Origin of the sequence: Pantoea sp. Mb-10, from assembly GCF_021272205.1 — a bacterium.
In the GTDB taxonomy this organism is placed as follows: domain Bacteria; phylum Pseudomonadota; class Gammaproteobacteria; order Enterobacterales; family Enterobacteriaceae; genus Pantoea.
Window position 1 is genome coordinate 57,672 of record NZ_JAJSDX010000009.1, and the last position, 57,221, is coordinate 114,892.

Consider the following 57,221-nt stretch of genomic DNA (forward strand, 5'->3'; position numbering starts at 1 on the left):
TTTACGATAAGTGGGCATTTCCCCAGGCGGACCGCGTACGGCAGCTGATGGTCAACAGCAGGATGGTGTGTGATGACGCCGATCTGGTGCGCCGCTGGGCGGTGGCAGGTATGGGAATTGCCTATAAATCCTGGATTGACGTCAGCGCCGACGTACACGCCGGTCGCCTGGAAATCCTGCTGCCAACGCAGCCCGGCGAGGCGGCGCCGCTGCACCTGGTGTGCCCGCACCGCAAACAATTCTCACCCGCTGTTCGGGAGCTGCACCGGCGGCTCCGCCAGCTGCTCACCGCCATTACCGCTAGCCTGCCCCTTACGCCCATGGACGCTGAAAAATGATGACCGTTCACCCGGCGTGACGTAACGGCGCGCCTGCACCCTGCGCGAGGATGCTGCGGGCGCGTGTGCCAGAAACCGCTGCGATCGTGTCTTAACCGCGCCTCACCGTTCGCATGAACGCTACACTCAGAATAACGTGAAAGGCCATGCCGCTTTACCTTGTTCAACACGCCCACCTACCGCCTGTTGGCGGTGATCAAACGGCGCGTGAATCACGCTTTTTCATCAACTGCGCAAGGAAAACATCATGAGTACGATCGTAACTGCTGACGGTACACAGATTTACTACAAAGATTGGGGGCACGGACAGCCGGTGTTATTCAGTCACGGTTGGCCGCTGGATGCCGACATGTGGGACAGCCAGCTCAACTTTTTGGCTGAAAACGGCTACCGTGCCATAGCCTTTGACCGTCGCGGCTTTGGCCGCTCCGACCAGCCGTGGCGCGGGTATGACTACGACACGTTTGCCGCCGACATTCATGACCTGATCGCCCACCTCGATCTGCAGGACGTCACGCTGGTGGGCTTCTCCATGGGGGGCGGAGACGTTACACGCTATCTCCATAATTACGGCACCGATCGCGTGAGGGGGCTGGTGCTGCTCGGCGCCGTCACGCCTCTTTTGGGGAAAAAGGATGACTTTCCGGAGGGCGTAGAGCGCAGTGTGTTCGACAATATTCAGGCAGGGTTATTGAAAGATCGCGCCCAGTTTATCAGCGATTTCGCCACGCCGTTTTACGGCATCAATGCCGGGCAGACGGTTTCCCAAGGCGTTTTAACGCAGACCCTGAATATGGCGCTGCTGGCGTCCCTCAAAGGGACGCTGGCGTGCGTCACTGCGTTTTCCAGCACCGATTTCCGCCCTGACATGGCAAAGATTGACGTCCCAACGCTGGTGATCCACGGCAGCAACGATCAAATTGTGCCGTTCGACACCACGGGGAAACGGGCGGCAGAGATGATCCGCGAGGCAGAACTCAAGGTCTATGACAACGCGCCGCACGGCTTTGCGGTAACGCACAGCGATCGGTTAAACGCCGATCTGCTGGCGTTTCTTCATCGCCTCTGACGGCGCCCTTCAGAACGCCCAAGACCGGCTGCCCGCCGGTCTTGGTGTTTACGGCGTGGAAAGCGTAGTGCCGCGAACCGCCTCTTGGCGCCATAAAGCGAAGCGTTAAAATATCTTATTTTACATCAATAACTTAACCTCAACATTCATGTGACGCAGATCACACTTTAAAATCCCTTTCTATACTGATTTCTCACTTTACGCAGCCTGCTGCGTTTTTTTATTACACAGGGATGACGACATGCCACACCCGTCTCAAGAACATGAAACGCAGAACACAACGCTGAGCGTGCAGCAGCGCCTGTTTTTCGTCGTACTGGTCGCCACCATGGGCGCACTGGCCTACGGCTACGATACCGGCATTATTTCCGGAGCCTTGCCTTACATGAAGCTCTCGGCTCGCGAGGGCGGACTCAATCTCACACCGTTTACCGAAGGACTCGTTACCGCGTCCCTCACCTTTGGTTCGGCGATAGGCGCCTTTATTAGCGGCTACGTCTCCGACCGTTTCGGTCGCCGCATCACGCTGCGCAGCCTTGCCCTGCTGTTTGTTGCCGGGGCGCTGGGTACCGCGCTGGCGCCCGATATCGCTACGATGGTAGTCATGCGCTTTATCCTCGGGATCGCGGTGGGTGGCGGCTCCTCAACGGTGCCGGTATTTATTGCCGAAATCGCTGGACCCAAAAAGCGCGCGCCGCTGGTGAGTCGCAATGAGTTAATGATCGTCTCCGGACAGCTGCTGGCTTACGTGGTGAGCGCGGCCATGAGCGTGCTGCTGCATGACGGCCATATGTGGCGGTATATGCTCGCGTTGGCGATGGTGCCGGGCATACTGCTGTTTATTGGCACGTTTTTTGTGCCCGCGTCACCGCACTGGATGGTATCAGAGGGGCGCGTCCGGGAAGCGTTGCGTATTTTGCGCAAGCTGCGGGAAAACCCGCAGGAGGTCAAAAAAGAGATGGCCGAGATGCGTCAGCATGCCCGGGCGCAGCAGCAGGGGCCCTCAGCACGCGCGCTGTTGCAGGAAAAATGGGTGGTTCGTCTGCTGCTGGTCGGCGCCAGCATGGGCATTGTGCTGCAGTTCACCGGCGTGAACGCCTTCATGTACTACACGCCCGTGATTTTGAAAAATACCGGGCTCGGCACCAGCGCCGCCATTGCCGCCACCATCGGTAACGGCGTGGTGTCGGTACTGGCCACCTTTGCTGGCATTAAGGCGATCAACCATTTTGATCGGCGCCATATGCTGATGGCAGGCCTGCTGGTGGTGATCGCGATGCAGATTGCGCTGGGCGCTACCCTGATGCTGCTGCCGCAGACGCTGACGCAGAGCCTGCTGGCGCTGAGTTGCATTTTGGTGTTTCTCTTCTTCATGCAAATGTGCATTTCACCGGTTTATTGGCTGATGATGTCGGAGCTGTTTCCAATGAAAGTGCGCGGCGTCCTCACCGGCTCCGCCGTATCGTTTCAGTGGCTGTGTAATGCCGCCGTGGCGTTTGCCTTTCCGCCACTGCTGTCTATGGTTGGCAATAGCGCGTTCTTTATTTTCGCAGCGATCAACGTCGCTTCATTGGCGTTTGTCATCGTTGTCTTGCCTGAAACACGGGGCAAGTCGCTGGAGCAGATCGAAGATCATATGCGCCAGCGCTTTGGTGACACGCGCGACAGCCAGGTCGAAGCCCCCCATCACTAAAACACGTGAGGTCATAATGAGTCATCTGTTTAGCCCATCGCAACTGGGCGAACTGAAGCTGGAAAACCGCATTGTGATTGCCCCAATGTGCCAATACTCCGCAGCGGAAGGCTGCGCCAGCAGCTGGCATCGCATTCATCTTGGCCATCTGGCGCTCTCTGGCGCGGGCTTACTGATCCTCGAAGCCACAGCGGTTGAGCCGCGCGGCCGCATCTCGCCGGGCGATCTGGGATTGTGGAATGCCGATAACGAAGCCGCGCTTAAAACGGTGGTAGACGATATTCGCGCCTGGTCGCCCATTCGACTTGGCATTCAGCTGGGACATGCGGGGCGCAAAGCGTCCTGCAGTGCGCCCTGGCAGGGCGGCGAACAGCTGCCGTTAAGCGCTGGCGGCTGGCAAACCGTCGCCCCCTCGCCGCTGGCCTATGCGCCAGGTGAACAGCCACCCGTCATGCTGGATGCGGCGGCGCTGGAACAGCTCAAAGCCGCGTTTGTCGCCAGCGCCGAGCGCGCCGTGCGGTTGGGCTTTGAGCTGATCGAATTGCACGCAGCCCACGGGTATCTGCTGCATCAATTCCTCTCTCCGCTCAGCAATCAGCGTCAGGACAACTACGGCGGATCGCTGGAAAACCGGATGCGCCTGCCGCTGGAAATCTTCGAGGCGGTACGGGAAGCGGTACCCGACGCGATCCCGGTAGGTGTCCGCCTCTCGGCCACTGACTGGGTGGACGGCGGCTGGGACGAAGCGCAATCGGTGGTGTTCAGCCAGCAGTTAGAAACGCGGGGGTGTGCTTACATTCACGTCTCCAGTGGCGGACTGTCTCCTGACCAGCAGATCAGCGTAGGGCCGGGCTACCAGCTGCCGTTTGCGAAGCATATCCGTGCGCAGATCACTATCCCGGTGATCGGCGTAGGCCTGATCACCGATGCGCATCAGGCCGAAGCGGCGCTCACGCAGGGCGACGCCGATTTCATTGCCCTGGCGCGCGCCATGCTGTATGACCCGCGCTGGCCGTGGCACGCGGCGGCGGCGTTAAACGAGCAGGCGCATGCCCCCGCGCAATATTTACGTTCCGAACCCCACGGCCTGAAAGGCACGCTCACCGACTCATCGTCATAATCCCGTTCCGGTGCGGGCAACCGCACCTTCTTCGGAGGCCCCTTATGGCTTCACTCCCCTTCATGCATGCAGGTGAGCACGTGATCCTCTATGACGGCGTTTGCAAGTTGTGTAACGCATGGGTGCGTTTTTTACTGCGGCGCTCCCTGTCGCCGCGTATTCGCTTTGCCGCCATTCAGAGTGAAAAAGGCCAGGCGCTGCTGCGCGCTGTCGGCTTGCCCGGTGAAACGCTTCACACTCTCGTGTTGATCAACAGCAATGGCCATTGGCTGCGGGCGCAGGCGGTTTGTCGCGCCATGGCCCACATGCCGTGGCCGTGGCGCGCGTTCGCGGTGTTGCGCCTGCTGCCCGACCGCCTAACCACCAAAATGTACGATCTTATTGCCCGGAACCGTTACCGGCTGTTCGGCCAGTACGACTGCGTGCATCCGCTCGAGGCGGACTATCCTGACCGCTTTCTCTGATCTCATCGCCCATTTGCTGACGGACCTTACACTTATTTACACCATTTTCCGTTGCGGTTAGCCTTGTTCCGTAAGGCTAACCGCGCGGCGGGTCAGGTTTACGCATGACTAAGCAGGCAATTATGCCCTGTCATGCCATGCTTAACCGCAGCGGGAATAAGTTAACTACTTCATGAGGACGTTATGACGCTGCGGTCGCTTCAGGCGCTGTGCCTGGTTAATTTTTTTATGGCGGATGTACGGGATGGATTGGGCCCCTTTTTAGGGATTTTTCTCACACAGCATCACTGGCAAGCCGACACCATTGGCTGGGTGATGACGGCGGGCGGCTTGGCCGGCTTGGTTGCCACCATCCCCGCCGGATTAATTACCGATGCGACCACGCATAAACGTTTGCTGCTGATGGTGGGATCGCTGGTGATCACCACAGCCACGTTGATGCTGTGGTTCTTTCCGCAGACCGGGATCGCCGTCTCATCGCAGGTGATGACCGGCATGGCGGCGGCGCTGATTGGTCCGGTCCTAACCGGGATTACGCTGGGTCTCACCGGCCCGAAAAAATTCAGCCATCAGATGGGGATTAACGAAGCGTTCAACCACGGCGGTAACATGTTCGCGGCAATCATTGCCGGCTTCGCTTTTTGGTATTGGGGTACGGGCGCGGTTTTTGTGCTGATGACGGTCATGGCACTTTTTGCTGCGCTGGCGGTGACGGCAATCCGTCCGGCAGATATCGATCACCGATTGGCGCGCGGCCTTGGCGATGATAAAGGCGCGATGGCGATGCCGCGGCTGTCGCTGATCGCGCGCAATCCAGCGATCCTCATTATTGGCCTGACGCTGCTGCTGTTTCACCTCAGCAACGCCGCGCTGCTGCCCATGCTGAGCATGCGCGTGGCTGCCTCGCACAGCGGGGCTTCCACTGCGGGTGTCTACGCCGCCGCCACCGTGGTCATTTCGCAGCTGGTGATGATCCCGGTTGCGCTTTTTGCCGCCGCACGCGCGGAAAAAGTAGGCTATGGCTGGCTTATCACCGCCGCGCTGCTGATCTTGCCGGTGCGCGCCGCCATTGCCTCTGCCTACTCAGATGCGTATGCCATGATCCCTATTCAGATTTTAGATGGTCTGGCAGCGGGTTTACTGGGTGTCGCTGTACCGGCCTACATTGTCAAAATTCTCTCCGGCAGCGGACACACCAACGCCGGTCAAGGAATGATCATGGTGATGCAGGGTATTGGGGCGTCGATGAGCCCGGCGCTGGCGGGCAGCATCGCCTCTACCTGGTCTTACAGCATTGCCTTTGCGGTATTGGGATGTATTGCCCTGAGTGCGCTGGCGATTTGGTGGGCAGGCAGCCGTTTCACCGCTGGCAAGCCCGCTGAAGCACCGCGTTAGGCACAGGAAGCAAATGGGCGTTGCAGGCTGCACCGCCCATTTGCAGCGTTGGCGGTTAGACTTTAAAGGCTTCGACCATACCGCGCAGGGCGTGCGCCTGCCCTGCCAGCGATTGCGAAGCCGACGACGACTCCTCCACCAGCGCAGCGTTGCTCTGGGTGACGCCGTCCATCTGGCTAACCGCGATGCTGACCTGTGAAATGCCCTGCATCTGCTCTGACGACGCCAGCGAGATCTCATCCATGGCTGATGCCAATTCGCCGACCATACTGACCACTTTCAGAATGCTCTTTCCGGTGCCGGCGGCGACATCAACGCCGCTATGGACCTGTTCAACAGCCTGTTCAATCAGCTCTTTGATCTCTTTCGCTGCGGTGGCGCTGCGCTGCGCCAGCGTTCTGACCTCGCCCGCGACCACCGCAAAGCCGCGCCCCCCTTCCCCCGCGCGCGCCGCTTCCACTGCCGCGTTGAGCGCCAGAATATTGGTCTGGAATGCGATGCTCTCGATCACACCGGTGATGTCGCGCACCTTGGTGGCGCTCAGCGAAATATCATTCATGGTGGCCGTCATGCGCTGTACATCCGCTTCGCCGTGCTGCGCCAGTTCGGCAGCGTCGCGTGCACTGCTGGCTGTGGTTTGCGCGCTGAGGGTATTGCTTTTCACGGTGGCGGTGAGCTGCTCCATGCTGGCGGCGGTTTCCTGCAGCGCAGCCGCCTGCTCCTCTGTGCGTGATGAGAGCTCGGTGTTGCCTTCGGCGATCTCATCGGAGGCCATGGCAACCGACGCAGCGCTCTCTTTAATGGTGATCACCAGCTGACGCAAATCGCCCTGCATGGTCACCAGCGAGGCCAACAGGCTACTGTTGTCCCCCGGACGTAGCTGCACGGCGGTAGTGAGATCGCCCGCGGCAATTGCCGCGGTCACCGCCTGTGCCTGCGCAGGCTCGCCGCCCAGCTGCTTCATCAAACTACGAATAATCAGGCTGGCTGCCGCGATCGACACGATCACCGTCAGCGCTCCCAGTATCGCCAGTATCGTCATCAACCGACTCACATAATTGCCGGTGTTTTCCACCGCCGCCTCGCTCTCCTCAAGCTGAGCCGTGGTCATATCTTTCAGCGCCGCGAGCAGCTGCGCCTGGCGTGGCCTGACCGTGTGCATCAAATAGTGAATGGTTTCCTGCTGTTTGTTTTGCAACCCTAGCTGAGCAGCACTGCTTAATGCGTTTAGTACATCGACTTCGAGCGCAACCACCTTATCGAACGCGGCCTGCCCTTTTTCTGTTGCGTGTACGGACTGAATCGCAGCCAACTTATTCAAATTTTCCTGAAACAGTGTTTTCTGCTGCTCAACCCGCGTCTGTTCGGGTTTCATTTCTTCAGGTTCGGTGAGCAGCGCAATATTCCGTACGGCGATACCCATATCTCGCAGGCCACTGTAAAGTCCCATCCCTAGCTGATATTTACGCATATTAATATTAACGGTTTTTTCCAGCTCGCTACGTGAATTTACCAGCCCGCTGTATGCAACAGCGATACAAATGATAAAAAGCACAATGAGCGTTCCAAAACTAAGAGCCAAGCGGGTCGATATTTTCATTATTTTGGTTTCTCCTGGTTAAAAAGGAGTTATCGGTTAGACGAGAAAGAAATCCAGCATAAAAATCATTTCACGCCAAAATTTAAATAATAAAAAAAACGCCCACTCACTTTGACAATTTCGTATTATAAGCTAAGCCATCAAAACTATTTCATGCTGCGCTCACGGCTATAAAGGGTAAATTTAAATAACCTCTTTTAACGTATGCGATTCCACTGCCTATTTTTACTTACACGCTTTAAAATAACGAGCACGCAGACGATTTAACGTTATTTACACCGCGCGTTATTCTTTCATGTTGCGTAAAAGGGACTGTCAAAAGGCCTTCAGCCGAGGAGAACCAGTAAATGTTTAAAGGCAACAAAGCGGCGCTTCCCGTGCGCTACTGCAAACAGTGCGAACAACCCATGAGCTGGCGTAAAAAGTGGGAAAAATGCTGGGATGAAGTGCAGTATTGTTCGGAACGCTGTCGACGTGAGGCAAAACACCGCCGTAAAGCATAAAGACCGATAGTCTGACGTGCGGTTTCTTCCCAGCGCGCCGCCTACTTATGTGATCTCACTCACATCAAGCAGTAGGGACGCGTGGGCCAATGGGGTAAAACCAGTAAGGTGACGCCATGTCAGCCCTTATTGGGTGTTTTCATCGCGATCCCGCCAGAAAGGACGTTCGCTTTTATGCCCGTGAATTTTGATCTCAATGACCTGTATGCGTTTCGCGCACTGATGGAGTATGGCAATTTTCGTCTCGCGGCCGAGTCCATTTGCCTGTCACAGTCGGCCCTGAGCCGCCGCATCGAAAAGCTGGAAACGGCGCTGGGCACCCGGCTGTTCGATCGCACCACCCGTCGCGTGACCTTAACACTGTTTGGGCAGAGTTTCGCTGAGCGATCGGAGCAACTGCTCGCCAACGTGGAAGCGGTGCTGGCGGATGTGAATCAGATAAGCCAGGAGCGCACCGGCCTGGTGACCGTCGCGACTGTTCCGTCGGCAGCGTACTATTTTATGCCCGATGTGATTCGTCGGTTCCGCGCTCGTTATCCACGCGTGCGCATCAAACTTATCGACAGCAGCGTCGGCAATGTTATAGAGGCGGTGAGCAGCGGTCAGGCGGACTTTGGCATCTGTTTTTCCCGAAATCTTCCTGCCACGGTGATGTTTACGCCGCTGGAAGAAGATGTGTATGTCGCTGTCTGCCGCCATGATCATCCGCTTGCGCGGCGATCGCATCTGCGCTGGGGAACGTTTTTCGAACAGGAGTATATAGGTCTGGATAAGGTATCCGGCAACCGCACGCTGCTTGATCAAGCCCTGGGCCACCTTACGCCCGCCCGTCCGAGCATTTGCGAAACCCGCCACGTCACGACACTGCTGGGGATGGTGGAAGCGGGCATCGGCATTGCCGCCGTGCCCGCGATGTCGCTCCCGGCCTCAGGCCACGCGTTACTGACGCAGGTGCCGCTGACCGATCCGGTGGTCAAACGCTCAGTGGGGCTGATACGCCGCCGCGGTCGTATCCAATCCTACGTGGCGGCAGAGCTGGAAACGTTGATTACTGAACAGTATCCGTCGGCTTCGCTGTCGCCGAAGCCTTAACGCTGTGCATCCCCGTGGCCGTAACCACTTTTTGTGCCTGCGGTGAGGCAAGGAAAGTCAGCAGCGCTTTACCTGCCTGCGGGTGCGCTGCATTGGCCGTAACGGCCCCTGCAAAGCGGGTAATGTACTGCACGTTATCCGGCAGCTCGCCAACAAAGGTGACGCCCGATACCGGCAGCAGCTCGCTTACCTGCTGCAAGCCCAGCGCATAGGTACCTTTTGCGACCTCAGACGCCACCGGGATACGCTCCACCATCCGGGCTTTGGTCTGCATTTGATTATCGATACCCAGCTTTTTAAACAGCGTGGTGCTGACGTAGCGCCCGCTGGCGCTGTCGGAATAGGCGACAGACGGTGCCTGCAGCAGCGTTGCGCGCAGCGCCGCGTCGGTTTTAATGTCTGGCACCGACGCCCCTTTTTTCACCACCACGCCAATCGGGGAATCCGCCAATTCAACGCGCGATCCCGTGAGCGTCCGCTTTGCGTGCTCCAGATCGCTCAGCGCATCACCGACCATGATCACCACATCCGCTTTTTCACCACGCGCGAGCCGGTTGGGGATCGCCTGCGGCGTTTTGCCCATAGAAGGCCCCGGCACAATCACCAGATGGTGACCGCTCGCTTTCTCATAGTCCGGGGCCAGCTTTTCCAGCGCCGCTTTGAAGCCGCCCGAAATCATCACCGTCACATCATCGGCCGCGGCGGTACCGCTCAGTGAAGCCAACACCAGCGTGGCGAGCAGCGAAGAGGAAAATTTGCGCATCGTGTTCATCCTTATTGTTGTGCGGTTTGCAGCGTTAAGGCGCGGCGGCGATAGAGATACAGGGTGGCGACCAGCGCGCAAAGCGCGGCGAAGCTCATCCAGTAACCCGGTGACGCCTTGTCACCCGTGTATTCGATCAGTGCTGTGGAGATCACTGGCGTGAAACCACCGAATAGCGCCGTGGCCAGGCTGTAGGCCAGCGAGAAGCCCGCAACGCGTACCTCAGCCGGCATGATTTCCGTCAGCGCCGGGATCATCGCCCCGTTATAAAGGCCATACATGAAGGAGAGCCATAACAGCACGGTGAGCATCATTGAGAAGCTCGGCGCATTGGCCAGCATCGTCAGCGCCGGATAGGCGGTTGCCAGTGCCAACAGCGTCATGGCGACCAGTACGGCTTTGCGCCCGAAGCGATCGGATAATGCACCGCCAATGGGCAGCCAGATAAAGTTGGAGATCGCCACCAGCAGCGTCACCAGCAGGCTATCTGAAGCGCTTAGCATCAGTACTTTCTTGCCGAAGGTCGGTGCATAGACGGTAATCAGATAAAAGGCGGTGGTGGTCATGGCGACCATCAGCATGCCGGCGATCACCACCGGCCAGTTTTTCACCAGCGTTTTGAACACGTCGCCCATCGCCAGATGATGACGGCGCGCGCTGAACTCCTGCGTCTCTTCCAGCTTACGGCGCAACACGAAAATAAACGGCACAATCAGGCAGCCAAACAGGAACGGAATGCGCCATCCCCAGTCGCTGATTTGGCTCTGCTCCAGTGCAGCATTCAGGGCAAAGCCCATCGCCGCGGCCACCATAATGGCCACCTGCTGGCTGCCTGACTGCCAGCTGGTGTAAAAGCCCTTGCGGCCCGGCGTGGCAATTTCAGCCAAATAAACCGAGACGCCACCCAATTCCGCACCGGCCGAGAAGCCCTGCAGCAAACGCCCCACCAGCACCAGCAGCGGTGCCCACAGTCCAATCGCCTGATACGACGGAATCAACACAATCAAAAAGGTGCCTGTTGCCATAATCGATAGCGTGACAATAAGCCCTTTACGGCGTCCAACTTTGTCAATGTACGCCCCGAGCACAATGGCCCCGATCGGGCGCATCAGGAAGCCTGCGCCAAATACAGCGAAGGTCATCATTAGCGAAGCAAATTCGCTGCTGGCTGGAAAGAATGTATGCGCAATATACGTTGCGTAAAAACCAAACAGGAAAAAATCGAACTGTTCCAGAAAATTGCCTGAGGTCACGCGCAGAATAGCGCCGATACGTGACCGGGTGTTCATGGGTGAGGTAGAAGCGTGCATCTGTATCTCCAGAGTGTTATCAACGCTTTATGGTTGCGTCTGTTGTGGCAGACTGGATCAGATGCGGGCCGTTAGTAAGCGCAATAAAGTCATAGACTGATGTGTTTGGCGCATCAATTACGCTAACTCCAACAATATGACGTTTTTTTACAGGGATTTAACATTGCTCCGTTCACGCCTGGCGACGTGCACTGACTAAAAAGGTCTCTTCTGTTTTGTGACCCACCTCATGGCCGCTTTTTGCGCCTGGACGGCAAACCGTACCGTTTACATGCCGATACTCCACGGGGAGAGAGTGAGATCCCTTTTCGTTATTTCATTAAGGTCTCTTTAAAAAACCATTAAGTGCCAATTAACTGTTTTAGAGTTTTTTTAAAAACCCTATAATCAACCTGAGACAACCGCGCACTCTTTCCCCTATAAGAGTGCTTTTACAGACTTTTAAATGCTTTTAATTGTTTTAGGAGCCTTTAAAGTGACCCTTAACCTTTATTCTGCTTCTTCGTTACTGGCCGAACTGGGACAGCGCTTGCGTGCACAGCGACTGCGGCGCAATCTGCTGCAGAAAGAGCTGGCAGAACAGGCGGGTATTTCGGTATCGGCGCTGAAGAAGCTGGAACACGACGGCCAGGTAACGCTCGAGAGCTTTATGAAGGTGGTCTTTGCGCTGCGGCTGGAACATGAGATGCGTGAGCTATTTCTTCTGCCCGCCATGAGCATTGCTCAAGTCGAAGCCTTGCAGCGCCCCCCGCGCCAGCGGGCAGCAAAACGTCGACCACAGGTAAAAAAGGCAGACCGCGATGAAAACTGATTATGTCCCACTGCAGCGGCTTGAGGTGCTCTATCAAGGCTGGGGCGAGCAGTGGCCGCTCGGCATCCTGGGCGCGGGTCAGCGGCGCGGCGAATGGCTGTTTGAGTATTCTGCGCAAAGCCTCGACAAGGGCATTGCGTTTTCACCGCTGCTGCAGCCGCTTGCGCCTGTTACCTATCGCAACTTCGAGCGCCATCAGGAGGGCATCCCCGGCTTTATTGCCGACTCGCTACCGGACGGCTGGGGACGCCTGCTGATGGATCGGCTGCTGCGGCGTAATGGCATTGAACCGGCCCGCCTCTCGCCGCTGGATCGCCTGGCCATGCTAGGCAGCAATACCATGGGCGCGCTGACCTATCGCCCCGCGATCGCGCTATCCGATAACGCAGCGCAGCGCAGTAAGATGGATGATCTCATCAGGCTGGCGCGCGAAATTGAAACCGAAGTGGCGGGACAGGATTCCGACGTGCTGCCGGAGTTGGTCAGGCTGGGCGGCTCGCCGCACGGCGCGCGGCCAAAAGTGCTGCTGGCGTTTGATGCGAAAACCGGACGCGTAAGTTCCGCGCCCTTTGCAGGCAGCGAGCCCTGGCTGATAAAATTTCCGGCCGCGCAGGAAGCCCCTTGGGTCTGCGCGCTGGAAGAGGTTTATGCGCGCGTCGCGCGTCAGGCCGGCATCGATTTTCCGCCCAGCCGCTGGTTCGATCTCGGTCAAGGCCTGTCGGCCTTTGGCGTACAGCGTTTTGATCGGCAGCAGGACGTGCGGGTGCCCATTTTAAGCATGGCGGGCGCGCTGCAGGCCGATTTTCGCCTGCCCTGTCTCGACTACACCGACATCTTACAGGCAACCGCCATGGTGACCCGCTCAGCCGTGGCGCGCGAGGCGCAGGCGCGCCGCATGGTGTTCAACGTTGTCATGCATAACCAGGACGATCACGCCAAGAACTTTGCGTTTATGTTGAACGATCAACAAACATGGCAGGTTTCCCCGGCCTATGACCTGACCTTCCAATACGGGCCAGGCGGCCAGCATCAAACGTCGGTGGCGGGTTACGGCCATCATATCCCACGTGCCGCCCTGATAAGCGTCGCAAAAGCGGCCGATATCAGCGAAAAGCGTATTAATGCGCTGATCGACGACGTGTGTGAGGCAGCCAACAGCTTCGCCACCACAGCGCGCGCGCTGGGCGATGCCTTGCCGAAAGCGGTGATCGCGGACACGCAGGCGGCGATCCAGACCGCGATGCGCGCACTTTAACGCACGCTGCCGGCGCGCAAACGCAGCGTGGCCGGCAGCACCGTCTGCGGGTGCGCAGGCTCCTCGCCGGCAATCATGGCGGTGACCAGCGAAAAGCACTCCTGCGCCAGGCGCGGCACATCCTGCGCCACGGTATCGATGGCCACGGAAAGCGAGTCGTAAAGATAGTGATCGTCAAAACTGGCGATGCGGATATCCCGCGTCAGCAGCTGGTGCTGGCTCATGTAGCGCAGCACGCCCTCCAGCAATCCGCAGGCTGCGGTAAAAAGGGCTTTGGGCGGGCGTCCCAGCTGCGCACACAGGGCAGCAAACATCTCATACCCGCTGCTGGGATGGTAATTACCGTGCACAATCCACTCGGGGCGCAACGCAACATCGGCCCGCGCCAGCCCTTGCTTGAAGCCCTCAAGGCGATCTTTAGTGGGTGACAAACGCGGCTGACCGCCTAAGAAGTAGATCTCCTCTGCGCTGGCGCGCGCCAGGCGCTCGACCAGCTCGGCGGTGGGCGTGATTGAATCGGTCAGCACCAGCGGTAGCTGAGTCTCGCTCATGTAACGGTCGAACAGCACTACCGGCAGCTGTTCGCTGAGTTTACGGTAGTCGCTGTCGTTGAGCATGCTGGACGCCACAATCAGACCATCCACTTGCCGTGCGACCAGATTGTCCACCACCACGCGTTCTTGTCCGGCGTTTTCATCGGTGCAGGCGATGAGCAGCTGCAGACCGGCCTCACGGCACAGGTTTTCCAGCGCATGGGAAAAAACCGCGAAGCCGTGGTTAGTGATCTCCGGCACCACCAGCCCCAGCGTATGGCTGCGGTTGTCGCGCAGCAGGCGCGCGTGAATGCTGGGCTGGTAATGGTGCTCGCGAGCCAGATTCAGCACCCGCTCGCGCGTCTCTTTTGCGACGCGCAGTTCTTTGCCGCGCCCGTTAAGCACCAGGCTGGCCGTGGCTTTAGACACCCCGGCCAGGGCCGCGATATCGCTGATGGTAACGCGTTTGGTTTTTCTCACGGTGAGGCATCATTCAAAGGATCGATGCCTTATTCTACCATGCACGGCTGCAACGACCAGTAGCGCACCTCGACTTCTCCATCGCCGGAGAGGGTTAATTGTGCGGGATGAGGAGGAAAGTAGCGGCTGCTCATCACCCCCTCTCCGTGGTTGATAAATATCTCCACGCTGGAGCGATCGCACAGGATCTGCAGATGCCGCGCAGCGCCCTGCCACACGCGGTATTCCCACTCACCGCTGCGCAGGCTGCGCCGCGCCAGCTGCAGCCCGTCGGCTTCCCACGTCAGCAGCAAGGTATCGGCAAAATTCAGGGCAACCCCGCCAGCCCCCGCCAGCGTCAACTCCAACTGCTGCGCCTCCATGGGAGAGATGTCCTCTGCGCGGCCCTGAAACTGCCGCGCCTCCCTGCGCAGCGCCTGCAGTTCCACAATGGGCTGCTGGTAAAGCTTGCCGTCCTTCGCGTGGAGTTCTCGCAGGCACGTCATCTGGTGGATCCAACCTTGCGCCACGGTGGGCTGCGCCATCTCCTCCCCGTCCGGTACGCCCATCCAGCCAACCAGCAGGCGGCGGCCATCGGCCGTGAGCGTGGTTTGCGGCGCGTAAAACTCAAATCCGGCGTCAAGCTCGTGCAGGCTGCCGTGGGTAAAGCAGTGCGTCTGATACGACAGTTCGCCCGCCAGCCAGCCTACGCTGTGGACGTTGCGGAAGCGCGTGGGTTCGCGCGTGATGCCCTGCGGACAGCAGATCAGAAATGTCGTGCCATCCAGCACGAACAGATCAGGACACTCCCACATATAGCCCGCTTCGCCCAAGCCGCCGCATTCACTGCCCGCAATCTCGCCGTGGCATTGCCAGTGGCGCAGGTCGTCGGAATGCCACAGCAGCACTTTGCCCCGCAGCTGCAGATCCTGCGCGCCCAGCACCATGTACCAGCGATCGCCGTGTCGCCAGACTTTTGGATCGCGCACGTGTCCGGTGTAGCCCTCCGGCAGCGCAATCACCGGGCCCAGCTTATCAAACCCGCCTTCGGCATTTTGTACTGCCAGACACTGCCACGCAGTGCGCGTGCCGTCGTCAAACTTCACGTTGCCGGTATAGATCAAAGTCAGCGCACCCCCATTGTCCACGGCGCTGCCCGAGTAGCAGCCGCTGCGGTCGTAGCTCTCTTCGGGCATCAGCGCCAGGGGTTCGTGCTGCCAGTGCAGCAGATCGGCAGAACTCCAGTGCCCCCAGCATTTGTGCTGATGCTGGCAGCCTAACGGGTTCCATTGATAAAACAGGTGATAACGTCCGCCGTGATGGATAAAACCGTTGGGATCGTTGAGCAGTCCCGTGGCGGGCGCAAGATGCCACGCCGGGTAGTGCGGATCGCGCAGCGCCCGCGGCTGCCCGCGCATCACGGCGGTGAGAATAGTGGGCAATAACGAGGAGGCAGCCATTATTCAGCGTCCGTTTTGTATTTGAGCAGATAAGAGACGGCAAAGGCCGCGCTAAAGGCGATAACCATACCAATCACATAATTGAACAGCGAGCTCGCCTGAACGATCGCCATGCCGGGGATGCCGGTTAATCCCACTGCGGTCATATAAACATGCACCGATACCACCCACGCACCGCCCAGCGCGCCGCCGACCAGCCCGGCAACAAACGGCTTCATAAAGCGCAGATTGATACCAAAGATCGCCGCCTCGGTAATCCCCAGCAGCGCGGAGAAGGCCGAAGGTAACGCAATGGCTTTGATTTTGACATCGCGTGTTTTAAACCACACCGCAAGACAGGCGCCGCCCTGCGCCACGTTGGCCATGGCCCAGATAGGCAGCAGGAAATTGACGCCAATCGATGGATTGCCCAGCAATCCCGCTTCAATCGCATGAAAGCTGTGGTGCACACCGGTGATCACAATCACCGAGTAGAGGCCGCCAAACAGCAACCCTGCCAGCCAGCCGGCATGGGCGATCAGCGTACTGAGCACAAACGAGATGCCGTCACCGAGCATGCGGCCTGCCGGACCAATGATCAATAAGGCAATGAAGCCCGACAGGATCACCGTCAGGAACGGCGTCAGGATGAGATCCAGCGCATCCGGAATGACCCGGCGCAGCTGTTTTTCCACCAGGCTCATGAACCAGACCGCCAACAGGACCGGAAACACGGTACCTTGATAGCCGATCATCGCCACTTCGATACCGAAAAAGTTCATGGTATGAAAACCCGCCGCCACGCCCCAGGCATTGGTTAGCGCCGGATGCGTGAGAATGCCGCCCAGCGTGGCGCCAAGGAACGGGTTGCCACCAAATTCGCGCGCGGCGGTGAAACCAATCAGGATCGGCAAAATGATAAACGCCGCCGAACTGCACATATCCAGCATGATATACAGCGCGTTATCCGGTTGTACCCAACCGTACGTTTTCACCATGCCCAACAGGCCCATCAACAGACCCGATGCGACAATGGCTGGAATGATGGGCACAAAGATGTTTGACAGTAAGCGCGCGATACGCTGGAAAGGATTCAGCTTGCGTGCCGCGATATCCGCCGCTTCCGATTTACTGGCTTCACTGATGCCCGCTTCGGCGATGAACGCGGCGTAAACTTTGTTCACTACGCCGGTGCCAAAAATGACCTGCAGCTGTCCGGCATTGCGAAAACAGCCTTTGACGCCGTCGAGCTTGCCGATTGCGGTGGTGTCAGCTTTCGCATCGTCCACCAGTACCAGCCGCAGCCGTGTGGCGCAGTGCGCCGCGCTGGCGATGTTCTCCTTGCCGCCCAACAGCGGCAACAGTGAACGGGCAATCTGAACAAAATCCATAGTATCCTCGTTGTCTTTTTTTATACGCTGTCATGTATTAACGGCCCCCGCAGGGGCCGGACTATCAGAACCAGGTTTCCATCTGCACGCCGAAACTCCACTCCCCACCGGCTTTAAAGCCGCTGCTGCCGAAGGCATCATCGCTGGCATAGTTGTCGAGACGGCGATCCCAATCCATCCAGCTGGCAAACAGGCGTATCTCCGGACGCTTAAGAAACTCCCCGACTTCGCTCGCTTTCAGCGTGGGTGCCACGGTCAGCTTGTAGAAATTTCCGCTGACCGCGTTGCGGTTGTTATAGCCCTCAGGACGCAGATCCATGTACTGGTATGAGCCTTCGTACTGCATTTCGAAGTTTTGACTGATTTCCTGAATAAACCGCAGGTTCGCCGTGGCCCACGTATAGCTGTCGCCTTTCGCGTAGCGATCTTGACTGCTCTGGGCCAGCAGCGCAGGCGCGATATGCCAGCCGCCCCCCAGCGGCGTAATGCCGTAAGTGGCCAGACGCCAGGTATCGGCATCAGGCAGCAGCGCGCCATCTGACCCCACGGCTTTCACCTCGGCCCCCAAGCCATGACCATAAAGCAGCGCGGTCTTCGCTGACCCTTCACGCAGGCCATAAAAGCTGTCGTTGTGCAAACCTAACAATGCGTGCATACCGTTGTTAGCCGCATCGCTTTTAACCCGATTGCCATCCAGATCGGTGCGCTGATCGTTATCTTTTGCCCGCATGCCGCTGACCATCAGCTGAAGCGGTCCCACAAAGTTATTCAGGGTCAGAATGTAGTTTTGCGCCGTGTTGTCATTGTTTTCGATATCGCCAAAGGTGCGACCATACAGCGACAGGTTGCTGCGCGCAGCATCGCCCCATTTCATGTCATAAATTCCCGCTCCGGTGCCCGCCAGGAACACCACGTCGGAATCGATCCAGTGGATGTCGAAATTATCGCGGTCAAAGCGCTTACCGGCCCATACGGTTGCGTCTTTGAATGCCCCGCTGAAGTCCGGCAGCTGGCCAAGCTCGACAAAAGCCTGACGCAGATTGAGGTCGCTGCTGGCGGCCGTCCAGTCATTGTAGGTACGCTGCCCGTCAGCCAGCATGGCTTTGAAACGGGTCGTCGCACCATTGGCAAGCGTTTGCTTGTGCTCCAGGTTGAGTTCAACGTAAGTATCAGGTTCGTTGCCCAAACGACCGACATGACCGCCGGTTTCACCGGCGGGCGTGACGGTAGGCCCCCCTTGCGTTTTCGCAGCCGAACTGTTCATCAACAATCCAGAGCGGGCATAGCCGTGAAACTCAAAGCCACCGCTCTCGTCGCTGGCGCTGTGTTGCTCCAACTGCGTGGTGCGTTGCGCCACCTGCGCCGTGGCGGTTTGGGTTTGCTGCTGCTGCGCTGCCAACTGCTGGGCCTGTTTCTCCGCCGCCTGGGCACGGCTTTCAGCGACGTTGGCGCGCTGTTCCGCAGCGGCAAGCCGCTGCTCCAGGGCCGCCAGACGCGCCTCAATGGCATTCATGTCGGTGGCGGCCCACGCTGAACCGGTACTGAAAAGTGCGCTGAGGCTCAGCGCGAGTAGCGTTTTTTTCACTTTTTTATATCCCTGAGGCAAAGGCTATCATCAGATGTTTTTGCTAAACCGGTTTAGGCGGCGAATCATAGTCATGACCAATTTCGCTGCGCAACCAATTTTGCGAATCTGTATTGCCGGATGTGAAGTCACTCGCAAAAAAGCCTCAATGTTCGGCTGTGTCGCAATGCTGCTGCAGCTGATGATGCGTAGGGAGTGCGGTCATGGCCCCTTTAGCCGTAGTGGCCAGCGCGCCACAGGCTTGCGCCACGCGCAGGTGCGCCGCGAGTTGTGCAGGCGCTGAAGGCAGTCCGTGTTGCGCCAGGCGCCAAAGCAGGCCCGCAACAAAGGCATCGCCGGCTCCGGTGGTATCTACGCTGTTCACCGGCGTTCCGGGGTACTGCGTCAAGGTCTCTTGATGGTATGCCAACACCCCAGCGCTGCCTTGGGTAACCAGCAGTAGCGGGATCTGATAGCGCGCAGCCAGCGCCTGCATCGCTGTCGCCCGATCGGTGCAGTCGCTGATAAACGCTAACTCCTCTTCGGACAGTTTCACGACGTCCGCCAGCGTTAACGCCTGGCTAAGGACGCTGCGCAGGCTGTGTTCATCGGGCCAGAGATCGTGGCGGAGATTCGGGTCGAAACTCACCCGCCCACCGGCTGCGCGAAGCCGCTCCATGGCAGCAAACGTGGCGCTTCTGGAAGGCTCCTGCGCCAGCGCGATGGAACAGCAGTGCAGCCACTCGCCCGGAGCAAAAGGCGGTAAATCTTCAATCGTCATAAAAAGATCGGCGCTGGGACGGACCATAAACGTGAAAGCGCGCTCGCCCTGCTCATCAAGCGAGACCACGACGGTAGAGGTTCGCTGCGCCGGATCGCGCTGCATAAACGCGATATCCACCCGCTCGTGTGCAAGCGTATGGCACATAAAATCACCGAACGGATCGGCGCCAACCCGGCCAATAAAAGCGCTATTTCCCTGCAGCCGGGCAATACCGACCGCCACATTTGCCGGTGCGCCGCCAGGACACTGCAGCAGGCGCCCTGCTTCATCCGGCAGTAAATCCACCACGGCATCTCCCAGACACCACACGCGGTTTGTCATGCTCATTCTCCTCAAAATAAAGCTAAATCGGTTTAGCTTACATCAAGTATTATGCATGGCCCGCGCTGCGGAAACAGCCTCAGGTGGTAACTTTTATGCAGAGATGTTGCCGCCATCACACTGAACGCATTAACAACTTCAGCGCGGTCCTCTTGTTGCGTGCATGTACAAGCCGCTTTTTCTGGTTATTATCGTGGCAGTGCGAAATCCGCCTGATGTGCGCGGCATGGGGCACGAACAACTCGGCGTAACAAACCCATTTTCAAGGTGAGCCATGCAGCACAAGAGGATTTTGATTATTGAGGATGATGCCGATGCGGCCGAGGTGCTGGAGGCTTATCTGCGTCGTGAGAATTATGACGTCAAACTCGCCAGCGATGGGCTATCCGGCCTCGCGCAAGCTGAACGCTGGCAACCGGATCTCATCCTGTTGGATGTGATGCTCCCAGCCCTCAACGGGACGGAAGTGTTAGCGAAACTGCGCCGCTCCAGCGACGTACCGGTGATCATGGTCACCGCCATGGGCGATACCCCCGATCGCATTGGCGCCCTTCGCTATGGCGCAGATGACTATGTCGTGAAACCTTACCATCCCGGCGAGGTGGTGGCGCGCGTGCAGGCCGTTCTGCGTCGCAGCGCGCTTGCGGCGGTATCGCAGCCTGATGAGGTGCTCCGTTGGCAGACGCTAGCGGTGGACACCGCGGCCATGATGGTAACCGTGACGACTCCTCAAGGTGATTTGCAGCGAATTGACGTGACGCCTACCGAGTTTTCTCTTCTGGTAGCACTCATGCGCGCGCCCGTGCGCGCGCTGAGCCGACAGACGCTGCTGGAACAGTGCCTGCCGGAGAGTGACGCGCTGGAGCGCGTCGTGGACACCCATATTTATAATCTGCGACGCAAACTGGAGGCGGCGGGCATCACCGATGTCCTGATCAATGTGCGCGGCATAGGCTACAGGTTCCGTCAGCCATGAAACCCCATCCACAAACACTGTGGCGCTGGCTATGCCTGCGCATTCTGACTTTGGCCATTGGTACCGTGGTGCTGATTGCGCTGTGCATGTGGCTGCGTTTTACCGTGCAGTATCTCTGGATCACGCACCATATGCCGCCGTCGGTGCTGCAGGAGTTTTTAACGCTGCGGGCAAACCCGGCAATCAATCCGGCGCGCTTTCACCAAATCGTTGATACCTGGTGGGGAGTCCGCTATTCGGACCCGTCGGTGGCCTCCTCGGACTGGATCGCCGTGGGCATTCTGGTGCTGGTAACCATTCCCTTTATTGTTTTTATGGCGCTGCGCCATGCCCGACCGCTGTCGCTGCAGTTCAGTCAGCTCAGACGGGCCGCCGAAGCGGTGGCGGCGGGCCGCTTTGGTGAAGAGTCTACCTTGGTGGATGCGGCGCCAGCCGAAGTGCAGCATTTTGCCGGCGACTTCAATGCCATGAGTCGCCAGCTGGCGCATTATGAACGTGAACTGCGCGCGTCACACGTCGCCATGGCGCACGAGTTGCGGTCACCGTTAACTGCAGCCATTGGTCGCCTGCAGGGCTTGATGGATGGCGTATTTGACGCCGATCCGCGACATCCTGCGATGATCATGAGCCAATTGCGCTACCTCAGCCGCCTGATAGACGATTTACACCTGCTTTCGCTGGCGGATGCCGGACAGCTGATTCTTGAAAAGGTGACGTGCTCCCCTGGGGAGCTATTACGGGATCGCATCGCGTGGATAGCGCCACAGTTTAACACAGCGGGCATGCGCATTGAGCAGCCAGGCGAGAGCCCGCAAGTGGTGCTGTACGCCGATCCTCTGCGCTTGAGTCAGGTATTCACTATCCTGCTCGAAAATGCGCTCCGCTATGCGGGCGCGGGTAGCAGCCTGCGTATTACGCTTGAGCAGGACGCCGAACGCGCCATGATTGTTTTTCAGGATAACGGACCGGGCGTCGATCCGGCCTTTCTCGCCACCATGTTTGAGCGCTTTGCACGGGGAGAACGGTCGCGGGCACGCCACTCTGGCGGCAGTGGACTGGGACTCTCGCTGGCGCGGGCGATCTGCCGCGCGCACGGCGGTGAAATCAGCGCCACGCTGCCGAAACAGGGCGGGCTGCGTATTCATATCACCTTGCCGTTAGCGTAGTGTCGCGTTGAGGAAAGTCGCGATGTGGTACTCCACGTCGCCCTGATGTCGTTGCGTTGCAGCAAACAACATAAAACGGTGAGCCGCGCACTGCGCTCACCCGCGCCCCGCGTAAGATCGGCTCGAAGCAACAGCCGCCGTAGACGGAATTACTGCAACAGTTTAGCCGCGAGCTGTGCCAGCGCCTGTTTTTCTTCATCCCACGGTTTTTCCTCAGCATCAAGGTGTGCTTGCTGGATAAACGTGAGGATGTTTTCGCGACGCGTCTCCTGATTTTCTAATGCAAGATAGATAACGGCTTCACCAATAAAACAGGCGAGCTTTTCGAATTTCACACGCGCCAGGCGCTCATCATTGTCCATATAACTTATTCCCCTGCCCCATTCAGCGCTGTGCGCTCTGTTTCAGCATGCTTCTTAAGTGCGTCTCAAAGCATCCAAAATTAATTTTTGCGCCAGTGGAATGAAATGCGTGACATAAAAATAACGAAAAATTATAACTTTTTATTATTTATTGAAATTAAACGACATCGTGATACTCATTAACAGCCTCGTGACTGCATAAATCGCAGGCGCAACATGGTTGTTAAATAAGCTCAGCGGGATAGTAATCGAAGCTTTCTGACTTGTAAAATATGCATTTTTAATGACTATTTGACGACAAATGCAGAGTTTTATTGATGTAAAAAAAGCTGCAATGGCTTATTTCCCTCCTTCATTTCGCCTTGAGGATAAATAGGCGTGGGTCTGCTGTACGGGGTGAGACGTGATAACAGCCATGACAAGCCGTTAGCGAGCCTTTTGTTTTCTGAAAACAGCGGGACAATCGGCAAAATCGCCCGACGTTTTCTAACACCATCCCCCGTTTTCCAAGAGCATTGCGGCTTGAAAGACGCGATCAGAAATGCTGCCAATCAGCATCGCGGTCTGGGCGCGCTAACGTGTTCACCGGAACAGCAGGTATCGGCTTGCGTGCGCTGAAGTCACGTGACACGGCGCGCGCAAAAGCCACTTCAATCAAGGCGTTTTGTTGCGTCACGTCATCCATTTGGCTGGCAGCGAGGTGAACCTGTGTCATACCGGTGTTGTACTTCTCTGCGATGGCGCCAATTTCGCTGACCAAATCGTTAACCTGTCGAAATGCTGACGTGAGTTCAGACATATTCCCTGTAACGGCTTCAGCCTGAACAGCCTCCGACGCCACCAGATGATTAAACGTGTCAAGCCGTTTAATTTCGCGGGCAGCTTGCGGAGTACGCTGTGACAGGTGGCGCGCTTCGCCCGCCACCATGGCACCCCCTTGCCATGTTCACCTGCATGCACTGCTTCTACCGGCGCATTCAGCGTCAGAATAGGGGTTTGGAACGCGCTGCCCTCAATGAGCGTAACGATTTCGGTAATTTTTTGCATGAGCGCGAATGTCAGTCATGGTCTCTGACATACCTTCCCGTGACGCCATGCTGGCGGCAGTCTGCTCAAGTGAAGCGGCCTGTTGATCCGTCCGCAATAGATCCTCATTGCCCGCCGCGAAGTGCCCAGACGCCGTCCTGACGAAAAGTGAGGCCGTACTGACCGAGGTTAATGCGCTGGCAAGCCAGGCCAACGCTGATTACAGGCTTTCGCCATTGCGCCAGTTTTATCCTGGCGCTGAACATCTGCGGTCATCCAGTATGTTACCTACGTGCAGCATCTCTTCATCAATACGCAGCAGACGTTCACGAATACGCCGTAGCGCCAAGGCCATCAAGGTCTCCTGCAGCACGCAGACATCGTCCGTAGCGTGCGATGATAGATGTGATTATTCAGCGCGCGCAGCGGGTCTGATCGCGTGAAGTTCAGTGCCCGCTGGCTTCAGTGGGCCTCTTTGCGCTGATTGAGGGCACCGCTAAGGATGTTTCCGCCAGTGCCTTCCTATATCGACAAGGTGATGTCATCCCGAGGCGGTAAAAAAAACAACAATCGCGCTTCAATCAACTGCAGCGTAACCCTTTCCTTCAGGGCGAGGGTTTTATCTTCCTCACTGGCGATATCATTTTTAAGGTAATAGTCAGCCCGTTTGCGAATGTCAGCGATACGCTGCGTAATCAGGGCCTCGCCCAAGGGCAGATGGCGGTTGTCAGTCTGGCTTAGGTGCTGATAGAGCATGAGCGAAAATTTATTGCTGCGATCGATGAGTTCGCCGAAATAATGTGCCCTCCTCCACGGCGCTTTGAACCGCGAAACAAGTAAATATAGCGTTCGTTTAGGAGAAAATTCACCGTATTCAATGAATGATTATAAAGGACTATATCTAATGTTATCTATAAATCCCTCTCACTCAGCATATCTTTCTTCAATTACCTCACCTGATCCGTTGCAGCAAGAAAAAAAGGTTGCCACAGATGAAAATGCTTTCAAAGAAAACATGATGCGCGATATTGCCACACTCGAGAAAAATGGCATAAACATTAATGAAAATCTAAAACAGCTATTGAGCAGTGGCACATTAATGAAGGTTAACCCGGCAAAATTGACCAATATTCAGGACATTATTACGCCAGGTGAAGAGTATATTTTTGAGGATTTGATAACTGGAAATAAAACAACAGTGGATGTTGCTCGGTGTATCATGCTGGCAGAAGAAATCACCCTCCAGAAAGGAGCCAAAAATGTTAACTTTGAATGTGGTGCAGTATCATCTGGAAATCTCACAACGTCCCCGCTCACCGCTGAAAATTATCAACAGGGTGTACCGTTTCTTCTAAGTTGTAAAACCAAACATTGCGACTTCCCCGGTGCTGTAGGAGGAAATTATCCATTAGCAGAATACTTATCGCATGATGGAATTTCTGTAAAAATAAACGATGAGCATAACAATTATGTCGGGCATTTCAATGTCTGGAAGCTAGATTCTGGCGATTTTTGTATCGGTACTGTTGCCATGAAAAATGATAGCGGAAAAAGCTACTATAGCCCTAAAAACCTTAAACATCTTTTGTTAAATCAGGCAGTCAATCTACTTGAAAATAATCAAGCTGCACAAAAAGTATTGATTGGGATGGGAGGGCATAATATGAAAAATCTTTTCCCTGACAGCTTTAACAAAAGCGGCATAGGTTATGAGGTGCTGGGACGATTACGTCATACTGAAAACCAAAACTTCCTACAGGAAGACGTAGAAAAACTAGAGAGAATCACAAACATGGCTGTCTACAAAAAGGAAATAAACATTAACAACCAAGATATTATTGGCATGCAAGGAGATCAAAGAAAAGATTTTAAAAATGCGCTTATTATTCTGGACAGAAATAATGAAAAGGCCAGTGACAGTGATGGCATCGCGCAGGCAAAAAACATTCTTCAAAATTATGAAGACAATAAAGAACTGACCGATCAACAGAAATGGCACCGAGAATTAAGAATGCTGGAAGCAGCAGTCCAGAAGCAAATTCGAACGCAATTTTGGGCGACACAGAAAAAATCCGATTAAATCATTTAGTCTCGAAGGCTAGTCGTCTCGAACACATTTTTTGGGGCTTCGAGCCTTCGTATGCTCGGAGCTCCGCTTTATACTCTGCTCCCATATACCTCCCGCGCTCCGCCAAACGTCTTTGTAACGTTGATGTTGGCTGGAGCCGCTACCTCGTAAAACACGGCGACAACGTCAGCCAGTGGACCCGCTTTCCGTTGATCGCATGTTTGCCTGCGGTATGGGGTGCACCGATACGGTTGCGCCTCTCCGGAATGCCCCTACTGCCGTTTCTGTGCAATGAACGCGCCTAAGCGGTGGATTGCCGAACGGCAACAGATTCTCGCTGATTGGGACTGACAGCACATCACTTTTACCCTGCCCTACCTGCTCTGGCCCTTTTTAACAACAACAGGTCGCTGCTCAACGCGCTGTTCCGCTGTGCCCCGAGCCATGCAGCGCTAGCCCGCAAACAAGAGATTGATGTGAGTATTCTCTGCGCCCTGCACACCTGCCGGCGCCAGCAGAATCAGCATCCGCACACCCATGTTTTCGTTACCGCGCTCCACGCAGACAAATCCCCGTAGAGAGCCGGGTCTGGGTCATATCCGCGACGAAAAGCAGTGGCGGCCTTATCTGAATCGTTCGCCGATGGCGGGCTGGTATCACCGCAACCCGATAGTGCTCCGCCAGCTGCTGGTAGGACAGGTTGAGATCCGATCCATAGTAACGGGCTTTGTTAACCCCGCTTTTAAAGTTGTCCGGGACCAAGATTTCAGGGACACCGCCGAAGAACGCCAGCATCCTGACGTGGCTGAGCTGTCATGCACTGCCATAGGCTCTATGGTTCGCAGGCCCGCTTCATCCCATATACTGCTTACAGAGCCGCAAGTGGCAACCACAGAACCTTTGCCATCGCGTTTTGGACCTATCTAGTAGCAAGTTGGATATTGGCCAAACTCAGCGGTTGCAGATCAGGAGTAAGTAGTATGCCAGGTACAATAACCCCATCTACCTGACCTGCCCCATGAAAAGGGCTATCAATATGCAGAAGACGGGCTTCGGTACCTCAAACGGGTGCGTTGTCAGGACTTACAATCAGGGTTCGAATGGTTTTTCTGGAAATTGAGCGGCGTGAACGCGTGAGCTTGCATTGGCGGTCTCAAAAGAGATCCGCTATTCCGGAATGGCCTATAACATGCCTTCTTCTAAAGCCAGTACGGTTGTGGCGGATGTGACTAACGCAGTAAGCGAGAGGGTTATCAACATATCCACTGAATAGATCAATGATCTTAAGATCAAGAAAGATCATTAAGAGATCAAGAAGAGATCATAAAAGATCACCGCGCGTGTATCCTACTGATAAATAAAATGAAATAGCCACTTTGGGTATCTACTTTCATGCAAAAGGTATTTACTTTCATGGATCGAGTATCCACTTTCATGTTCAGGGTATTTACTTTCATGTGAAAGGTATTTACTTTCATGACACAAAGGTATTTACTTTCATGTTAGCACCGATGCGCCAGGTAAGGATGTGGATAAGTGGGAAACGATAACAATTTCATAGACATGAATAACCCTTTTTCCATTGTGAAAAAAGATTCGGACACCGTTTATCTACTTGAGCCTAATAGTAATAAAACGGTCCAACCCGTCGCCTTGCTTAGGTTGAGCGTCTTTACGCCGGTTGCGCCGAAAGAAAAAGGCAAACGCGACTTCATGATTGATGCGTCTGAGGAGCTTTCGAGTCTTGAAGTGGCTAAGCGTGAGGGTTATACCGATATCAAGATCCAGGGCGCCAAGCTCAGTATGTCCACGGATTTTAAAACGTGGATCGGGATCATTATGGCTTTCTCAACATATGGTTATAGCGCTGAGACTATTAAGCTGCCGTTTACCGAGTTTGCCAAAATGTGTGGTATTAAATCCTCCGATCTCAACGCGCGTTCGCGCAAACGCCTGCATGATTCGCTGTTTAACATCTCCAGCGTAACGCTGGGCTTTAGTAGCAAAGATGGCAAAAAATCGATGTTTTCTCACCTTGTACAGCGCGCCGTGCTCAATATGAATACCGATACTGTCGAGATCACGGCGGACAGCAATTTGTGGGAGCTCTATCGCTACGATCACAAGGTTTTATTGGGGCTGAAGGCGCTGTCGGAGCTGTCGCGCAAAGAAGCTGCTCAGTCGCTCTATATCTATTTTGAAAGCATGCCAGCGGGCACCCTCTTCGTCTCCATGAAGCGTCTGCGTGAGCGACTGGCAATGGGCTCGCCCGTAAAATTGCAAAATGCCATCATTCGTCGCGCAATGGCAGACTTGCAGAAAATTGGCTACATCGATTTTGCTGAGCTAAAAAAAGGCCGTGAAATTCAGTTTGTTATCAGCAGTCGCTCTCCTAAATTGCAAGCGTTACAAGGTAACTAAGCGCAAAAGGTATCTACTTTCATGCCAGTGGAGGAAGGTCTCTGCTTACATGTAACCCTTGCAAAAAGTATCTACTTTCATGAGACAGCCCTCGTAAGGTATCTGCTTGCATGTTGCGGAGCCACGCCTTTGCGTGTTTTATAGGGGTCTACAGCCAAAAGGTATTTACTTTCATGCATAGCGGCCGTGAATTCATGAAAGTAGATACCTTTGTGACCTTGTCACCCCGGCTTTTGCATGAAAGTGAATACCACTAACACCTTACCCTTATCGTTTGTCCCTGAGCGCATGAAAGTAGATACCTTTGGACTAAAAATTTATGGGGGCGCATGCAGGTGTATACCTTTTCCTAAAAAATGTGAGCACTTGCAAACTTGGCTGGCCCATAACCAATTCTCTCGTTTGTTGGCTACGTCCATTTTTCACCAATACGCCATAAAATGAAGGGTATAGCTTACTTTTTAAAAAGTCTGCGATGGGTAATTAAGCTGACCTTCTGCAAGTGTGCTCCATGAAAGTAAATACCTTGAGCCTTGCGCGGCCATCGCTGTAACGATGACAAAACCAGCGAATGGAGCTGGTTTTGTCTAAAGGAAAAATTACGGGGCAGATTAATTAGGTTGGTTATTAATCAAGTATTTGCTTCATCCTGTGCGCCTAAATGTCACTCAATGTCATTTTTAACCGAGAGTTAAAATGGAGACGACGTATGAGTGTAAGACGCAAGCATACTGACCCGTAAAAGATCATCGCGTGTAAGTCTTTCCTCTCTCTGGTGGTGTTAGCCAGCTTGCAAAGCTGCATCAGCCAATAAGATACTGCGTGCGCTCAACCTCAACTAAACGATAAATTGATGGGATGAGGTGGGAATTTCAATGTGAAAATATCTTTTTTTTATCTTATTCTACATAAGGTTACGTGTTTTTTCGCTCGGGTACTTTATGAACGTTAGGGATAGGTAGAAGAGCGTTCAATCAAGAATGGGCTGTCCCCTTCTTGATTGAACGATGATTATCGAGTTTCTGCCAGCATACGGGTGATAACCGCGCGAACCGCGTCATCAAGTTCTGCCTGATATTCAGCAGGTACCCGCGAAAATTCATAAGTGATCAGACGCTTTTCCGTGTCAATTTTCTTGCGGGCAAACTGCTTTTTATCGGCAAAGTCAGCCAATTTTTCCGTAATAATCTTTTTGCGTGCAGATACAGACCTGGCGTCGGCTACTGCAGCGCGAAAATGTTGAAGAATACGTGCTTTAACCGCCGGATCGTCAGTAGCAGGAGCAGCCTCGTCGCCCAACCGAGCGCGGACGGCAGCGGCGAGATCGGCTGCACCAATATTTTTATGGCTGGCTTTTTCAACCACATCCAATAGCGTCTGATAATCACTAATTGAGAGTTCGCTGACGGCAGGAAAAATGCCTATTACCTCGTCCGGTACTGAAGCTGCCTGGAAGGCCCGCGTCACCTTAGCAGGCGACAGGCCTTCCGCTGCGGCAATTTCAGACTGGCTGGTTCCCTCCGGATACATCAGGCGAAGCCGTTTACCCAATTCACGAAGCGTGTGCTCGCGGGCAGTCTGGATATCTACGGCCAGCTGCCTGGCATCAGCCAGCGACAGCGCATCTCGCGTTACCAGCACTTCAAAAGGCGTGCCCTGATAGATACAGGCTGCCCGCCGACGTGAGCCATCGAGAATTTCAACTCGGCCATTTACTTCCCGGCCAATGGCAGGGAAGAATTGCTGCAATTTGATGGTTCGGGTGATGTCACTGACGGATTCCGGCGTGAGGAATGCCTGATCGCGGCCGTTTACTGCGGCATCGACAAAGGTTTGAGATTCAATATCGTCGTGCAGAATTTTTGTCAGCGTGAAGCGCGCTTCCGCACCCGATTTGAGGGTAAATATACGTTCACTCTCTGACTCATTCATCATTTTAGAAAAGCTGGAATTCCCCAGCTGCCGGCCCAGTTTGACCATACCCTTTTTCATTTCATCCCCCTTACAAACTCAATCCGTTTAAACACGGCCTGGGTGAAGCGTTCTGCTTCGCGTTTAGCATTTTTTAAGGCTTCGGCGCTGCCGGGATAAGAGCTGGGATCGGCGCTGATAATGGTATCAAAGCTCTCACCGCAACGTTCAAAGCCATCCAGGCGAGGCAATGTGGCGTCCAGTATATGTGAGGTGAAAACATCACGTGCCAGACCGTGGGTCATTTCATGATCGCGCTTAGCCGTCATTTTGGACATAAAACCGATGTTGCCCTTGATGCGTGGCGTGATCCCCTCCTCCTCGAGCTGCTCAATCATTTCAGGCAGACGCGTTAAGTATTTCAATGTGGAGTGAAAATCGACCTGCGCGGGAGGCGTTGGTGTCAGCAACAGGTCGCTCGCGGCCAGTGCATTGAGCATGAAAGCGTCCAGGTGTGGTCCGGTGTCGATAAAGATAAAGTCATAATCATCTGCTACCCGATCAATCAATGTGCGACGCAACACTTCTGAAGGCAGCATGTTGGGCAGATGCTCTTGCACCAAATCGTTCCACTGACTTGCGATAAATCCGTCGTCTATAGAGGCCGGGATCACGTCAACGCCCGGAATAATCGTCGGCTTGATAATGTCCTCTTTTATCTGGTCGGCATCCAGGTCGTTCAGCATGGCCTGCGCAGCCGTTTCCATAATGGAACCGATGCTGTTGGCATGATTCAGGAACATGGTACTGGAGGCTTGTGGATCGAGGTCAATGACCAAAATTCGCAGGTCGTGTTGCAATAAATCCTGATGGACGCGTAGCCCGTGCGCCAACGTAACGGTGCTGACAGTTTTTGATACGCCGCCTTTTAGGTTTACGACGAACATCACAAAAGGACCTTCGCCAGCATGCAGATCGCGATATTTAGGGACCTTGCGGTGCGCGTAAATGTCGACAACATCTTGGATGGTCAGGGCGTAATGTCGAGCATTCCCCGCATCCTTTTTGCCAAATACGTGCCCTTGCTGCTCCATCTCTTCAATGGCTTGCTCAACGGCTCTGCGGCTCAACTTGGGTAAATTGGCTACCGAGTTTCGGGTGAAGGTTTGATAGTACTGATTCAGCCCAAATTCACTGCGCCTGTCGCTGATATCATCGCTCATACTACGAAGCATCGCATTGGCCCTGCGCGCCGTCTCATCCACCCCGCCGTAATGACTTTTCATCTTTCGCTCCGTTAGCATTTTTTTGCTAGTGTACAGAGATGAATGCTGTGTGCAACATTTAATGAAAAATCATAAAATCCTTGTCGGTCAATTATCTCTTGATCGCGTTGCTATTCTTCAAGCACCGTTTGCTCAGAGAGACGGTTTAATTACTTCATGCCTTACCGTGTAAAAGCCTCAACGTCGTGAAAATTACCCATTTAGGTTTCATGTTTAAGTTGTTGTTTTTTATGTATTTTTTAAGATTATTTCAGGTTGAAATTCCCGTCTTTTCACATGGTCTGCGGCCGGTCAGCTTATCCCCTCCCCTCTCCGCTAAGCAGTGTGGTTAGGCGATTTAAGATCCAGCAGTCATTCAGTGAATATCGCTAATATCCCTTTCTCTGTAAATCATGGCTAATGCATCAGCGAAATCAGCGTAACAATCACACTCAACTAAGCTGAACACGATGGCAGAGAAACGCGACAAGTTTCGCTGTAGAAGAATGAGCATGAGGAAAAGCATGTTAATAGCGCAAATAAGTGATATTCACGCCGCAACCGATAATCATTTTTTAGATGACTTTGAGCGGGCACTACAGTGGCTTAGCCAATTATCGCCTGATGTCCTGGTGCTGACCGGTGATCTGATAGACGAAACATGGCATGAAGGATATAAAAAAATTGCTGGTCTGTTGAATGACCAACCTTACCCTACGCTGCTGTTACCGGGGAATTCAGATGATCCCGTGCTTATGCGGAAGACGTGGAGTGATACGTACTGGTTAGCTGATGAGCCATCCGCATTGCTGCATTTTCGCTATAGCACAGAGAGCCTTGATCTACTCGGTATTGACTCAACAGTAAGCGGCCATGTGCATGGACGCTTACAAGGCCGGCTCGCCTGGGTTGAGGAACATCTTATGCAATCGGGTACCAAGCCCTCCATGCTGTTTTTGCATCATCACCTGTTTCCGTCGGGTATTCCAACCTTAGATGAGACAATGTGTCGCGACAGGGCTGAGCTGGAACGGATAGTAATGAAGTACCCCGGACGAGTTTTAGCGATTGCAACCGGACATGTTCATCGGCCGGTTGCCGGCACGTTTGCAGGCGTTCCAACCAGCATATGCGGCGCCATCTGTTCGGCGAATCCATTATGGTTCGAAGCGCCAATTATCCCTTCTGTTGGTGAACCGCCTATGTTAATGGTCCATCGTTACGTTAATGGCTGCCTAAGTAGCCATCACGTTGCAATTCGATAAGGTTTTTAGGCTGATAGTAGACGCGTAGGATGTATCAATACCTGAAAGGCTTCTCCACCCAAAGATGAGACTTCAAAGGCGGGCGTTACGCTTCGGCAGCATCATAAAACTCATCATATAACTGGCATCCCAGCGAGGCGGCATCCGTCATTAAGCACAGCTCGACATCTCTACTGAAGCCACGCTGCTGAAGTTCAAGCGCAGACGCGCAGCGATGCAGCGGCTCTAACTCGCGCTGTTGACACGCCTGCCATGCCGCAACCGCCGCCTGAGCTTCCGGTGAGCAATCTTTTCGCCCGGTGGCCGCGATAATACCGCCAGCAGCAACATAATCTTCGAGGCAGGGCCGCAGGCTGCCATCAGGCCACCGTTCGCCACACGGCACCAATAAAATACGGTTAAAGCCACGACAGAGCGAGGCTGTAGCGGAAAGGTTCCTAAAGCATCCGCTGAATACCGTTGCATTGGTGTCGCGTGCCTGAAACGAGAGTGCTGAACCATTCGGAGAAGGCAGAACCAGCGCGTCACCCTTATTAATGTGTTGAATGGAGGTAGGGGAAAGACTGTAGCCCTCACCCGTAAATCGACTGCGCACGCTGGCGACCTGTGCCGCGCGTAACCGAGCGTACGCGTGCGCGGAATCTGTTTTCCAGGGGTAAGGGTAAATACGCGCGCCCTTTTCAACCGCCAAACTGACGCAGCTGGAAAATGACATCACGTCGATGATGATCACGCAGTCAACGCTCCCTGCCATGGCATTGATGGCTGCAGAGCCCCACTCCAGGCGGACCTCAAACTGCGCCTGCTCAAACCATCTCATCATGTCTGCCCCTTCTCTATTTTACGTTGCGTCAATGGTAGCGCGGCAACAGCCGGAAGGCCGATATCACATGTGAGTTTGTAGTTAAAAAAATCCCGCTTTTTTTACAAAGCGGGATACATGACATTAGCGCGAGGTGCGTCTTTTACGCCACCAGAATAGCGTGATAATCAACGCGGCTCCTGCTGCCGCCATCCCTATTCGCAAGATCACCAGCAGCGGCGACGTCTCCCCCCCGGCGCGAAGCACGCTAACCCGTTTGGTGCTGATCTGCACCGAACTGTGCCCGATATCCTGCATCACATAGTTAGTGACCGCCGCAATTTGCGCATCATTTAGCGAATCAGCAAACCCGATCATCCCCTGTCCGTGCTCAGGCCAAACACCCTGCAGGACGGCCATGGCGACGTTATCGGCAGTGGGTTTGTTGAGTATGGGATGCGCCTGCAAGGGCGGCAGCCCGTTGAGCCCTTGACCTGAAAGGTTGTGGCAGGATGCGCAGTTGTCACGATATACCCGCTCACCTTCGTGCATTCCTGCAATCGTATCTGGAAAATCATTGCCCTGAACGGGCGTAAGGCCCTTTGATTCCAGAGGTGAAGGGGCTTCGGTAGTTGCGGGGAGCAAATAGGTCGCTATCGCGTCACGATCTTGCGGCGTCATACGCGAAAAGCTTTTATCAATGGCTTCGCGCATCGGACCACCTGCCGTTGCACCATTTGCCGCATGACCGGTTGCGAGATAGTCCGCCAGCATTTGTCGGGTCCAATGCGATTTACCCTGAAGCGTGGCCGCAGTGATATCCGGTGCATACCACGTCCCGAGTGAAGCGCCTTGCAGATTTTTTGAGGGCTGTTCCGCCATCAGCACATTGCGCGGCGTGTGGCAGGTGCTGCAGTGCGTTAACCCCTGCACCAGATAGGCACCGCGATTCCACGTTGCCGACTGTGACGCATCAGGTTGGAAGACTTGGGTATCAGCAAACAGCAGATTCCAGGCCGCCATACTAAAGCGCAAATTAAAGGGAAAAGGCAGTGCGGTCTTTTCTGCTGGCGTGTCCACCGGCTGAACACCCTGCATAAAATAGGCATACAGCGCAGACACATCGTCATCGGTGAGTCGGGCGTAAGCCGTATAGGGCATCGCGGGATAAAGTTGTTTTCCATCGGCGCGGACGCCCTTACGTAACGCCGCAGCAAATTGCGCTTCGCTGTAGTTCCCAATGCCCGCCGTTTTGGAGGGCGTAATGTTCGTGCTGAAGAGGGTACCGATCGGGCTGGCAATCGCATGCCCACCGCTGAACGGGGCGCGATGCTCTTCCGTATGACAGGCGCCACAGTCACCTGCGATCGCTAAGTATTCGCCGCGTTTGATCAGTTCGCTTTGGTCTGCCGCGTGCGTTTGCACGGCAGCAAAAAGTAGCACGCCTGCGCCACTTAGGGTGGTCCAGTATTTAGCCATGCTGGGTCTCCTGCAAAATTTTGTCCGCCGTACGCAATGCCAATGCCATCGCCGTAAGCGTCACGTTGCATGTACCCACGGTGGGCATCACGCCGGTCCCCACCATGAACAGGTTAGGGTGGTCGTGTGCCCGCCCCCAGGCATCGGTTACGCTGGTAGCCGGATCCAGCCCCATCGATAACGTGCCTGTAATGTGCTGGCGATTGGAGAATTTCCCGCTTTTACTGTGGCGAACATTCGTGGCGCCGAGTTTGGCGGCGATGGCGTCATAGCATTCGCGGGTTTTTGCTGTGCCTTTAACCACATAGTCATCGATGTTCCAGAACAAAGATGGCGTTGGAAGACCGAGCGGGTCTTTTTTGTCACTCAGCGTCACGCGATTATTCGGATCGGGAAGTTGCTCGAGCGCATTTTTAATGCTTAAGCGGCGGGCGGCTCTGAAACGGATTTGCTCCTGTAATTTTTTACCAAAATAGCCTTCTGAGAGAGCTTCTTTTGTGACGGCAGCCACCTGCGAAGCATTGGAGATATCAATGCGGAAGGGGGCGTGTTCACTCCGAAATGCGCCATCGCGGAACTGACCGATAGAGCAGGGGCTAACCGGTCCCCGCCCGGGCCAAATCTCTTCATCTACGTCAAAGGTTACGCCGATAGCTGGATGGTCGCACAGGTTACGTCCTACCGTATCGCGCGCGTTTGCGATGCCATGCGGGAAGGTGTCACTCACCGACATCAGAAGCAGCTTGGGCGTCTCGATCGCGTTGGCGGCCAGCACAAACGTCTCTGCGGTGATGCGATGGCTCGCTTTATTCCAGTCAAAGTAATTGGCCGCGATAATGCGACCCTGTGTGTCATGCTCAAGCTTGTAAACCACCGCTTCAGTGACAACCCGAACGCCACTGTTCTCTGCCTGCTGTGCCGCGATACCGCCGTGATATTGCGCGTCAATCGGACAGACCGGCATACAGTTGTTGTTTCCGCAGCAGGCCGGACGACCATCAAAGCTGCGGCTGTTTCGGCCGGTACTGTCATCCAGCACGGTAAAATCAGGCGCAAGGCGTGCGGTGACGCGTTGCTGCAGCCAGGATGCCGGTACGCGCGCCATGGGATAGGGATGGCGGCGCGGCGAGCCGTTATCGGGCGAACCGCCGACACCGGCAATACACTCCGCCTGATAGTAATAGTCTTCCAGATCGTCATAGCCGATCGGCCAGTCTTTACCAACGCCATACTGACTGTGCTGACGAAAATCATTCGGCACAAAGCGCCACAGCTGTGCGGCCCAATGCCAGCTGGTGCCGCCAAACATGCGGATGTATTGCGCCGCGAAAGGGTGCGGGCCAGCTTGATGCAAATAGTCATCCGGCTCAGGCGTATAGCGCGGGTGAGGCGCCATCGGTGAGAAAGGATAGGGGGACATAAAATCGGACTTAAACGCCGACGCGCGGTAGCGCGCCACCAACTGATCGCGATCAATTTTTGGGCCTGATTCCAGCAGCACCACAGATTTGCCAGCGTTGGCCAGACGGGTAGCCAGCAACGAACCGGTGACACCAGCACCGATCACCACCACATCGGCGGAAAGGGGATTATTCATGGGATGTTCACTCTCTCAATCAGGGCTGATGCGCCCAGCTACCGATGGGGCCATACGAGAAACTCGGTGGAACCAGCTTGTCACTCACCGCCTGCGCGGCCAGCGTATTAACGTAGGTCACATAGCGTGCGCCTTTGCCTTTCCCCACCACGCCGTTGTACCAGCCGCCAAGGATGGCCTGCGCGATTTTTTCACTCTCCGCATCCGCGGAAGAAAACGTCAGACGATCCTGCTGTAATAGCGCCGGTTGGTTTTGTAGCCGATTTTTAAGCTGCGTCAGAGCGCTGGCGAAGCCGGGGTGTGTTTGCTCCAGCGTCATCAAGAGTGCCTGTGCCAGGGTTGTATTGAGTTCATCCAACTGGGTGAGTAGACGAGAGATCTGCATAAAATCCGCCAGCGCCTCAGGTGAAGCGGGAGATTGCGCGGCCTTGAGAGGGGGCAGCGCGAGAAACTGACCGGTGGCGCTGGTCAGCGTGACCAGCCCGAGCAGCTTAAGCGCACGGCGTCGTGAATAGTGCATTGATAGCTTTCCTGGTTTAAAAGGACGCCCACCGTCACGGTAGGCGACAAAAGTTGATTAACGGCGACGGCGTCGCCATACCACGATGATCAGCACAGCCAGTAGCAGCGCGCCTGCAGCGATACCCGCTTGAGCAAACATCACTAATGATGATGCAGGACCACCCCGACGGCTCTCTGCCACCTGTTCCGGTGACACGGTCACATCAGCATTGCCATAGTTATGCAGAATCCAGTTGGACAAGGTGGCGATTTGCCGATCGTCAAGATGATTGAGGGCATTCGGCTGAGCACCAAAAGGCGGCATATAGACGTCTCCTTCGGCAGTATGGCGCTGTACGCCTAAGAGAATAGTGGCGATCAGGTTAGACGGGTTTGCTGCACCCGTGGCGCTGTTATGGAACAGGCTTGGGTAGAACGCATCCTTTGTGCCCTGCGCGAGCGTACCGTGGCAGGATGCACAGTTGCCTGAGTACAGACGTGCACCCGCATGGTCGTCGGGGAAGGTAAGAGGGGCACCCCGAAACGCCGTGCTGTTCGCTGCATTGCCCTGCTGGAAGCGTGACGAGCCAGAGGCGGGCGCGCTACTGTCCCCTATGCTACGCATGTACTCGGCGATAGCCGCCAGGTCGTCTTCTGACAGATACTGGAAGCTGTGCGTGATGGCTTCAGCCATACTGCCTGCGGCTTGGGCTTTGCCCGCCAGTCGGCCTGTTTTGAGATAAGTCACCAAATCGTCTTGTGACCACTCGCCAATACCGGAGGTGGCGTTCGCCGTAATATTGGGCGCGTACCAGGCACCGACCTGTGCGCCAGTAAAGGCCTCGCGTGGTTTTTCCTGCATTAACATGCCACGAGGCGTGTGGCAGGTACTGCAGTGCGTCGCACCGTCAACCAGATAGCGCCCCCGATTCCAGGCTGCGCTCTTTGTGGCATCCGGCGTATAACCAGGCGCCTTTAAAAACAGGGCATTCCAGAAGAACAAGGAGACCCGGAGATTGAGCGGGAAGGGGAGGTGAGTCTGCTCGGTGACGCGGTCAACGGGTTTGACCGCTGACATGAAGTACGCATAAAGCGCGTGTACATCTTCATCGGTCAGGGTGGCATAGGCGGTGTAGGGCATCGCGGGGTAAAGCCGCGCACCGTCGGCGCGCACCCCTTTGCGTAAGGCATCCGCAAATTGCTGCTCGGTGTAGGTACCAATGCCGGCGGTGTTGGACGGCGTGATATTGGTGGCGATAATTTGCCCTACCGGCGAATCAATTGCTTTCCCCCCCGCAAAGGGTTGGCCGTGTTCAGTGGTATGGCAGGCGGTGCAGTCAGAAGCGATTGCCAGATACTGCCCTTTTTTTATCAGTGCATCATCATTGGCCCGTGCTGCGCCGCCAATGAGCAGCAAACTGAGCGCGAGCTGTTTCAGCTTCAGCATCTTCAAGCCTCCTGCGCCTGTTTGACAATGGCATCAGCAGCCTTGAAGGCGAGCGCGACCATGGTCAACGTGCTGTTACCGCAGGCGGTGCTGGCCATGGCGCCGCCACCGGGCAGAAACAGGTTAGGGTGATCGTGCGTGCGGCACTCGGCGTCAACGACGGAATTGGCCGGGTCAAGGCCCATAATAGTGCCACCCATGATGTGCTTGCTCTGATTAAACTGTTTTGAGAAGACGCGGTGCGTAGCGCCCATCGCATCGGCAATCCGGTTGGCGATTGGCAGGGAATACACCTCCAGCGAGCGGCGCACGTAGTCACCTACGTCATAGTGGATGGCCGGTTTTGGCAATCCCAACCCATCTTTTTTATCGCTCAGCGTCAAACGGTTATTGGCATCGGGCAGGATCTCATGCGCCAGTACGATATCGGCAGTACAGGCGGTCATCCGGCGGATCTCTTCGTCCAATGCTTTACCCACCAGCCCCTTCTGCAGCGCATCGAAGGTCACAAAGCGATTACGCGCAAAATTATTAAAGCGGAAATAGGCACCCGCGTGCTCAGCGCGGAAATCGCCCTGAGACGTCTCCATGATGCCGCTGTTGACCACCGGCCCCACGCCCGCCCAATAGGGCTCCTCCAGCGTGACTGTCATGGTAATTTGTGGGTGATCCATCATATTGCGACCCACCTGGCCAGAGCGGTTTGCAATGCCGTCCGGATTACGCCCATCGGCTGACATCAGCAGCAGCTTCGGGGTTTCCAGGCCGTTGCAGGCAATAATAAACAAGGTGCCGCTGACGCGATGGCTTTGCCGCTGCGGATCGTAATAGTGGACCGCTTCAATGCGGTTTTGCGCATTGGTTTCAATACGCCAGACCACCGCGTTGTCGCGAATAACAGCGCCTTTGGCTTCCAGCCGCGAGAGTGCGGTCGCGCCATCATATTTCGCGCCAATCGGACAGACCGGAACACAGTTATTATTGCCGCAGCAGGCAGGGCGATCGTCATAGGACGTGCCGCTGTTACGTGCCTGTGCTGTAGGGATATTGTTCAGCCCCAGCTTTTCACGGACGACTTCGGTGAAGCGCGCCTCGCCGGGGCCAAACGGCAAGGCGGGCATCGGATACGGTTTTGAACGCTGCGGCGGCCATTGCAGGGCCTGATCGTCTGGCCCACACACCCCGAGCTGGTATTCGGCGCGCGTGTAGTAAGGTTCTAGCGTAGCGTAATCAAATGCCCAGTCGCGTCCCACGCCGTAACGTGAGTGCAGCTGCATATCGGCTGGGGTTAAACGCCAGCAGGTACCCGCCCAGTGCCAAGTCGAGCCTCCGGCATAGCGCACGTAGCTTTGCGCATAGGAATCGGTGCCACTTAATTGCAGGTAACCTTTTCCCGCGCCTGCGGGTTCTGGGTGCGGTGCCCATGGGCGTGAAGGGTAACACTCAATGGGATTGCCCTTGGCCGCAAGCGGGAGATTGCGATAATTCTCAACAATTTCTGCCCGCGAGACGCGCGGACCGGCTTCCAGCATCAGCACCGGTATACCGGCGTCAAGCAGCTGTTCTGCGATAACGACACCGACCACGCCAGTGCCAACGATTACGACAGGGGATTGTGAAGACTCAGCCATTTTTACCCTCTTTGTCAGGTCAGAATTGCGGTACGGGAAGCACCGGGACGTTAGCGCGTTGCCACTGGTTAGGACCACTGATGCCATAAGAGGGAATGGTCAGGATATCCTGTGTGGTGCGCCACGTGAGGGCCTGCTCAAACGCAACGCTTTTCGCGCTGCGCGTTGCGGTCAGGCTACCGGTGTACCAGCCAAAGATGATGCGATAGGCGAGAGCCTGTACCGGACCGGCGGGGATCGCGGGGAAGAACGCTTCCACGACCGTGGCCTGCTGCGATCGCGCAATGGCGAGCAACTGGCTGAGTTTCTGCCCCAGCTGAGCATCTTCCACCTGCAATAATGCCAGCATGCGTGCGCCCACTGCGTCGTCGAGCTCGTGGTTCACCAGCAGACGCGAAACCTGCATAAACGGAATAAAATGAAGTGAGGAGTCGGCGAAAGCCCAACGCGGCAGCGCCGCGCTGACCAGTCCGCCAGCCACCATCGCCGCACCTGACAGCAAAACTTGCCGGCGTGATAAGTGGACATGGCCTGCTGGCAGGTCACGTGAAGTTGACATGATAAATCCCTGTTAATGAACACGGCTCAAAATCACCGGGTCGCCAGGAAAATTCATGGTAACCGGGCGTGATAATTGCTATGCGTTAGTTAGTTTTGTTGTTAATAATTACTATTGTTATTATCATATTAAATGGACCTTAAACAGAACCGATACAAAATTAACATTCCTGTTCACTTTTTGCGGCTAATTTGCACAGCGTGCTATCGAATGAAAGGCAAGTCACCGTAGAAATGCGCTTCCTTCACAAGGCATCAGCTGAGCGAATTTGGCCGCGATAGCGTGCAATCAGAAGGCAAGATAGGGGGTTATTTCGCCGATCGTTTAAAGCCTGACTCGCTACACTCAGTAAAAAAGTTCAGGCCTGCTCTATGCCTTTGAGAAAGTTTCGCCTTCGCACGCTGCTTATCACCCTCTCAGTGGGTGGCATCGTTTTTACCTCCTGCTTTCTGCTGGGCGCGCTGCTGCTTTTCCAGAAGAGCAACATTGAGAGCAGCCTGCTCGAAAGCAACATCGCCTATGCCCGCAAGCTGGCGGAAACCACCGATTTATATCTGGCCACGGCGCAGCGCGAGCTGGCATGGAGTGCGACCCAAATCCGCCGCCTGGACGATATTCACCTGCTGCAGCAAGAAACTGAGCGGCTGCGCATGCAGTCAGGCTTTTTCAATTCTGTGGTGGTGGTTGACCGTCACGCCGTGATTACCGCGACCTCACCCGGTAGCCTGAACATGGTGGGCGTAAAGGTCTATTCAGAGGTTAGCCGCCGGGCGATAAGCACGCAAAAGCCCTTTATCTCTGCGCCTTATACCTCGGTCTCGGGCAACTACGTGGTATTCATTTCCCAGCCGCTGTTGGCCTCTGATGGCCAGTACCTGGGTTACATGGGCGGCACTATTTACCTCAAAAAACAGAGCATGCTGAGCACTATTCTGAGCCAACATTTTTACGGTAAAAGCGCGACCGTCAGTATTGTCAGCAACGATGGGCTGATCATCTTTAGCCATGATCCTGCCTGCGTAGGCGAGCGGATGACGCTAAACGCGCAGCTGCTAAAACAGGTGGCGACCACCGAAACCGGCCGCTTCAGCGAAAAGAGTGGCGGCAAGGTGCTGCTCACGGGCTACGCCAGCATGCATGTAACAGACTGGAATATTTTTATCGCCGGGACATCTGAAACGGTAGAAAGTATTTTGATCAAAACGGTGCTGAACGCGTGCTGGTTCTTGCTGGGTATCATTATTTTGACGGCTGCGGTTATGGCGCTTTTAGCGGGGCGCGTGGCCTCTCCGCTGGAAAAGCTGGCGGACCGGGTGCGAGATGGAGGAAGCGACGCGCAGGCGGCTTCACTGGAATCGATTAACGGCTGGTATTACGAAGCGGATCGCTTAAAAGAGGCGGTGCAGCTGCACCGCCATGCGGTTGCCGGTCGTCTGGCCGTGCTTCATGACGAAGCGATGACGGATCCGCTTACCGGTCTGCTGAATCGCCGCGGCTTTTACACGCTGGTGGAGAAATGGGATAGCGAGCAGCCCTTCTGCGTGCTGGCCATTGATATTGACCATTTCAAGAAGGTGAATGACTGGTACGGGCATGATGCCGGCGATGCCGTGCTGGTGCAGATTGCCAGCCTGCTTCGCGACGCCGGGCGAACCGGTGATGTGATAAGCCGCTTTGGCGGAGAGGAGTTTATCCTGCTGCTGCCGTTAACCGCGCTGGATGCCGCAGCGCGCATCGCAGAGCGCATGCGTAAAACGGTAATGGCCACGACGTTCCCTTATGCGGGGGAGATCACCGTGTCGGCGGGCGTTGCCAGTTTTGAGGGGCTTGAGGGGCTTGAGGTTGTGCTGCGCCGTGCAGATGAAGCGCTTTATGAAGCCAAAAATGCCGGGCGCAATAAGGTCGTGATGGCCACCTCCGCAGGCTTCATCCCGTACAGCGCAGCGCAATTGTCCTAGCGGTGCTGCGGGCCGTGCCGCGCGGGATTATGTCTGCTTTCCGTGCGGCGTGCGCGGCAGGGGAGGAGCTTTGAGGGTTGAAGGCCTGCTACGTTCGTTAGAGAGTGATGATATCTTCCCTACAGTGAGACAGGCTCATGGATATCACGCTATTTTGTTGCGAAATCGACGGGATTTTTTATCGGACGATCGAGCCGGACTCTCGTGCGTTTGCGCTGTCCGGCTCCAGACTGCCAGGCCGCTATTCAAGCAGCCTGCAACCTACGCTTTACCTGAGCGCTTCGCCGGAAGGCGTTGAGGCCGCCATAAAATCACATACTCGCGCCAGGCGCGCTGACCTCACCCTGGTTGCGGCGGCGTGGTAACGGCTTACCAGCCTTTTTCTGGGCTCTTGGTGTAAGAACCACTGCGAAACGTGGCGTCGATGGCGTTACGGCAATCTTCCGTGCCGCGCGGATTGGCGTCGTTCTTACAGGTCTCAAATTTAGCGTTACGCTCTTTGTCGTGCGCCTGATACCACTCGATGCTTTTTGCCTCGTCATCACATCCGGCCAGCACCAGGGCACTCAGCAGCGTCAGGGAAAGTAATCCTGTCTTCATTTATTCTTCCTTTTCGTCAATCAGTTCCGAGACTGATTATAGCGGTATTCTGCTGCCATCTTAACATTTCCGAGCCGCGAGGTGAGCGCGGTGCGTTTCTGCCTGCGCGCGGTCGAAGTTACAGCGGCGGCGAGACCGAAGCGCGCCAGCGATCGGTTCCATGCGTTGATGGCACCGATCGCTGCGGTGAGAAAGCGGGTCTCCTCAACGGTAAAGGCCGCGTGCACCTGCGCATAGAGCGCATCGGAAATGGGCTGCTGCGCCAGGCGCATGCGGTAACACAAGGTACGAATGGAAGACGCGCTGAAACCAGCGGGGTTGACGCTGCCGCAGTTCTCGGTGATGACCATGCTTGCCGCCTATCCTGGCGCATCGGGCGCGGAGCTGGCGCGGCTGTCGCTGCTGACCCCACAAACCATGAGCGTTATTGTGGCGAATCTGGCGCGGCTCGGCATGATTCTTCGACGTCCACACGCTGAGCACGGCAGAATTCAGGTTATCGCACTCTCGGAGGCTGGGCATGAGGTGCTCGCACGTAGCAAAGAGGCGGTGCGCAGCGCTGAAGCGGGCCTGCTGGCTGATGTCACGCCGAAAGATGAAGCCATCGTCAGACGATGGCTGGTGCAGATCGCCCGGCTGCCGCTTTAGCGAAAACGCGGTAAGCAAAGCGGGCCATGGGGAGGGCAGGAAAGCCGAGTCTCGGTGCGCTCGCTCTCTTGTTAGTCGACCCGCAGCGCATCATACGAAACCACAACGTGTTCTTGAAAAGCCGGGCGCGCGAGCAGGCGCGCGTAGTACGCGCGTAAGTGGGTGAAAGGCTGCCGCACCACATCAATGTCGTAGTATCGATAGAGAATATGCCCCAGCTGAATATCGGCGAGCGTAAAGGTGGCTCCTGCCAGAAACGGATGCTCTGCAACCTGTCGATCGGCAATAGAGAGCGCGGCCTCTAACTTGGCCATCGCCTCTGCAATGGCGCGGCTGTCGCGATCCGCCTGCGGCGTGCGCACGACGCGCCAAAACACCGGGGCGGTGAACGCCATGGCCACATTGATTTTCGACCACTCCGCCCAGCGATCCACATTGGCCCGGGCAACGGGATCGGCTGGCCAGAAGCTCTCGGTGCCGTAGCGGTTCGCCAGGTAGCGCAAAATGGCCCCGGTTTCCCACAGCGGCGGATCGTTTCCCTCTTGCAGCACCGGCACTGTACGATTCGGATTAAGCGCAGCGAAAAAGGCGGTATCGGTACCGCCAAAATGATGTCCTACGTCATGTCGCACATGCGGCAGGTGCATTTCCCCAATGCACCACATCAACGCCTGCACGTTTGATGATGTTTTTCGTCCCCATACCGTGAGCATTTGAATCCTTCAGGCAAAGCGCTTCCCTGCAAAATACCATCACCTGCCTCTCGGCAACAGCTGCAATCCGCGTTTCAGGCCTGCCGCCTGACGAGACAGGCTCCTACCGCCATTCTGCCTGTTATGCAGTGTGGTGACCCTATTATTTGTGACGCCAATCACAGTAATTGCTGAAGCTCTGGCGCTGAGCGTCGATAACACCCGCTCAGCGCACCTTTATCGCTGAGCCCGATTCATGAGTACTGATTGCGAACGGACCTGCTTTTAGCCCTCTTTTTTACATCATCAGCACCCTTTTAATTACTGTGGAAATACGATTATGTCTGCGATCACGACACTGTGCAGGAACGTCCTTAATTCCCGTTTTGCTACGCGCGCTCACCCCGCTGACGGCATCTTTAACTGCCAGAATCTGCCTGACACGCTCTCGGCTATTGGCCTCAGCAAGCGAGCTGCGGGTATTTTACTGACCTTCGTGCCGCCAGAAGCCGACTTTCAACAGGTCAATCAAGCCTGGCAGCGGTTCACCTCAGCGGATCTCACCGTAATAACGCTCTCTTCCAACGGTGCGCTCAGCGCCAGTGGCAAACAGTCCACCTATTGTAAAGGTGATGGGCAGGAGGGCAGTTGGCTCTGGTTACCGCGTAGCCTGATCGCGGAACATGAAACGCACGTCGTCGATCTGCATCTTCATGACACCCACACGGCCACCGATCGCATCAGTGCCATTCAACGCGAGCTGGCTGCGCTGAAACTGCAAATGCCGCTCTCCGCCGATCGTACCTTTGCCATGATTTACTGTGACGGCCTGTCGGCGTCTGAAGGATTTCTGATGCAAGCCTGGTATAACACCGGCCGTTTTCCCTGCCTGGCGATCGGCGGGTCGGCGGGCGGCCGCACGACCTTTGACGGCACCTGGATGGGCCTCGGCGGTCGCGTACTGCAAGGCAAAGCGCTGATCGTTTTTTGTCGAATGGCGGCAGGAAAATCGTTTTCGCCTTTCAAAAGCCAGAACTTTGAGCCACTCAACAAAAGCTGGCTCATCGCCGAGGCCGATCCGGTAACGCGCACGCTGACGTCTGTGTTTAATCAACAGGGGCAGCAGCAATCCTTTACGCAGGCGCTGGCGGAGCACCTTAACTGCCAGGAGCACCATCTTACCGAGCGGCTCAAAGGACTGACGTTCGCCGTGAAAGTGGGTGAGGCGTTTTTCATTCGTTCTGTCGCCAAAATGGCCCCCAACAGCGTGCAGTTTTTCTGCGATCTTGAGTTTGGCGACCGGCTTTACCTCATGCGCGAAACGGATTTTAAGCAGGCAACGCAACGTGACTGGCAGGCCTTTACTCAGCGTCACGGTAAACCGGCGGCGATCCTGATGAACGACTGCATCCTGCGGCGCGTGGGCAATGCCGACCAGCTTCACGATGCGCATTTCTTCAAGGGGATCCCCGCGGCGGGATTCTCTAGTTTCGGCGAAATCCTCGGCGTGCCCATCAATCAGACGCTGTCGGCGCTGGTGTTCTTTAACCACGACGCGCGCGCGATGGCACATTTCCCCGTGGAGTATGCCAGCTATGCGGCGCACTATGCTCAACGCGCGCTGCGCCGCTGGGAGACGCTTAACCGCGTACAGTCCGGCGTGCTGGCGCGGGTGGTCAATTATCAGCAAGAGTTAGCGCCCATTGTGCAGGCTCTGCCGGTGCTGGAAGCCGCTACGCAGCATCAGAGCGACGCGCTGGAAATGGCCGAAAGCGCCATTCGTGGCATCAGCCACAGTGCGAAAGAGAGTCAGCAGGCGCAGAGCCGCTTGGGTGAAGGGCTTGACGATCTGGAAGCGATCTCCAACGGCATCAGCGTCATTACGCACGGCATCAGCAATATTGCCTTCCAGACCAATATCCTGGCGCTTAACGCCGCCGTGGAAGCGGCGCGCGCAGGCGAAGCGGGCAGGGGATTTGCCGTGGTCGCGGGCGAAGTGCGCCGCCTGGCCCACTCTTCCAAAGAGCAGGCGGAAGCCACGGCAAGTAATATCGACGATGCTGTCAGCACCATCTCCCGTATCCGCGACGTAGCGACTCACACGGTACTGACCGCCACGGATATGGCCGATCGCAGCATTCATGCGGCTGATACCATTGCGGCAATGAGTCATCGTACGCGCGAGGAGCGTGCCGACATGACCCGACAGCTGGATAACCTGCGTACCTTGACGGCAGGCATGGATGCCATGCAGGAAGCGGTGGCTGAACTGCACGTGCTGCAAACGCTCTCTGCGCGGCGGTAACGACGCGCCCGTGGGGACGGCATATCTAGCGTGTCCCGCCGGGAGGTGGCGCGAGCGTTGGGGCAAACCAAGGCGTTACAAGCAGATGAGGGATCGCCAGCGCGGCAAGGGCCGCAAACAGGGGGCGCACCTCGCCCGATCCCGCCGGTAATGTTATCCATGCGGCCATGGCGGCCAGCGCGATGGCTGCCATTAACACCGGCCAGGTGGCCCGCAGGTACTCCGCGTAGCTGGCACATCCAAGCTGCCGCCGACGTTGTTCCGTCTGCGGCAGCGCATGCAGAAGGAGAAAGCCGGTAGAGAAGCCCACGAACGGCGGCAGCAATAGCAGCGCTGCGGTGCCCGCGAGCAGGGACTTGTTGCCGCGCACCGCGCCCATAATCAGCAACCCGCTGGCGGCGACGGCGCCTGCCGCAGCCAGCGTGGTCGTAAGGAGATCGCGCGCAGCAGGCGCCAGACCCGCAGCGGAGAGAATGGCGCGGTATTCACTGTGGTAACACACTGCGGGTGTGGCAATCAGGCTAATGCCGCGGCCAATACGTTCCAGCAGCGGCCCGTCTGGCGCATCTTCCCAGCCAAAGTGCAGCGCCGAGGCTATCAAAAAACCCGGCAGCGCCCACGCGGGACTCTGGTGCCACCATACTAAACACAGCACGATAGCCAGCCCATAGCAGGCGAGGAACAGCCGCTGCTTGTGAGGCTGGACAATGGCAAGGTCGCTGGCACCGTGCGCCATGCCAATCCCTCCGATGGCGACAACCGCAAACACCAGCTGAACCACCAGCGGACTGACTGCAGCAGCCAGCGCCGCCGCTGCCAAGAGCAGCTGCGCGGCGTGCCGCTGAGGACGCATCATGCTCGGCCTACACCCTTACGCGCCTGGCGCAATGCGTTTTCCAGGTTCGCCGCCGCATAAAAGGCATAAATAACTTTGGCCGTGATATCCAGCATTAAAAATAACCAGATGGAGGCGCTGTCGGTGATGATGCCTATGCCCTCGGGTCCGATTAAAAAGACGATGGGATAGATAAACCAGACTACCGTGAGCAGTGCGACGTTTTTGACGTATGCCGCAGAGGCGGCGTGGCCTTTTTCAGCTGCCAGCGTGCGTAACGGACGCCATAACAGATACAGCACGCCGAGGAAGGCCGCGCAAGACCACAGGTACCATACCCATTTTACCAGAGACGTTTCCGCCAGTGACGAGAGCAGTCCGGTGACAATCATCATCACATCCAGCACCACAATCGCGGTGATCAGTCCGCCTGTTTCTGCAGGTTTACCGCGATCGCCCGCCGCTTGCATCACCAAACCGGCCAGTAGCAGCGGCGTGGTGATAGACCAGTCAGCGTAGCGCGCCAGATACACGGGGGTTCCGTTTGGCAGAAGCAGATTACCCACACCTAACGCCATGGCCAGGTAAGCCGTGGCGGCGATAAACGGCACTGAAGCATGCAATAACGTGTGCGGATAGGATGAGGCGGTTTTGCCCCCTGTGGCATAGAGGGCCAGTGATGCGATAGCCATGACCGAAAAACCGATCATGAATGCGGTTTGATCCATGTGAATGTCTCCTTGGCTGACAGGCGAAAAGGGAGGGAACGGTTGAGTTAAACATGTGCGTTCTGTCTTAAGAATAAGGAAAGTATAAGAAGTGCTGAACAGAGTTCAAATGCGCTGCGCGGCAACGAGGTTATTTTTGACCAAGGAGATGCACCGTGCCGGATTAAAGAATGACAATCGCGGTCTGCTTTGTAATTTTTGATGTGAATTTATGTCGATTCGGTTTCTTATAACGCTTTTTTATATCAAAAATATTTAATTATATTAATTAAATCAATAGCTTATATTTAATGTTTTTAAGTGGCACACTTGCGTGAAATGGCGAGATTAATTGATAATTAAATAAAATTTTTAATTTTCTGCTATGGGCGGCGTGATTGAATCCTGACGTTTGTTTAAAACGTTAAAAGCAGTAAGGCGTTTATCATTCACTGGAGAGGATTATTTTCCTGGTCCACAGGCTCTCTCTTTCTTGATTAACTATCGCTTAAAAATGCGAGGGCCTTTCCAACGCTTCGGGTGCGTCGTGGCGCAGCCATCTGAACCCATCGCTGAACTATGCGTTAGGCTGCGTCCGCATGCGCGTGTCGTCTCTCGGCGCGCAACACCAGCCTGATACCGACGGTGGAAATCGCCATACCAACCGCCATCTGCCACGACAAGGGTTCATCAAACATCGCCCATGCCCAAAGCATCGTGATCGGTGGACTCAGGTACAGCACGGTGGCGACGCGGGTAGCGGAACTCCGGCGCAGGCAGAGCCAGTAAAGACCATAGCCGCCAAAGGTGGGAAGGGTTACGGTCCACACGACGCTCAAGGCAAAGCCCACGCTGGGAGGGGGAACGAGACTGTGCTGTCTTCCTTCAATCACGGCAAACGCGATGCTGGAGACAAAACACTGCAGCCAAAGATTGGGCAGCAGCGGCAGGGTGTGAGCATCGCGGATGCGTTTCTGCCACAGGGTAGCGATGGCCAGGGAGAGCATACCGGCTATGGGCAGCGCATAAGCCCAGAGCGGCGCGTTCCCCATGCTCAGCGCACCGTACGTCGTGCCAATCACACCCGCCATGCCTATGACCAGACCCAGCCAGACCCGGCGGCCAAGGCGTTCGCCAAGAAAGGCTGCGGCTAGCAGCGCCATACCCAACGGCAGCATATCTGCGCACAGTGCGGCCAGTCCCGCCGGTACACCGAATGCAATGCCCTGGGTAACGCCAAGCATATAACCCGCCATGGCAAGCAACCCGATACCGGCGTGTTTGGCCCACAGCCAAAAGGGCGTTTTCAATAGCGATCGGTAAACGAACGGAAAAAGCAGCAGCGTAATGACCACGCAGCGCCAGAACACCACCAGCAAGGCAGGGGCATAGTCAATAGAGAAGCGCGCGCCGACAAACCCCGAGCTCCAGGACAACAGGAGACCCGCTTCCAGGACAGGCAGCGGGAGTGCGTGAAGCCAACGGCGATGAGCCGATCGTGTTTTTTGCGGGGGCGTGATTAATTTCATCCCCAAAGGCTACGAAACGGGGCTAATATGGTAAATCAAAATAACTTGTATGAGTTGTTTATAAAGAGTGAATCATGACCGCGAGTTTACACATCGATTTGCTGCGGACCTTTCACACCGTAGTGCGCATTGGCAAATTCAGCGCCGCTGCTGCGCTGCTGCACAAAAGCCCGGCGGCCATCAGCACCCATATTCAACGGCTTGAGGCGGTGGCGGGGGGGCAATTGCTGCAGCGCGATAACCAGTCCGTCAGGCTGACAGCGTTGGGCAAACGCCTGCTACATTCCACGGCTGAGCTGTTGCGCGCACACGATCGGGCGCTGGCAGATCTGCGAGGCACCGACTTTGTCGGACGCGTCGCCCTCGGCGTGCCTGACGAATATGCCACTCAGGTGATTGAAGAGATTTTGCCGACGTTCAGCCACGCCTGGCCAAACGTGGTGCTGGAACTCAAGCTGGGGCCCAGCAACCAGCTGAAAGCATGGACGCAACGCGAAGAAGTGCAGGTGGCGGTGATCGTCCAGCCGCAGGACGAACCTTACCCTGATGCGCAGTTGTTGATGGCCACAACGCCCGTCTGGGTCGGGGCGGCGCACCGCCGCGTGGCGCCGGAAGATCCGTTACCGCTGGCGGTATATGCTGAACCCTGCGTGTATCGTAGAGCCATGGCCGCGTCTCTGGACGCGTCAGGCAGGCGCTCGCGTATCGTGCTGGAAAGTCATTCCAGCCAGGCAGTGAAAGCCTGCGTCGAGGCAGGTTTAGCCATCAGCTTGATTGACCGGGGTAAGATCTCCAGACGAATGCAGATTCTGGACGAGATGCCGACCATCCCCGACCACCATATTTTGTTGATACGCAGTGCCGCGGCGCGCGATGATGAGATTGTCGCACTCCTGGCACAGACCATTCAGCAGATGTTTCGTCTTTAATGCGGCCAGCGCAGCGTCATCTTTTCTGTGGTCCATGATAAAAAGAGGTAAGCATGATCACCGTCGCTCCCTGCCTGCTGACATCGCCAGAATCACGTCTTCTCCTTGAAAAATTGTCGGCTGAACTTCACGCCATCACCGGCGATAGCGGCGGCAGCCATTTTAGTGTCGATGCCATGGACGATCCCCGGGCACGCTGGGTGCTGGCCCGGAACCGTCATGGCGACGCGGTAGGCTGCGGCGCGATCCGACCGCTCAGCGACGAGATTGCAGAGCTGAAAAGGATGTTTTCGGACCGCAGCGCACCCGGCATCGGTCACGCGTTACTCACCTTTCTTGAAACGTCTGCAAAACGCTTAGGTTACCGGACCCTGTGGCTGGAAACCCGGCGGGTTAATCACAGGGCGGTGCAGTTTTATCTTCAACATGGCTTCGTGCGCATTGAGAATTACGGGCCGTATGTCAACCGCCCCGAGGCGGTGTGTTTCGCCAAAGAGCTGTAATACCGTGCGCCATGACGGGCTAACGGCTGTGCGGTTCCCGCTTCATCAGAAATTCATCATGAAAGACGCCCTCGACGCACAGCGCGGCCGTATCTGTGGCCCAGGTGATGAAACCAAAGGCGCGGTACAGCGCACAGGCTGCCTGATTGGTCGTAACCACAGCGAGCTTTACCGTTCTGACGGGACCGGCCGCCTCAAGCGCTGCCGCCATTAGCAGAGCGGCAAGGCCTGACCCACGCAAATCAGCGCGCACATACATGCCCCAGATTGTGGCGATATGACACAGTTTCGGTGCGGTCTCGCAGCGCAATCCAATTATGCCTTGCAGGGTGTTTTCACTGTCGAATCCGCCGAAGACCCGATCGCTGCGCAGTTTTTCGGCAAAAAAGGAGGCGGGGCGCTGGCACCACGCCTCATAGGACGCACCAAACGCCTCGGGATGCAGGCGCAGCGCCTCTAACCTTACCCGCCTAAATGCCTCGCTATCCTGTTCGGTGAGGCGGCGTACCGTCAACGCGTTCACGTTCACTCCCCTCCCGTCTGGCGTTTCAGTGCCGCAATGATAGCCTGCTCCATTTTCTCTGGCGTGGTCAGCGGCGCAAAGCGCTTGAGCGGTGTACCGTCTGGCGCGATCAGGAACTTGGTAAAATTCCATACGATACGGCCGCCCAGTACGCCCGGCAGGGTTTTTTTAAGATAGCGAAACAGCGGATGCGCGTTGGCGCCATTGACGTCTATTTTTTCAAACATCGGGAAACTAACGCCGTAGTTAATCTGGCAGGTCTGCGCGATATCCTCGGCGCTGCCGGGTTCCTGCTTGCCGAATTGGTTGCAGGGAAAGCCCAGCACTATCAGGCCTTGCGCGCGGTATTTCTGATAGAGCGCTTCCAAACCCGCATACTGCGGTGTGAAACCGCAGTGGCTGGCGGTATTCACCACCAGCACCAGCTTGCCCATGAAGTCAGCCATCGAAATCGGCTCGCCGCGCAAGCGGGTGGCAGAAAGATGATAAAAAGGGGCCATGTCAGGATCCTCCACGTGACAGCCGTTTGGTCGCGTTCTGGCCCGCAGCGTCAGGCCGCGAGGCAGAGCCGTTGCGTATGATATGACAAGCCCATGAGGGGGACATCAGATTTTACGCCAACGGCATTTTACCCATCAGGCGGGCACGCCAGTCCGTTCCCCCATTCCATCCGGGAAAAGGGGGCGGAGTGAGAGATAAAAGGCTGCGGTTGCAGCCCTCACAGATAGACGCCGTCAGCAACGCTGACGGTAAAACCGGTCAGCAGGACGGGGAGAACCGCCCTGCGGCGGGCGCTTAGAATGTGGTCCAGTTTTCACTTGCCGCTGCTGCCGGGCGCAGGGTGGGCGCGGCTGCCGACAATGCAGGCATCGCGGTAATCGGTGCCGCAGCGGGTGCACGTGTCAGCGCCGCAAGGCTAAATACCGAGACCGATTGCACCAACAGGGCCGCTTGTTCTTGCAGACTCTGCGACGCCGAAGCGGACTCCTCCACCAGCGAGGCGTTCTGCTGGGTAACACCATCCATCTGCGTGACGGCAATGCCGACTTGCTCAATGCCACGGGCCTGCTCGGCGCTGGCGGCCTGGATCTCCTCCACGGTATCGGTGAGTTGCCCGACTGAAGCGACAATGTCCGCCATGGTCGATGCCGAGCGCGCCGCCAGGTCATTTCCGGCTTGCACGCTCGCCGAGTTCGCCTCAATCAGGCGTCTGATCTCCCCGGCGGCAGTGGCGCTGCGCTGCGCCAGCGTCCGCACTTCCCCGGCGACCACGGCAAAGCCGCGGCCTTGCTCACCCGCGCGCGCCGCCTCAACCGCCGCGTTCAGGGCAAGGATATTGGTCTGGAAGGCAATACCATCGATCACCGCCGTGATATCGGCGATGCGGGTCGAGCTTTCACCAATATCTTTCATCGTGCCGTTAATGTCGGTGGTGACGTCGCTGCCCTGTTGGGCCACTTTGCGGACGTTAACCGCCAGCTGTGCGGCCTGACGGGCGTTATCGGCGTTGTTACGCACCGTCACGCTCAGCTCGCTCATGGTCGCGGCGGTCTGCTCCAGCGCACTGGCCTGTTCTTCGGTGCGCTGCGAGAGATCCGCGTTGCCTTGGGCAATTTGCAGGCTGGCCGTCGCCACGCTGTCCGCGTTATTTCTTACGGTGCTGACCGTTTGCACCAGCGCCGCCTGCATCGCCTGAATCGCGTTAAGCAGCCTGCCGGTTTCATCCCGGCCCTGTACCGGCACCGCCGTGGTGAGATCTCCACGGGCGATGCGCTGCGAGGCAGCCAGCGCCACACCCAGCGGGCGCGTAATGCTGAGCGTGATACGCCACGCCAGCAGTGCGGCGCACAGGATGGCGACAACGCTCAGTGCGCTCAGGATCCGCGAGGCCTGTCGGCGTTCATCCGTGGCGTCCTGGGCGGCTTTACGCATGCCAGCTTCTTGGTGTGAAACGATATTGGTGATGACGTTCATGTAATCCAGCTGCGTCTGGAAGCGCGGGCTGAATAACAGCGTGGCATCTTCTTCACCGCTTTTCTCCACCGCAAGCGCCACGACGTCATCTGAGAAGCGCTGGTAAGCCTGATAGGTGGTCTGCAGCGCCGCCAGCTCAGCGGGATTTTCGGACCCTTTCAGCGTCTGCTGAAGCTGCTCTGTGTTACGGGCCATGCGATCGCGAAGGCGCTCATACTCCGCTTTGAACGCCTGCTGTTTAGGAGTGCCGGTATTCAGGATCACCAGGTTGCGCACCAGTCGCGTCATATCAATGGCGTTATAGCGCAGGTTTAGCGCAGCCGACACCTTCTGATAGCGGCTGCCGGCAAGCGTTTCTGCCGTATCGCCCAGTGACTGAATGCGCGTATACCCGGTGATAGCGATGAGGATGAGAAGAATCAGCAGAAAACCAAATGCGGCGCCGAGGCGCACTCCAATGCTGGTGTTTTTCATAACAGTCTCGTCAAAGTTGGATGCTGTGCAGGTAAAAGATGTGGCGCTTTTTTAGGCGCCTTATCTCATTAATGTCGGGTTGGAAGGCAAAGGTGTACCGCCGTCAATGGCTTTATTCTCATTTTTCGCCGTTCCGTTTTAGAGAATAGTCATTCCCTTTCGTTTTGGTGGCAAATCGAACAATTAATTCAGGTTCAAGGCGGGTTAAAATGTAAGCAGATGAAAGCAACGCCCGCATGAAAGAGACGGCGGCCCGTTACCTTCACGCTGAGCGGAAAACGTTGGAGTGGATGTGAGACTTGAAGGGCGGTCGCGTGCCCGGCGATCTAAGGCTGACCCGCCGTTTGTAGCAGCGTCAGCGCGCCCTTGAGAATCGCCTCCTGCGACAGATCGACGGTCATTTTCAGGCGCACAATCAGCATCAGCTGGATCTCCTCAAAGCTGACCCTTTTGCCGCAAGCCAGAAGCTCACGGACCATGGCACCGACCGCCTCTTTCGGGCTATCGTAATCGGTGTAAAGGCCGTTCGCGGGCGCGTTGGGCTCTAAGTCACAACCCGCGGCTGCGCGCACCGTGTGTGCAATATTGTCGGATGAATTCGTCGACATAGTAAACCTTAACTGCATGAGCAAGCGGTCCTTTCCTCCCAGGAAGGGATCGACGCAAAGAGAATGATGACGTGTGCCAATGCCGTGAAAGATCCCTGCGAAAAAATCGCACACGGACGCTGTCAGGCGTGCTGCATCAGCGGGATGAGTGTGTATATGAAAGCCGCTTAATCGGCGCGTTAGGGAGTGTGCCCCGGAATCGATTCAAAGGCCGATTCGCCTGATACCGGATGTGGCCCGGAAAGAATCCAGTACGGTTACCCTAACATGCCGCCCTTCAAATTAGCAATTTTCTGGCAGCTGGGGCGCAAAGCGTGTCCATCAACCGCTCCGTGGGTTAAACCGCTGATGAAATTTTCCTTTTAGTTAGTCGTGCTTTTTATCACGCTATCAGGAGAGACTGAAGATGAGTATTCAGACGCCCCAGGCCGTTGCAGAAGCGTTTTTACACCGTATCGTTACGGCAAAAAGAGGCCTCCGCGATCGCGGAATTGGTAAGTGAAGACGTTGACTGGCTGGTGCCGGGCAATACGCAGCGCGTCCCTTGGGTAGGGCGTAAACGCGGCAGGGCGGGTGGAGCGGAATTCTATGCACAACTTCGCGCAGAATGGGTGCCAGAGCATTTTGAAATCAAAGCGATACGCGTTAAAGGAATGCGGCTGGTGGCGATTGGCGCTTGCATCACGCGTGAAAAAAACGCAGAAACGTATTGAAACCGAATTTGTCCTCGACATGCTCATAGAAAGGGCTGATCGCGCGCTTCCGCATGTTTGAAGATAGCCACGCGGTGTCCGACGCCTGCGGAGCAATAGCGATATGAGCCATGTGCCTTGTCGGTGAGGCGATCGCGCGTCTTTGTTTTGCGAGAGGGGCGCAGGTGCAAGCATGGGCGGCGCAAAAAACCGCTTCTACATGAGCGCGTCATTTCTGTTTAATCTTCTTTCACAGGCGGGCTTTGCTTCACCAGATGAATCGCTGCACCGTACACTTTTTTCATGCCGTCTACGGCGTGGGCCTCTGAGATTTTGAGGTGTGCCAGCAGCGCATTTTTTTCCACCTGTTTGCCGGCGGAAATTAGGCTGCATATTGCGCTTCCAATTACCGAACTGATTCGTTCTCTCGTCTGTGAAGAGCGGGTATCCATTTTTCCTCCTTGTTACGCCTAATCTCTCGGCGTCGTCAAATCTGCGGAATAATACCTTTGTATTATCCTCATCTAAGTATTCTAAATAAAGCCCAGCGGTAATCTTTTCTGCCAAGAAAATAGTAAAAGCGAAACGAAAGATGCGTGATAATTTTCAACATTGTTTAATTAAATGGGGTGCTACATTTTTTATCAATAAAAATCAACTATTTGTTTAAATTGTCTCGTATTACATACTGTAATTCATTTGTTGTGCAGATATGGAATCCCTATGGCCATCGTTATTTGATGTTGAGGGTGGAAAACCCTCAATTAAAATTCGGGCATCGTGCAGTGTGCCACTATACTCACCATTGTACTTGGCGTTTTTGTATTATGGTCGTGCAGAGCAGAGAGGTATTCTCTGTGGCGCGCTCCTCACCTTATTTCTGGAGAATACGATGCAAAAGTCTCATACCTTGAAAGGGCTACTGGCCGTGTCGGTCGTGGCCGTGCTAGTAAACGCAGCCAGCGTACAGGCACAGGCACCTGCGAGCGGCGCACAACCGGCTACCGCCAACCAAAGCGGATCCGGTGCGCCACTGAGCGCCGGGGATCAAAAGGCGATGAAAGACATGGCGCAAGCCAATATCAATGAAATTGCCGCAGCGAAAATTGCCCTGAGCAAAGCCCAAAGCAGCAACGTCAAAGCCTTCGCGCAGAAAATGGTCGACGATCATAGCGCGGCGCTGACCAAGGTGCAGACGGTGGCGCAACAAAAAGGCGTAACGCTGCCGACAGAGCCAGACAGCAAACATAAGGCCATGGCCGCCAAGCTGGAAAAACAGAGCGGCAGCGCGTTTGACAAGCTTTACATGGAAAACGCCGGGACCAAGGATCACAAGATGGTCCTGTCAACACTGAAAAAAGACGCCAGCAAGATCACGGATCCCGACGTAAAAGCGCTCGCCGAGGCGCACACACCGGTTGTTGAGCAGCACCTGAAATCGGCTCAGGACATGTCGATGTAAGAGAAAGCCCAATGTGATAAATCGGTTGTTCGGTGGGCTTCAGCCCCTGCATTCTGAACAACCTTGTTGGAAACCTGCTCCTGATGAAGTAATGAGCCGGTTACAATGTCCGCTTTCGCCCAGCCAGGCGACGGGCATTCTTGCCCGCATCCCGATAGATTCAGGCGTGAAATTTTCCTGTTAGGCGAGGACATAATGCTGGATGTCACGCACTTTGGGTTGTTTGCACTTTCCGTTTTTCTGCTTTCCGTAACGCCCGGCCCCGATATGGCCTACGTGATTGGGCAAAGCGTGGCTAACGGGCGACGTGCCGGCATACTCTCGGCGACCGGCGTGGCGCTAGGCAGCTGCACACACGCCATCGCCAGCGCCTTAGGTCTTACAGCCTTGCTGGCAGCGTCG

At 55.9% G+C, this 57,221-nt stretch carries 54 protein-coding genes and 2 pseudogenes (2 of these 56 cut by a window edge); 23 read left to right on the top strand and 33 right to left on the bottom strand.

Translation table 11 applies throughout. From position 1 onward, the window contains the following. The 6 genes from LU196_RS17700 to LU196_RS17725 all read left to right on the top strand — a co-directional run. Positions 1–338 carry the 3' portion of a LysR family transcriptional regulator gene (locus tag LU196_RS17700; RefSeq protein ID WP_232761252.1) on the top strand. Its footprint begins 595 nt before the window's first position, so the window shows 338 of its 933 coding nt (coding positions 596–933); the start codon falls outside the window, past its left edge; its stop codon occupies positions 336–338. A 247-nt stretch (positions 339–585) separates the two neighbouring features. Beyond that, positions 586–1,407 carry an alpha/beta fold hydrolase gene (locus LU196_RS17705; RefSeq protein ID WP_232761251.1) on the top strand — a complete coding sequence of 274 codons (822 nt, stop codon included), beginning with the start codon at positions 586–588 and terminating at the stop codon, positions 1,405–1,407. 241 nt (positions 1,408–1,648) lie between these two features. After that, entirely contained in the window at positions 1,649–3,100 is a 1,452-nt protein-coding gene (locus tag LU196_RS17710; RefSeq protein ID WP_232761250.1) for a sugar porter family MFS transporter, read from the top strand. Between the two features lie 16 nt (positions 3,101–3,116). Next, entirely contained in the window at positions 3,117–4,220 is a 1,104-nt protein-coding gene (locus LU196_RS17715; RefSeq protein ID WP_232761249.1) for an NADH:flavin oxidoreductase/NADH oxidase, read from the top strand. A gap of 44 nt (positions 4,221–4,264) precedes the next feature. Next, positions 4,265–4,684, top strand: a complete 420-nt coding sequence (locus LU196_RS17720; RefSeq protein WP_232761248.1) for a thiol-disulfide oxidoreductase DCC family protein — start codon at positions 4,265–4,267, stop codon at positions 4,682–4,684. Between the two features lie 183 nt (positions 4,685–4,867). Further along, positions 4,868–6,079, top strand: coding sequence for an MFS transporter (locus tag LU196_RS17725; RefSeq protein ID WP_232761247.1), 1,212 nt, complete (start codon positions 4,868–4,870; stop codon positions 6,077–6,079). 55 nt (positions 6,080–6,134) lie between these two features. Here LU196_RS17725 and LU196_RS17730 read toward each other — a convergent pair whose 3' ends face one another. After that, positions 6,135–7,679, bottom strand: coding sequence for a methyl-accepting chemotaxis protein (locus tag LU196_RS17730; RefSeq protein ID WP_232761246.1), 1,545 nt, complete (start codon positions 7,677–7,679; stop codon positions 6,135–6,137). A gap of 347 nt (positions 7,680–8,026) precedes the next feature. Between LU196_RS17730 and LU196_RS17735 the strand changes: the two genes are divergently transcribed. Next, positions 8,027–8,182, top strand: coding sequence for a DUF2256 domain-containing protein (locus tag LU196_RS17735; protein ID WP_232761245.1), 156 nt, complete (start codon positions 8,027–8,029; stop codon positions 8,180–8,182). 174 nt (positions 8,183–8,356) lie between these two features. Further along, the gene (locus tag LU196_RS17740; protein WP_232761244.1) at positions 8,357–9,274 is read left to right on the top strand and encodes a LysR family transcriptional regulator; all 918 of its coding nucleotides are present in this window, start codon (positions 8,357–8,359) and stop codon (positions 9,272–9,274) included. Here the strand turns inward: LU196_RS17740 and LU196_RS17745 are convergent. After that, positions 9,231–10,037 carry a substrate-binding domain-containing protein gene (locus LU196_RS17745; protein WP_232761243.1) on the bottom strand — a complete coding sequence of 269 codons (807 nt, stop codon included), beginning with the start codon at positions 10,035–10,037 and terminating at the stop codon, positions 9,231–9,233. The genes LU196_RS17740 and LU196_RS17745 overlap by 44 nt on opposite strands. 11 nt (positions 10,038–10,048) lie before the next feature. After that, positions 10,049–11,347 (bottom strand): MFS transporter, encoded by a 1,299-nt coding sequence (locus LU196_RS17750; protein ID WP_232761242.1) that lies wholly within the window; start codon positions 11,345–11,347, stop codon positions 10,049–10,051. Between the two features lie 475 nt (positions 11,348–11,822). On the opposite strand from LU196_RS17750, the gene LU196_RS17755 reads away from it, so the two are divergent. Together LU196_RS17755 and LU196_RS17760 are read left to right on the top strand one after the other, a co-directional pair. Then, positions 11,823–12,158: a helix-turn-helix domain-containing protein gene (locus LU196_RS17755; RefSeq protein WP_232761241.1), complete on the top strand. Its 336-nt coding sequence runs from the start codon at positions 11,823–11,825 to the stop codon at positions 12,156–12,158. Then, positions 12,148–13,413 (top strand): type II toxin-antitoxin system HipA family toxin, encoded by a 1,266-nt coding sequence (locus LU196_RS17760; protein ID WP_232761240.1) that lies wholly within the window; start codon positions 12,148–12,150, stop codon positions 13,411–13,413. The genes LU196_RS17755 and LU196_RS17760 overlap by 11 nt, the downstream gene beginning before the upstream one ends. On the opposite strand, the gene LU196_RS17765 is transcribed toward LU196_RS17760, so the two are convergent. The 5 genes from LU196_RS17765 to LU196_RS17785 form a co-directional block, all read right to left on the bottom strand. Further along, on the bottom strand, positions 13,410–14,426 hold the full coding sequence (locus tag LU196_RS17765; protein WP_232761239.1) for a substrate-binding domain-containing protein: 1,017 nt from the start codon (positions 14,424–14,426) through the stop codon (positions 13,410–13,412). The genes LU196_RS17760 and LU196_RS17765 overlap by 4 nt on opposite strands. Positions 14,427–14,455: 29 nt before the next feature. Further along, on the bottom strand, positions 14,456–15,865 hold the full coding sequence (locus LU196_RS17770) for a sucrose-6-phosphate hydrolase (protein WP_232761238.1): 1,410 nt from the start codon (positions 15,863–15,865) through the stop codon (positions 14,456–14,458). After that, positions 15,865–17,235, bottom strand: a complete 1,371-nt coding sequence (locus tag LU196_RS17775; RefSeq protein WP_232761237.1) for a sucrose-specific PTS transporter subunit IIBC — start codon at positions 17,233–17,235, stop codon at positions 15,865–15,867. Before LU196_RS17775 ends, LU196_RS17770 begins: the two co-directional genes overlap by 1 nt. Before the next feature lie 64 nt (positions 17,236–17,299). Next, complete coding sequence (locus tag LU196_RS17780; protein ID WP_232761236.1) at positions 17,300–18,820, bottom strand: carbohydrate porin; 1,521 nt, start codon at positions 18,818–18,820, stop codon at positions 17,300–17,302. A gap of 145 nt (positions 18,821–18,965) precedes the next feature. Continuing rightward, a complete protein-coding gene (locus LU196_RS17785; protein ID WP_232761235.1) occupies positions 18,966–19,904 on the bottom strand; it encodes an aminoimidazole riboside kinase in 939 nt (312 codons plus the stop codon). Between the two features lie 274 nt (positions 19,905–20,178). Here LU196_RS17785 and LU196_RS17790 point away from each other — a divergent pair, with 274 nt between their 5' ends. Continuing rightward, positions 20,179–20,880: a response regulator transcription factor gene (locus LU196_RS17790; protein ID WP_232761234.1), complete on the top strand. Its 702-nt coding sequence runs from the start codon at positions 20,179–20,181 to the stop codon at positions 20,878–20,880. Beyond that, the gene (locus LU196_RS17795) at positions 20,877–22,046 is read left to right on the top strand and encodes a cell wall metabolism sensor histidine kinase WalK (protein WP_232761233.1); all 1,170 of its coding nucleotides are present in this window, start codon (positions 20,877–20,879) and stop codon (positions 22,044–22,046) included. The genes LU196_RS17790 and LU196_RS17795 overlap by 4 nt, the downstream gene beginning before the upstream one ends. 149 nt (positions 22,047–22,195) lie before the next feature. On the opposite strand, the gene LU196_RS17800 is transcribed toward LU196_RS17795, so the two are convergent. The 4 genes and pseudogenes from LU196_RS17800 to LU196_RS17810 form a co-directional block, all read right to left on the bottom strand. Next, positions 22,196–22,408 carry a hypothetical protein gene (locus tag LU196_RS17800; RefSeq protein ID WP_232761232.1) on the bottom strand — a complete coding sequence of 71 codons (213 nt, stop codon included), beginning with the start codon at positions 22,406–22,408 and terminating at the stop codon, positions 22,196–22,198. Between the two features lie 535 nt (positions 22,409–22,943). After that, positions 22,944–23,336 (bottom strand): hypothetical protein, encoded by a 393-nt coding sequence (locus LU196_RS17805; protein ID WP_232761231.1) that lies wholly within the window; start codon positions 23,334–23,336, stop codon positions 22,944–22,946. 17 nt (positions 23,337–23,353) lie between these two features. Further along, positions 23,354–23,455, bottom strand: a pseudogene (locus LU196_RS20425) (methyl-accepting chemotaxis protein); the annotation flags it as partial. 501 nt (positions 23,456–23,956) lie between these two features. Continuing rightward, positions 23,957–24,190: a hypothetical protein gene (locus LU196_RS17810; RefSeq protein WP_232761230.1), complete on the bottom strand. Its 234-nt coding sequence runs from the start codon at positions 24,188–24,190 to the stop codon at positions 23,957–23,959. A 148-nt stretch (positions 24,191–24,338) separates the two neighbouring features. Between LU196_RS17810 and LU196_RS17815 the strand changes: the two genes are divergently transcribed. Beyond that, a complete protein-coding gene (locus LU196_RS17815) occupies positions 24,339–25,514 on the top strand; it encodes a hypothetical protein (protein WP_232761229.1) in 1,176 nt (391 codons plus the stop codon). A 624-nt stretch (positions 25,515–26,138) separates the two neighbouring features. On the opposite strand, the pseudogene LU196_RS17820 reads toward LU196_RS17815, so the two are convergent. After that, a pseudogene (locus tag LU196_RS17820) lies at positions 26,139–26,309 on the bottom strand (IS21 family transposase); the annotation flags it as partial. A gap of 756 nt (positions 26,310–27,065) precedes the next feature. Here LU196_RS17820 and LU196_RS17825 point away from each other — a divergent pair. Further along, positions 27,066–27,923: a RepB family plasmid replication initiator protein gene (locus LU196_RS17825; protein WP_255697916.1), complete on the top strand. Its 858-nt coding sequence runs from the start codon at positions 27,066–27,068 to the stop codon at positions 27,921–27,923. A gap of 1,011 nt (positions 27,924–28,934) precedes the next feature. Here LU196_RS17825 and LU196_RS17830 read toward each other — a convergent pair. Together LU196_RS17830 and LU196_RS17835 are read right to left on the bottom strand one after the other, a co-directional pair. After that, on the bottom strand, positions 28,935–29,915 hold the full coding sequence (locus LU196_RS17830) for a ParB/RepB/Spo0J family partition protein (protein ID WP_232761227.1): 981 nt from the start codon (positions 29,913–29,915) through the stop codon (positions 28,935–28,937). Beyond that, a complete protein-coding gene (locus LU196_RS17835; RefSeq protein WP_232761226.1) occupies positions 29,912–31,120 on the bottom strand; it encodes an AAA family ATPase in 1,209 nt (402 codons plus the stop codon). Before LU196_RS17835 ends, LU196_RS17830 begins: the two co-directional genes overlap by 4 nt. Positions 31,121–31,623: 503 nt before the next feature. Between LU196_RS17835 and LU196_RS17840 the strand changes: the two genes are divergently transcribed. Beyond that, on the top strand, positions 31,624–32,364 hold the full coding sequence (locus LU196_RS17840) for a metallophosphoesterase (protein WP_232761225.1): 741 nt from the start codon (positions 31,624–31,626) through the stop codon (positions 32,362–32,364). A gap of 85 nt (positions 32,365–32,449) precedes the next feature. Here LU196_RS17840 and LU196_RS17845 read toward each other — a convergent pair whose 3' ends face one another. From LU196_RS17845 to LU196_RS17875, 7 genes are all read right to left on the bottom strand, one after another. Next, positions 32,450–33,184, bottom strand: coding sequence for a 2-phosphosulfolactate phosphatase (locus tag LU196_RS17845; RefSeq protein ID WP_232761302.1), 735 nt, complete (start codon positions 33,182–33,184; stop codon positions 32,450–32,452). A 126-nt stretch (positions 33,185–33,310) separates the two neighbouring features. Next, the gene (locus tag LU196_RS17850) at positions 33,311–34,645 is read right to left on the bottom strand and encodes a cytochrome c (protein ID WP_232761224.1); all 1,335 of its coding nucleotides are present in this window, start codon (positions 34,643–34,645) and stop codon (positions 33,311–33,313) included. After that, positions 34,638–36,242 (bottom strand): GMC family oxidoreductase, encoded by a 1,605-nt coding sequence (locus LU196_RS17855; RefSeq protein ID WP_232761223.1) that lies wholly within the window; start codon positions 36,240–36,242, stop codon positions 34,638–34,640. Before LU196_RS17855 ends, LU196_RS17850 begins: the two co-directional genes overlap by 8 nt. Positions 36,243–36,261: 19 nt before the next feature. Next, positions 36,262–36,762: a sorbitol dehydrogenase family protein gene (locus tag LU196_RS17860; protein WP_232761222.1), complete on the bottom strand. Its 501-nt coding sequence runs from the start codon at positions 36,760–36,762 to the stop codon at positions 36,262–36,264. Positions 36,763–36,819: 57 nt separating this feature from the next. Then, positions 36,820–38,190: a cytochrome c gene (locus LU196_RS17865; protein WP_232761221.1), complete on the bottom strand. Its 1,371-nt coding sequence runs from the start codon at positions 38,188–38,190 to the stop codon at positions 36,820–36,822. Between the two features lie 2 nt (positions 38,191–38,192). Beyond that, the gene (locus LU196_RS17870; protein ID WP_232761220.1) at positions 38,193–39,821 is read right to left on the bottom strand and encodes a GMC family oxidoreductase; all 1,629 of its coding nucleotides are present in this window, start codon (positions 39,819–39,821) and stop codon (positions 38,193–38,195) included. A gap of 19 nt (positions 39,822–39,840) precedes the next feature. Next, positions 39,841–40,380 carry a sorbitol dehydrogenase family protein gene (locus LU196_RS17875; protein ID WP_232761219.1) on the bottom strand — a complete coding sequence of 180 codons (540 nt, stop codon included), beginning with the start codon at positions 40,378–40,380 and terminating at the stop codon, positions 39,841–39,843. Between the two features lie 371 nt (positions 40,381–40,751). Between LU196_RS17875 and LU196_RS17880 the strand changes: the two genes are divergently transcribed. After that, positions 40,752–42,338: a diguanylate cyclase gene (locus tag LU196_RS17880; RefSeq protein WP_232761218.1), complete on the top strand. Its 1,587-nt coding sequence runs from the start codon at positions 40,752–40,754 to the stop codon at positions 42,336–42,338. Between the two features lie 369 nt (positions 42,339–42,707). Here LU196_RS17880 and LU196_RS17885 read toward each other — a convergent pair whose 3' ends face one another. Both LU196_RS17885 and LU196_RS17890 read right to left on the bottom strand, forming a co-directional pair. Next, a complete protein-coding gene (locus LU196_RS17885; RefSeq protein WP_232761217.1) occupies positions 42,708–42,938 on the bottom strand; it encodes an EexN family lipoprotein in 231 nt (76 codons plus the stop codon). Between the two features lie 20 nt (positions 42,939–42,958). Continuing rightward, positions 42,959–43,210: a hypothetical protein gene (locus LU196_RS17890; protein ID WP_232761216.1), complete on the bottom strand. Its 252-nt coding sequence runs from the start codon at positions 43,208–43,210 to the stop codon at positions 42,959–42,961. Between the two features lie 19 nt (positions 43,211–43,229). On the opposite strand from LU196_RS17890, the gene LU196_RS17895 reads away from it, so the two are divergent. Continuing rightward, entirely contained in the window at positions 43,230–43,586 is a 357-nt protein-coding gene (locus LU196_RS17895) for a MarR family winged helix-turn-helix transcriptional regulator (protein WP_232761215.1), read from the top strand. Between the two features lie 71 nt (positions 43,587–43,657). Here LU196_RS17895 and LU196_RS17900 read toward each other — a convergent pair whose 3' ends face one another. Next, the gene (locus LU196_RS17900; RefSeq protein ID WP_232761214.1) at positions 43,658–44,299 is read right to left on the bottom strand and encodes a glutathione S-transferase family protein; all 642 of its coding nucleotides are present in this window, start codon (positions 44,297–44,299) and stop codon (positions 43,658–43,660) included. Positions 44,300–44,618: 319 nt separating this feature from the next. Between LU196_RS17900 and LU196_RS17905 the strand changes: the two genes are divergently transcribed. Next, complete coding sequence (locus tag LU196_RS17905; RefSeq protein ID WP_232761213.1) at positions 44,619–46,583, top strand: methyl-accepting chemotaxis protein; 1,965 nt, start codon at positions 44,619–44,621, stop codon at positions 46,581–46,583. A gap of 25 nt (positions 46,584–46,608) precedes the next feature. Here LU196_RS17905 and LU196_RS17910 read toward each other — a convergent pair whose 3' ends face one another. The 3 genes from LU196_RS17910 to LU196_RS17920 form a co-directional block, all read right to left on the bottom strand. Beyond that, entirely contained in the window at positions 46,609–47,439 is an 831-nt protein-coding gene (locus tag LU196_RS17910; RefSeq protein WP_232761212.1) for a beta-carotene 15,15'-dioxygenase, Brp/Blh family, read from the bottom strand. Further along, a complete protein-coding gene (locus LU196_RS17915) occupies positions 47,436–48,146 on the bottom strand; it encodes a bacteriorhodopsin (RefSeq protein WP_232761211.1) in 711 nt (236 codons plus the stop codon). Before LU196_RS17915 ends, LU196_RS17910 begins: the two co-directional genes overlap by 4 nt. A gap of 563 nt (positions 48,147–48,709) precedes the next feature. Next, positions 48,710–49,561 carry a DMT family transporter gene (locus LU196_RS17920; RefSeq protein WP_232761210.1) on the bottom strand — a complete coding sequence of 284 codons (852 nt, stop codon included), beginning with the start codon at positions 49,559–49,561 and terminating at the stop codon, positions 48,710–48,712. A gap of 167 nt (positions 49,562–49,728) precedes the next feature. Between LU196_RS17920 and LU196_RS17925 the strand changes: the two genes are divergently transcribed. Together LU196_RS17925 and LU196_RS17930 are read left to right on the top strand one after the other, a co-directional pair. Further along, the gene (locus tag LU196_RS17925; protein WP_232761209.1) at positions 49,729–50,583 is read left to right on the top strand and encodes a LysR family transcriptional regulator; all 855 of its coding nucleotides are present in this window, start codon (positions 49,729–49,731) and stop codon (positions 50,581–50,583) included. A 53-nt stretch (positions 50,584–50,636) separates the two neighbouring features. Beyond that, complete coding sequence (locus LU196_RS17930) at positions 50,637–51,086, top strand: GNAT family N-acetyltransferase (protein WP_232761208.1); 450 nt, start codon at positions 50,637–50,639, stop codon at positions 51,084–51,086. A 19-nt stretch (positions 51,087–51,105) separates the two neighbouring features. Here the strand turns inward: LU196_RS17930 and LU196_RS17935 are convergent, their stop codons facing one another. From LU196_RS17935 to LU196_RS17950, 4 genes are all read right to left on the bottom strand, one after another. Next, positions 51,106–51,609 (bottom strand): GNAT family N-acetyltransferase, encoded by a 504-nt coding sequence (locus LU196_RS17935; RefSeq protein WP_232761207.1) that lies wholly within the window; start codon positions 51,607–51,609, stop codon positions 51,106–51,108. Positions 51,610–51,611: 2 nt separating this feature from the next. Beyond that, positions 51,612–52,109 carry a glutathione peroxidase gene (locus tag LU196_RS17940; RefSeq protein WP_232761206.1) on the bottom strand — a complete coding sequence of 166 codons (498 nt, stop codon included), beginning with the start codon at positions 52,107–52,109 and terminating at the stop codon, positions 51,612–51,614. Between the two features lie 295 nt (positions 52,110–52,404). Continuing rightward, positions 52,405–54,057, bottom strand: a complete 1,653-nt coding sequence (locus LU196_RS17945; RefSeq protein ID WP_232761205.1) for a methyl-accepting chemotaxis protein — start codon at positions 54,055–54,057, stop codon at positions 52,405–52,407. 326 nt (positions 54,058–54,383) lie between these two features. Beyond that, a complete protein-coding gene (locus tag LU196_RS17950) occupies positions 54,384–54,665 on the bottom strand; it encodes a biofilm development regulator YmgB/AriR family protein (protein WP_232761204.1) in 282 nt (93 codons plus the stop codon). A gap of 491 nt (positions 54,666–55,156) precedes the next feature. Between LU196_RS17950 and LU196_RS20430 the strand changes: the two genes are divergently transcribed. Then, positions 55,157–55,378 carry a hypothetical protein gene (locus tag LU196_RS20430; RefSeq protein WP_370641018.1) on the top strand — a complete coding sequence of 74 codons (222 nt, stop codon included), beginning with the start codon at positions 55,157–55,159 and terminating at the stop codon, positions 55,376–55,378. 218 nt (positions 55,379–55,596) lie between these two features. Here LU196_RS20430 and LU196_RS17955 read toward each other — a convergent pair whose 3' ends face one another. Then, positions 55,597–55,809, bottom strand: a complete 213-nt coding sequence (locus LU196_RS17955; RefSeq protein ID WP_232761203.1) for a hypothetical protein — start codon at positions 55,807–55,809, stop codon at positions 55,597–55,599. A gap of 440 nt (positions 55,810–56,249) precedes the next feature. Here LU196_RS17955 and LU196_RS17960 point away from each other — a divergent pair, with 440 nt between their 5' ends. Together LU196_RS17960 and LU196_RS17965 are read left to right on the top strand one after the other, a co-directional pair. After that, the gene (locus tag LU196_RS17960) at positions 56,250–56,819 is read left to right on the top strand and encodes a DUF4142 domain-containing protein (RefSeq protein ID WP_232761202.1); all 570 of its coding nucleotides are present in this window, start codon (positions 56,250–56,252) and stop codon (positions 56,817–56,819) included. 195 nt (positions 56,820–57,014) lie between these two features. Then, positions 57,015–57,221: the 5' end (the start) of a LysE family translocator gene (locus LU196_RS17965; protein ID WP_232761201.1), read on the top strand. The gene runs 438 nt beyond the window's last position; 207 of the gene's 645 nt are visible here — the first part of the coding sequence; it begins with the start codon at positions 57,015–57,017; the stop codon falls past the right edge of the window.

Bases quoted from the DNA above. Each gene is read 5' to 3' on its own strand.
- LU196_RS17750 (WP_232761242.1), bottom strand. From the start codon at position 11,347: ATGCACGCTTCTACCTCACCCATGAACACCCGGTCACGTATCGGCGCT.
- LU196_RS17815 (WP_232761229.1), top strand. From the start codon at position 24,339: ATGTTATCTATAAATCCCTCTCACTCAGCATATCTTTCTTCAATTACC.
- LU196_RS17905 (WP_232761213.1), top strand. From the start codon at position 44,619: ATGTCTGCGATCACGACACTGTGCAGGAACGTCCTTAATTCCCGTTTT.
- LU196_RS17955 (WP_232761203.1), bottom strand. From the start codon at position 55,809: ATGGATACCCGCTCTTCACAGACGAGAGAACGAATCAGTTCGGTAATT.
- LU196_RS17810 (WP_232761230.1), bottom strand. From the start codon at position 24,190: ATGCTCTATCAGCACCTAAGCCAGACTGACAACCGCCATCTGCCCTTG.
- LU196_RS17840 (WP_232761225.1), top strand. From the start codon at position 31,624: ATGTTAATAGCGCAAATAAGTGATATTCACGCCGCAACCGATAATCAT.
- LU196_RS17715 (WP_232761249.1), top strand. From the start codon at position 3,117: ATGAGTCATCTGTTTAGCCCATCGCAACTGGGCGAACTGAAGCTGGAA.
- LU196_RS17795 (WP_232761233.1), top strand. From the start codon at position 20,877: ATGAAACCCCATCCACAAACACTGTGGCGCTGGCTATGCCTGCGCATT.
- LU196_RS17930 (WP_232761208.1), top strand. From the start codon at position 50,637: ATGATCACCGTCGCTCCCTGCCTGCTGACATCGCCAGAATCACGTCTT.
- LU196_RS17960 (WP_232761202.1), top strand. From the start codon at position 56,250: ATGCAAAAGTCTCATACCTTGAAAGGGCTACTGGCCGTGTCGGTCGTG.
- LU196_RS17870 (WP_232761220.1), bottom strand. From the start codon at position 39,821: ATGGCTGAGTCTTCACAATCCCCTGTCGTAATCGTTGGCACTGGCGTG.
- LU196_RS17735 (WP_232761245.1), top strand. From the start codon at position 8,027: ATGTTTAAAGGCAACAAAGCGGCGCTTCCCGTGCGCTACTGCAAACAG.
- LU196_RS17900 (WP_232761214.1), bottom strand. From the start codon at position 44,299: ATGCTCACGGTATGGGGACGAAAAACATCATCAAACGTGCAGGCGTTG.
- LU196_RS17785 (WP_232761235.1), bottom strand. From the start codon at position 19,904: ATGACAAACCGCGTGTGGTGTCTGGGAGATGCCGTGGTGGATTTACTG.
- LU196_RS17895 (WP_232761215.1), top strand. From the start codon at position 43,230: ATGGAAGACGCGCTGAAACCAGCGGGGTTGACGCTGCCGCAGTTCTCG.
- LU196_RS17945 (WP_232761205.1), bottom strand. From the start codon at position 54,057: ATGAAAAACACCAGCATTGGAGTGCGCCTCGGCGCCGCATTTGGTTTT.
- LU196_RS17845 (WP_232761302.1), bottom strand. From the start codon at position 33,184: ATGAGATGGTTTGAGCAGGCGCAGTTTGAGGTCCGCCTGGAGTGGGGC.
- LU196_RS17940 (WP_232761206.1), bottom strand. From the start codon at position 52,109: ATGGCCCCTTTTTATCATCTTTCTGCCACCCGCTTGCGCGGCGAGCCG.
- LU196_RS17855 (WP_232761223.1), bottom strand. From the start codon at position 36,242: ATGAATAATCCCCTTTCCGCCGATGTGGTGGTGATCGGTGCTGGTGTC.
- LU196_RS17950 (WP_232761204.1), bottom strand. From the start codon at position 54,665: ATGTCGACGAATTCATCCGACAATATTGCACACACGGTGCGCGCAGCC.
- LU196_RS17710 (WP_232761250.1), top strand. From the start codon at position 1,649: ATGCCACACCCGTCTCAAGAACATGAAACGCAGAACACAACGCTGAGC.
- LU196_RS17880 (WP_232761218.1), top strand. From the start codon at position 40,752: ATGCCTTTGAGAAAGTTTCGCCTTCGCACGCTGCTTATCACCCTCTCA.
- LU196_RS17915 (WP_232761211.1), bottom strand. From the start codon at position 48,146: ATGGATCAAACCGCATTCATGATCGGTTTTTCGGTCATGGCTATCGCA.
- LU196_RS17875 (WP_232761219.1), bottom strand. From the start codon at position 40,380: ATGTCAACTTCACGTGACCTGCCAGCAGGCCATGTCCACTTATCACGC.
- LU196_RS17705 (WP_232761251.1), top strand. From the start codon at position 586: ATGAGTACGATCGTAACTGCTGACGGTACACAGATTTACTACAAAGAT.
- LU196_RS17910 (WP_232761212.1), bottom strand. From the start codon at position 47,439: ATGATGCGTCCTCAGCGGCACGCCGCGCAGCTGCTCTTGGCAGCGGCG.
- LU196_RS17740 (WP_232761244.1), top strand. From the start codon at position 8,357: ATGCCCGTGAATTTTGATCTCAATGACCTGTATGCGTTTCGCGCACTG.
- LU196_RS17865 (WP_232761221.1), bottom strand. From the start codon at position 38,190: ATGCTGAAGCTGAAACAGCTCGCGCTCAGTTTGCTGCTCATTGGCGGC.
- LU196_RS17790 (WP_232761234.1), top strand. From the start codon at position 20,179: ATGCAGCACAAGAGGATTTTGATTATTGAGGATGATGCCGATGCGGCC.
- LU196_RS17850 (WP_232761224.1), bottom strand. From the start codon at position 34,645: ATGGCTAAATACTGGACCACCCTAAGTGGCGCAGGCGTGCTACTTTTT.
- LU196_RS17860 (WP_232761222.1), bottom strand. From the start codon at position 36,762: ATGCACTATTCACGACGCCGTGCGCTTAAGCTGCTCGGGCTGGTCACG.
- LU196_RS17720 (WP_232761248.1), top strand. From the start codon at position 4,265: ATGGCTTCACTCCCCTTCATGCATGCAGGTGAGCACGTGATCCTCTAT.
- LU196_RS17745 (WP_232761243.1), bottom strand. From the start codon at position 10,037: ATGCGCAAATTTTCCTCTTCGCTGCTCGCCACGCTGGTGTTGGCTTCA.
- LU196_RS17770 (WP_232761238.1), bottom strand. From the start codon at position 15,865: ATGGCTGCCTCCTCGTTATTGCCCACTATTCTCACCGCCGTGATGCGC.
- LU196_RS17800 (WP_232761232.1), bottom strand. From the start codon at position 22,408: ATGGACAATGATGAGCGCCTGGCGCGTGTGAAATTCGAAAAGCTCGCC.
- LU196_RS17725 (WP_232761247.1), top strand. From the start codon at position 4,868: ATGACGCTGCGGTCGCTTCAGGCGCTGTGCCTGGTTAATTTTTTTATG.
- LU196_RS17825 (WP_255697916.1), top strand. From the start codon at position 27,066: ATGAATAACCCTTTTTCCATTGTGAAAAAAGATTCGGACACCGTTTAT.
- LU196_RS17890 (WP_232761216.1), bottom strand. From the start codon at position 43,210: ATGCGCCTGGCGCAGCAGCCCATTTCCGATGCGCTCTATGCGCAGGTG.
- LU196_RS17830 (WP_232761227.1), bottom strand. From the start codon at position 29,915: ATGAAAAAGGGTATGGTCAAACTGGGCCGGCAGCTGGGGAATTCCAGC.
- LU196_RS17805 (WP_232761231.1), bottom strand. From the start codon at position 23,336: ATGGTGGCGGGCGAAGCGCGCCACCTGTCACAGCGTACTCCGCAAGCT.
- LU196_RS17730 (WP_232761246.1), bottom strand. From the start codon at position 7,679: ATGAAAATATCGACCCGCTTGGCTCTTAGTTTTGGAACGCTCATTGTG.
- LU196_RS17835 (WP_232761226.1), bottom strand. From the start codon at position 31,120: ATGAAAAGTCATTACGGCGGGGTGGATGAGACGGCGCGCAGGGCCAAT.
- LU196_RS17760 (WP_232761240.1), top strand. From the start codon at position 12,148: ATGAAAACTGATTATGTCCCACTGCAGCGGCTTGAGGTGCTCTATCAA.
- LU196_RS17925 (WP_232761209.1), top strand. From the start codon at position 49,729: ATGACCGCGAGTTTACACATCGATTTGCTGCGGACCTTTCACACCGTA.
- LU196_RS17885 (WP_232761217.1), bottom strand. From the start codon at position 42,938: ATGAAGACAGGATTACTTTCCCTGACGCTGCTGAGTGCCCTGGTGCTG.
- LU196_RS17775 (WP_232761237.1), bottom strand. From the start codon at position 17,235: ATGGATTTTGTTCAGATTGCCCGTTCACTGTTGCCGCTGTTGGGCGGC.